Below are 55,257 nucleotides of genomic sequence, written 5' to 3'. Positions count from 1 at the left end.
AAAAAGGCGTGCGAGTCCTGTCGCTGACTGACCACGACACCCTCGAAGGCCTGGAAGAGGCGCGTAGTGCCGCCACGGCCCTGGGGATGCATCTGGTCAATGGCGTCGAATTGTCCTGCACCTGGGGCGGCGCGACCATTCATGTCCTGGGCTACGGTTTTGACGTCACGGCCCCGCCATTGGTGGCGGCCATTGCCAATTTGCACGATGGCCGCTGGCTGCGGTCCGAAGAAATAAGCCGCAAACTGGCGCTCAAGGGCATGCCCAACGCGCTGGAGGGCGCCCGAGCGATCCAGCAGGAGCTGGGCGACAGCGGCAACGCGCCGGCCCGTCCGCATTTTGCCGACTGGATGGTGCGTGAAGGGTTCGTCAAGGACCGCGCCGAAGCGTTCCGCAAATGGCTGGGCGCCGGCAAGCTGGGGGACGTCAAGTTGCACTGGCCGACTCTGGAGGACACGGTTGCCACGTTGCGTGCTTCCGGGGCCTGGGTCAGCCTGGCGCACCCCTGGCATTACGATTTTACCCGCAGCAAGCGTCGCAAGCTGATAGGCGACTATATTCAAGCGGGTGGCCACGCCATCGAAGTGGTCAATGGGCATCAACCCGCCGAACAGGTTGGCAGCCTGGCGATTCTTGCCCGTGAATTTGGTCTGCTGGTCAGTGCCGGCAGTGATTTCCATGGCCCAGGCGGCTGGTCGGAGATCGGCGAATATCGCCCGGTCCCGGAAGACTTGCCGCTCCTGTGGGGGCGATTCAAGCATGACCCCATTACCGCCACCGTCTGAACAGGTAGAGAACGTGAGTCAATTTTTCCAGATTCACCCGGAAAACCCGCAAGCGCGGCTGATCAAGCAGGCCGTGGAGATCATTCGAGGCGGCGGCGTGGTGATCTACCCCACGGATTCCTCCTACGCCATCGGTTGCCAGATCGGCGACAAGAACGCCGTGGAGCGCGTAAGACGCCTGCGCGAACTGGACAAGAATCACAACTTTGCGCTGATCTGCAGCGACCTGTCGCAATTGGGCCTGTTCGCCAAGGTCGATACCGGCACCTTCCGCCTGCTCAAGGCCCATACGCCGGGGCCGTACACCTTTATTCTGAATGCCACCCGCGAGGTGCCGCGCCTGTTGCTGCACCCGAAAAAGCGCACCATCGGCCTGCGGGTGCCGGAGCACCCCATTGCCCTGGCGCTGCTGGCCGAGCTGGGTGAGCCGCTGATGAGCGTGTCGTTGATCATGCCCGGCGACACTGAGCCGCTGGAAGATCCCTATGAAATGCGCCAACTCCTGGAAAAGCACGTAGACCTGATCATCGACGGCGGGTATGGCGGCAACAAGGCGTCCACCGTGATCAACCTGGCCGACGGCGAGCCGGAGGTGATCCGTGTGGGTTGTGGCGATCCGGCACCGTTCCTGGTCGAGGCCTGAATGTCGGCCGTGGAAACCGTCGACAGCCAGGCCGGCGCCCAGCAGGAGCTGCCATTTGCCATGGTCTACGGCCAGGCGGTCATGGAAATGCCCCTGGACCTGTATATCCCGCCGGATGCCCTGGAAGTGTTCCTTGAGGCCTTCGAGGGTCCGCTGGACTTGCTGCTGTACCTGATCCGCAAGCAGAACATCAATATCCTCGATATCCCTGTGGCGGAAATTACCCGCCAGTACATGGGCTATGTCGAGTTGATGCAATCGGTGCGCCTGGAGCTGGCCGCCGAGTACCTGGTGATGGCGGCGATGCTGGCGGAGATCAAGTCGCGCATGCTGCTGCCGCGTTCCGAGACAATCGAAGCCGAAGAGGACGACCCCCGCGCGGAGCTGATCCGCCGCCTGCAGGAATACGAGCGCTTCAAGGCTGCCGCCGAAGGCATTGATGGCTTGAGCCGCGTGGGCCGTGACGTGGTGGTGCCCAAGCTCGATGCCCCGGAAGCCCGGGCGCGCAAATTATTGCCGGATGTGAGCCTGGAAGAACTGTTGATGTCCATGGCCGAGGTGCTGCGCCGTGGCGATATGTTTGAAAGCCACCAGGTCAGCCGCGAAGCCTTGTCCACCCGCGAGCGTATGAGCGATGTGCTGGAGCGTCTCAAGGGCGGCGGCTTTGTGCCGTTTGTCGAGCTGTTTACCGCCGAAGAAGGGCGCCTGGGCGTGGTGGTGACCTTTATGGCGATCCTTGAGCTGGTCAAGGAATCCTTGGTCGAGCTGGTGCAGAATGAGCCTTTTGCGGCTATCCACGTGCGGGCGCGAGCCGAATAACGAGCTGAATTGATGAATCTGACTGAACCTCGCGAACTGGCACCGCTGTTGGAAGCCTTCCTCTTGGCCTCGGGCAAGCCGCAATCGCTGGAACGCCTGTTTGAACTGTTTGAAGAGGCCGAGCGCCCGGAACCGCCGGTGTTCAAGAAGGCCCTGGAAATCCTGCGCAAATCCTGTGACGGCCGCGCTTTTGAACTGCGCGAAGTGGCCTCGGGCTATCGTTTGCAGATCCGTGAGAAGTTTTCGCCGTGGGTGGGGCGCCTGTGGGAAGAGCGCCCGCAACGGTATTCCCGGGCGATGCTGGAAACCATGGCGCTGATTGCCTATCGCCAGCCCATCACCCGTGGCGAGATCGAAGACGTGCGCGGCGTGGCGGTCAACAGCCATATCGTCAAGACGCTGCTGGAGCGCGAGTGGATCCGTATCGTCGGCTACCGCGACGTACCCGGCAAACCTGCGATGTTCGCCACCACCAAGGTGTTTCTCGATCACTTCAACCTGAAGAACCTCGACGACCTGCCGCCTTTGGCCGAGCTGCGTGAGATCGAGGCCGAACCGGTGCTCGATTTCGACGATGCCCCGGTGCCGCCCGGCTTGCAGGAGCTGGCTGATGCCAGCGCCGAGCCGGAAGAGCCGAAGGACGAGACCAGTTTCCACACCTTGCTGCTGGAGCTGGACGATATGGAGCAGGGGATCAAGACCGACTTTGATGACTTGCTGCGTGATGGGGCGGGCGAAATGCCGGTGAACGTTGAAACGGCGCCTGCGGTCGAACCTGAGCCTGAGGAAGACATCCTGGGTGTGGCGGCCGCCCGCGAAAAACTGCTGGCCGCCGTCGCCGCCCTGGAACAGCCCGAGTTGAGCGAAGAAGAAGCCGAAGCCCGGGCACTGGCCGAAGCCATCGAAAACGAACGCCGCGAATTCGAAGACTGACCCAGAACCAAATGTGGGAGCGGGCTTGCTCGCGATTGCGGAGTGTCAGCCACTGGATATATGACTGATCTACCGCAATCGCGAGCAAGCCCGCTCCCACATTGGATCTTCTGCACCAGGGAGAATGTATATGAGCTCCACCAAAGACCCCTGCATCAGCCTCTGCAAGTTCAGCGACGATATCTGCGTCGGCTGCGGGCGCAGCAAGCGTGAGATCCGGGCCTGGAAGAAGCTCGACAAGGTCGACAAGCGCGCGGTGCTGGCCGAAGCCGAGCTGCGGCTGATCGCCCTGGGTGCCACCGGTCGGCGGAAAAGCAAATGAGCCGGCCCATATCGACTAGTCTCTGATGCGCAATGCGCGCCATGAGCGTATGATTTGCGACCCTTCGGCGATGCGTTCGCCCAAGACAACAGTTTCAATACCTTCAGGCCACGCCTGAATCGACACACCGGGAGGTGCTTAAGATGAAAGACCAAGACCAGAACGACAGCCAGGAAATCGGCCCAGCCGGCGAGAAACTGCAAAAAGTCCTCGCCCGTATCGGCGTCGGCTCGCGCCGCGACGTAGAAGCCTGGATCACCCAGAAGCGCATCAAGGTCAATGGCGTCGAAGCCACCCTGGGCCAGCGCGTCGACCTGCATGATGCGATCACCATTGATGGCAAGGTCATCAAGCGTGAAGAGGCCGCCGAATCGGTGCGCCGCGTGATCATGTACAACAAGCCCGACGGCGAGATTTGCACCCGTGACGACCCGGAAGGCCGTCCAACCGTGTTCGACAAGATGCCCAAGCCTAAAGAAGGCCGTTGGATCAACATCGGCCGCCTGGACATCAACACCACCGGCTTGCTGATGTTCACCACCGACGGTGAACTGGCCAACCGCCTGATGCACCCGTCCTACGAGATGGACCGTGAGTACGCGGTACGTGTACGGGGTGAAGTCGATGACGAGATGATCGAACGCCTCAAGGCTGGCGTGGTGCTGGAAGACGGCCCGGCCAAGTTCACCGACATCAAGCAGGCCCCCGGTGGCGAAGGTTTCAACCACTGGTACCACTGCGTGGTGATGGAAGGGCGTAACCGTGAAGTACGTCGCCTGTGGGAATCCCAGGGCCTGGTGGTCAGCCGCCTGAAGCGCGTGCGTTTCGGCCCGGTGTTCCTCAACTCGGACCTGCCGATGGGTCGCTGGCGCGAAATGAGCCAGTACGAAGTCGACATCCTCAGTGCTGAAGTGGGCCTGACCCCTGTGGCCATGCCGCAGATGAATGCCAAGAGCAAAGACAAGCTGGAGCGCATGCAGCGTAAATCGTCGCGCCCGGTGGCACGTACCGAACGCGTTGCGCGCACCTTGCGCCCGGCGCTGGATGCTCCGGCCACAGGCGGTCGTATTTCCCGTCAGCCGCAGATCGAGGGCGATCGTCGTCCATCGGCTCCGGCCCGTCAGGATGGCGAGCGTGCACCGCGTACCCCGCGGCCTGCCGGTCGTGGCGAAGCACCAACGGGCGGTCGCAGCAACCGTGGCGATACCGGCCGTGGTGCTCCGCAGACTGATCGCCCAGCCGAAGGTGCCAAGCGTCCAGCCAAGCCCGCGCCGAAAAAGCGCCCAGGGCTCAAACTGGTTGCGGACGAGCCGTCGGGCAAGCGCCGTGGCGCACCGGCAGGTTCCGGCCAGCGTCCGGGGTTTGGGCGTAAGAAGCCTTAAGAGCAGCAGCAAGCTTTAAGCTTCAAGCTGTAAGAAAAAGCGTCAACCTGCGGGTTGGCGTTTTTTTTGCACGCTGTGTGGCGAGCGGGCTTGCCCGCGTCGGGCTGCGCAGCAGCCCCACACTCTGCTGTCTCGGTCTGCCTGGTTGACTGGGTTGTTCTTTCAAGGGACTGCTGCGCAGTCCAACGCGGGCAAGCCCGCTCGCCACGGGGGAGTCGGTGGGGTGTCAGGAATGGCTTCCGCGATGTAACGATTATTTTACGACTGGGCCGAGCCTACGCAGCGCGTGCTCTTGATGAACTTTCTGTGTAAAGAAAATCTTCCATTTGACGAACAATCTCTCCCGCAACCCTCCCTAGCGGATCGAGCGGTGTACAATGCGCCGCGTTTTACTGTGACCCCCCCTTGCGTACCCACGCAAAAGGCCTTCAAGGCTAGCTGCCTTGTTAACTCCGCCCGGCCATAAGCCGGACGGGTTCGATTTCGTCACAGATAAAAACAAACAGGTGACGCATGACCGTTAGAAAGACGCTGGACTCCTGGTGTTTGCGCTGGGGTTTGATCGGCGCTGCTTGAGTCGGTTTCAAAGCAGCATCGTGTATTGAACATCATCAAACCTTGCGTGAGACCCTTTTCATGAGTGGACCCAACTCGCATTCAGGCGAACTGAAGCGCGGCCTGAAAAATCGTCATATTCAATTGATCGCCCTCGGTGGCGCGATCGGTACCGGCCTGTTCCTGGGCTCGGCGGGGGTGCTGAAGTCAGCCGGCCCGTCGATGATCCTCGGCTATGCCATCTGCGGTTTCATTGCCTTTATGATCATGCGCCAGTTGGGCGAAATGATCGTCGAAGAGCCAGTGGCCGGTTCCTTCAGCCATTTTGCCCACAAGTACTGGGGCGGTTTCGCAGGCTTCTTGTCGGGCTGGAACTGCTGGATCCTCTATATCCTGGTGGGTATGTCGGAGCTGACGGCGGTCGGCAAGTATGTGCATTACTGGTGGCCGGAGATTCCGACCTGGGTCTCGGCGGCGGCCTTTTTCGTGCTGATCAATGTGATCAACCTGGCCAACGTCAAAGTGTTTGGCGAAGCCGAGTTCTGGTTTGCGATTATCAAGGTGGTGGCGATTATCGGCATGATCGCCCTGGGCAGCTACCTGCTGGTCAGCGGCACCGGCGGGCCCCAGGCGTCGGTGACCAACCTGTGGGAACACGGCGGGTTCTTCCCCCATGGTGTCGGCGGCCTGGTGATGGCCATGGCAATCATCATGTTCTCCTTTGGCGGCCTGGAAATGCTCGGTTTTACCGCCGCTGAAGCGGACCAGCCACGCACCGTGATCCCCAAGGCGATCAATCAGGTGATCTACCGCATCCTGATTTTCTACATTGGCGCCCTGGTAGTGCTGCTGTCGCTGACGCCGTGGGACAGCCTGCTGGTGACCCTGAATGCTTCCGGCGATGCCTATAGCGGCAGCCCGTTCGTGCAGGTGTTCTCGATGCTGGGCAGCAACACCGCCGCGCATATCCTCAACTTCGTGGTGCTGACGGCGGCGCTGTCGGTGTACAACAGCGGCACCTACTGCAACAGCCGCATGCTGCTGGGCATGGCCGAGCAAGGCGACGCCCCGGCGGCGTTGGCGAAGATCGACAAGCGCGGTGTACCGGTGCGTTCGATCCTGGCCTCGGCGGCCGTCACCCTGGTGGCGGTGTTGATGAACTACTGGATCCCGCAGCATGCCCTGGAACTGCTGATGTCCCTGGTGGTGGCCACGTTGGTGATCAACTGGGCGATGATCAGCTTCTCGCACTTCAAGTTCCGCCAGCACATGAACCGCACCGGTCAGGTGCCACTGTTCAAGGCGCTGTGGTACCCCTATGGCAACTACGTGTGCCTGGCGTTTGTGGTGTTTATCCTGGGGGTCATGTTGTTGATTCCGGGGATTCAGGTCTCGGTGTATGCGATTCCTGTCTGGCTGGCCTTTATGTGGGTGTGCTATGTGCTCAAGAACAAGCGCAAGGCTCAGGCTGACGTGAGTGCTGTATCCTCGCTGAACCCCTAGCCCACCGCGTAGGGGCCGGCAACCCGGCCTCTACCCTCGCTCACGGACCCGCTTTCGATGTTGGTGATCTCCAGTAACGTGCACCTGCCCGATGCCGAAATCGAGTTGACGGCCATCCGCGCCCAGGGCGCTGGCGGGCAGAACGTCAACAAGGTCTCCAGCGCCGTGCATTTGCGCTTCGATATCGGCGCTTCGTCGCTGCCGCCGTTCTACAAGGAACGCTTGCTGGCACTGCGTGACAGTCGGATTACCAGCGACGGCGTATTGATCCTCAAGGCCCAGCAATACCGGACCCAGGAACAGAACCGCGCCGATGCCCTGGAGCGCCTGGTGGAGTTGATCCTCAGCGCGACCAAGGTCGAGAAAAAACGCCGCCCGACCAAGCCCACCCTGGGCTCGAAAAAGCGTCGCCTGGAATCCAAGACCAAGCGCGGCAGCATCAAGGCCGGGCGCGGCAAGGTGGATTTCTAGCCGGCGTTACGTTCGTCGCGGTATTTGGGGGCCTGGCGATACAGATATAGGCTCAGCAGCAGCCCGGCGAAGGCCGCCAGCGCGGCAAACAAAAAGATCGAGGCAAAGCCGAAACCCGCCGCAATCGCCCCGGCCAGCGGCCCGGTGATACCCAATGACAAGTCGATAAACAACGAATAGGCCCCCACCGCGGCGCCACGGCTGGAGGCGGGTACCAGGTTGACCGCTTCAACCCCCAGCGCCGGGAACACCAGGGAAAACCCGAAACCGCTCAAGGCCGCGCCCGCCAGGGCCAGCTCGGCGCTCGGGGCCAGCCACAACAGCAGCAGGCCGAGGGTTTCTACCGACAGGCAGGCAATCGCCACGCGAAACCCGCCGATCCGGTTGATCAGGTTGCCGAACAGCAACCGCGCCCCGATAAAGCTGGCGCCGAACAGGCTCAGGCACAGCACTGCGTTATCCCAGTTGCGGGTCGCGTAATACAGGGTGATAAACGTGGCGATGGTGCCAAAACCGATGGAACCCAGGGCCAGCCCGCAGCCGTGGGGCAGCACGCGGCCGAGCACATGCATAAAGGGCAGGCGCTCGCCGACCACAATGGGCGCCGCGACTTTCGGCCAGGCCAGCAACAGGCCCAGCACCGCCAGGGCAATAATGCTGGCACCCATGCTCCACAGCCCGAACCGACTGACCAGCAGCACCCCCAGCGGGGCGCCAATCGCCAGGGCGCCATAGCTGGCAATGCCGTTCCAGGAGATGACCTTGGCGGTATTCACCGCGCCGACCCGGCCGATGCCCCAGCCAATGGAGCCCGAACCCACCAGGCTTTCGGCACTGCCCAGCACCAGCCGGCCAATCAACAGGCTGGCCAGGCTCAGGGCCGGCAGGTGGGTCAGGGCGGCGGATGCCAGCATGAACACCCCGCTCAAGCCGCAACCGGCCAGGCCGTACATCACCGCGCGCTTGCTGCCGCGGTTGTCGATGATGCGCCCGGCGTAGGGCCGGCTCAGCAGGGTGGCCAGGTACTGCACGCTGATCACCAGGCCCGCGATCACGGCGCCAAAGCCCAGGTCGCTGTGGACATAGCCCGGCAATACGGCCAGGGGGATGCCGATATTCAGGTAGCCGATAAAGGTGAACAGCACGATGGAAACGACTTGCAGCGTGACCGCCATGGGGCGCTGGGTATCTGGCATGGGAAAGATCCACTGTCGCGGCAGGAAAAGATAGGTTGCTTATGATACCGGTGCTTTACGCTGCCAGAAAATCATTCACCACGGCAACTGTGGCAAAGGGGCTTACTGTAACCAGAGGGCTTGTGGTGGCTAGGGGGCTTGCTGTGGCGAGGGGGCTTGCCCCCGTTGGGTGGCGTAGCCGCCCCAAAACCAGCCACCTCGGTTTACCTGACAGGGGGGCTGCTGCGCAGCCCAACGGGGGCAAGCCCCCTCGCCACAGGATAAAAATCAGGGGGTTTCGGGGTCGAGCATGCGCGTGGTCACCAGCGCGGCCAGGGCGTTTTCCTGGGTGCCAAAGCGCTTGAGCAGCAGCGCCTGTTTTTCCGGGCTGAGGCGGCTCCAGACGTCGACCATTTGCAGGGCGGCGCCGAGTAACGCTTCATCGGGGGAATTGTGGGGGGTATCGGGCATGTGGCGTGTCTCTTGATTCAGGCGGTGTGGAAAGCGCGCAATGTCACGCTTTCCACACGGTCTGGGTGCTGCGGTCAGTCGTCGCTATCGCTGTCGACCGGTGTTGCCTGTGCCGGCGCTTGTTTGTCACTGCCGGCCTGTTGCGGGGTTGGCTGCTCAGTCTCGTGCAGGCTTGGGAAGGGGAGATTGGGAATTTCGTGCATCGTCGTCGCTCCTCGCAAGGTCTGTTGTGCAATTGCAGATGTGCCACGCTTTTCACAAAGCCTGGGCAGGATACAGCACTGCAAATGACAAAAAGACTTTTATCTCGCCAAATGCGCAAACCTTCATCTACCCGGCGCAAGTGACAAGAGGTCACAGGCTGGCCTGGCGTTCCATGGCGGCCTTGTAGAGCGAGTTTTTTGGCTGGGCAAAGACCCGCGCCAGCTTCGGTTCGAAAAAACTCAGGGGCAGGGTGGCATAGGCGGGGTCGAACGCCGCCGCGTCATACAGTGCGCAGAACTCGATGGTTTGCTCGTACTGCGGGTGTTCGCCAAATTGCTCGCGCAGGTGGCGATCCATGCCCAGATGATGAAAGAAATAGTAGCCCTGGAAAATCCCGTGCTTTTCCACCATCCACAGGTTCTGCGGGCTGACGAACGGCTTGAGGATGGCGGCGGCAATGTCCGGGTGATTGTAGGAGCCCAGGGTGTCGCCGATGTCATGGAGCAGCGCGCAGACCACATATTCTTCGTCGCGGCCATCGTGCCAGGCGCGGCTGGCGGTTTGCAGGGAATGGGTCAGGCGGTCCACCGGGAAACCGCCGAAGTCACCTTCCAGCAGGCGCAGGTGCGCGAGGATCCGTCCGGGCAGTTGGCGGGCGTAGGCACTGAAGTCGGCAGCGATGATTGCCCAGTCTTCCTGGGTGCCGTCCTGCATATGGGTAAAGCGGGCCTGTTGGCTCATCGACATGTCTCTTATTGTTTTGCGGGTTTAGAACGGTACCTTGCCCAGAATCATGTCGCGGTACATCACGAAATCGCCCAGCAGGCTGTAGAACGGATGCTGGAACGTGGCCGGGCGGTTCTTTTCAAAGAAGAAGTGGCCGATCCAGGCAAAGCTGTAGCCGGCCACCGGCAACACCCACAGCAGCCACCAGGCACCTTTGCCGACGGCGAAGGCGAGAATAAAAATCACCAGGCTGGTGCCGATAAAATGCAGGCGCCGGCAGGTGCTGTTGCCGTGTTCGCTCAGGTAATACGGATAGAACTCGGCGAAGCTATTGAATTGTCTGACATTTTCCACGTTGGCCGGCCCTCTGTTTGTTGTTGTGCCCGACGGATGTTCGGCGGGGAGCTTATTTGAGTCTAGAGTCATTACAGGCAAGGGCCAGTGACAATAGACGCCACTTTAGTATCCTTGGGTTCCGGGCTGCGGTTTCAGCCGTCCCTTCATAGAACGCGCGCAAGAAAACGCCATGAACGAACGAACCACTTCTGCAAGTTGGGCGATGGGGATAGTCAAGGCGCTGGAGCTCGATGGCCTGGATTGCCGTGCCCTGTTCCAACAGCTGGGCCTGGATTACCGCGCCCTGGATGACCCCGATGCGCGTTTCCCCCAGGACTCCATGACCCGGCTCTGGCAGCGCGCGGTTGAGCTGTCGGGCAATCCGGCCATTGGCTTGAATATGGGCAAGGTGGTGCGTCCGGCGTCCTTCCATGTGGCGGGTTATGCCTTGATGTCCAGCAGCACCCTGGCTGAAGGCTTTGCCCGGCTGGTGCGTTACCAGCGAATCATTGCCGAAAGTGCCGACCTGAGTTTCCGCCTGTTACCCGAAGGCTATGCGCTGATCCTTACGGTCCACGGCGACCATCTGCCACCCACCCGGCAAAGCGCCGAGGCTTCACTGGCCTGTGCCCTGGCGTTATGTGGCTGGTTGACCGGGCGCACGCTGCAGCCGCGCAAGGTGTTGGTGCAGGGTGATCAGCCAGTGGACCTGGAGCCTTACAAGCAGGCCTTTCATGCACCGCTGGTGTTCAACGCGCCGTATGACGCGCTGATCTTCGAGCGGGCGGACATGGAAGCGCCGTTGCCCACCGCCAATGAGGCTATGGCGCTGCTGCACGATCGATTTGCCGGGGAGTACCTGGCGCGGTTTTCCGAGAGCCGGGTGACCCACAAGGCTCGCCAGGTGCTGTGCCGGCTGTTGCCCCAGGGCGAGCCCAAGCGTGAGGTGGTGGCGCAGACGTTGCACTTGTCCCAGCGCACCTTGCAGCGGCGCTTGCAGGAGGAGGGCACCAGCTTCCAGGCTTTGCTCGACGACACCCGCCGCGAGCTGGCCGAGCAGTACCTGGCGCAGCCGAGCATGACCCTACTGGAAATCGCCTACCTGCTGGGGTTCGCCGACCCGAGTAACTTCTTCCGCGCGTTTCGCCGCTGGTTCGATGCCACGCCCGGCGAATACCGGGCGCGGCTGCAGGCTACGTCGGTGAGTGTCAGTGGCGCCAGAACGCCGGAATGCACAGCACCAACACCGTAATGATCTCCAGCCGGCCCAGCAGCATGCCCAGGGACAGGATCCACTTGGCGGCGTCCGGCAGGGTCGCGAAATTGCCAGCCGGGCCAATGGTTTCCCCCAGCCCCGGACCTACACCGGAGACGGTACTGGCGGCGCCGGTCAAGGCGGTCATCCAGTCCACGCCCAGCAGCGACAGGGCCAGGGCAATCATGCAGATGGTGATGGCGAAGAAGAACGAGAACGTCAGGATCGAGCGCACGATTTCTTCGTCGAGGCGATGGCCGTTGTATTTCTGCTTGATCACCGCCCTTGGGTGAATCAACTGGTTCAAGTTGGCCTTGAGCAGGATATAGGCGACCTGGAAGCGGAAGATCTTGATCCCGCCGGCGGTGGAGCCCGAGCAACCGCCGACAAAGCCCAGGTAGAAGAACAGCATCAGCGAGAAATTGCCCCACAGGCTGTAATCGCCCAGGGCAAAGCCGGTGGTGGTCACCACGGACGTGACGTTCAGCGCGACATGGCGCAGTGCATCCAGCCAGTGCAGGTTGGTGGTCCACCAGTACCAGGTGCCGAGCACCACCCAGGTCACCAGCAGCATCGCCAGCAAACCTTGTACTTGCTGGTCCTTGATCAGCGCCTTGCGGTTGCCACGCAATGTCGCGACATACAGGGCAAACGGCAGGCTGCCCATGATCATCACCACGATCGCCACCCAATGCACCGCCGGCTGTTTCCAGTGGGCCAGGGACTCATCGGAGGTGGAGAACCCACCGGTGGAAATGGCCGACATCGCGTGGTTGATCGCGTCGAACAGGCCCATGCCGGCCCACCAGAACCCGAGGCTGCCGAGGATGGTAATCCCCACATAGGCCGCCACAATCAGGCGCGCCACCATATGGGAGCGCGGCATGACCTTCTCGGAGCGGTCCGAGGATTCGGTCTGGAACAGGCGCATGCCCCCGATGCGCAGCAGCGGCAGGATCGCCACCGCCATGCCGATAAAACCGATGCCGCCGAGCCAGTGCAGCATCGAGCGCCACATCAGGATGCCCGGCGACATGGTGTCCAGGCCGCTGAGCACGGTGGCGCCGGTGGCGGTGATGCCGGACATGCTTTCAAAGAACGAGTCGGTATAGCTGATGTGTTGGGTCAGCAAAAACGGCAGCGCGGCAAAGATGCACACCACCACCCAACTGCTGACCGTCAGCAGGTACATGTCCCGGGGGCGCAGTTGCACCTGCTTCGGGCGCCCGGGAATCACCAGGGCCAGGCCGGCGATAAAAGTGATCATGCTGGCCCAGAGAAAGGACGGCAGGTCGCTGGTGCGCTCGAAAAATATCAGGGTGGCCATGGGCACGACCATGGCGACCGCGAGGGTAATCAGGAAGATGCCGATGATGAAACCAATGATCCGCAGGGTCGGCATTGCCATGAATAGCGCTCGGGTAACAGTCGGAGGCGCCATTCTACCTACGGTGCAGGGCTTGTAAACCGGGGGCTGCAAAGGGGGCGCGGATATGATGTAGGACTTGGCTTAATGGGGAGCTGGCTTGTGTGGGAGCTGGCTTGCCTGCGATGGCGGCGGTTCAGTCAAGCATTCGGGCCTGACCCACCGCCATCGCAGGCAAGCCAGCTCCTACAGGGGAGGTGGCGAGGGCAAACGATGAATACAAAAAAGGCGACCCGAAGGCCGCCTCATTCAAACCGCGTGGATCAGAACTCGTGATCAGCGGTATCCGGGTTCAGGTCACCGATGCCCAGCTTGCCAGCTGCTTGCTCGATGGAGCCGGTCTGCTTGACCAGGGCGGCGATGGCATCGCGCACGATTTGGTTGCCCGCCGTGTTGCCGGCCGCGATCAACTGGTCGTAGTGCTCACCCTTGTTGGCGTGGTCGACCATGACCTGGATCTTCGCTTCGGTAGCAGCCAGGTCAGCCTTGAGGGCTGCATCGGCGGCCGGGTCGATCTTGGCCACCAGGGACGACAGGCTGGCGCCGGTCAGCTTGGTGCCATCGGCGCGGGTGTACTCGCCCAGGTAGACGTTGCGGATGCCCTTGGCGTCGTAGAACTGCGAATTGTGGGTGTTGTCGCTGAAGCAGTCGTGCTCGTCTTCCGGCGAGTTGGCTTCCAGGGACACCTTCATGCGCTCGCCCGCCAGTTCACCCAGGGACAGGCTGCCCATGCCGAACAGCATCTTGCGCAGGCCGTCGGTCGCAGGTTCTGCTTCCAGGGTGGCGCGGTAGTTGTCTTCGACGTTGGGTTTCCAGTTGCCGACCATTTCTTCGAGGTCGCTGACCAGCAGTTGGGTCACGGCGCGCAGGTAAGTGCGGCGACGCTCGTTATGCCCACCGGTGGCGCCGTCGCCTTGCAGGTAGTCCGACGCTGGACGGTTGCCGGCGCCAGGGCCGGTGCCGTTCAGGTCTTGGCCCCACAGCAGGAATTCGATGGCGTGGTAGCCGGTGGCGACGTTGGCTTCGGAGCCGCCCAGCTCATTGAGGCTGGCGAGTTTTTCCGGGGTGATTTCCTTGACGTCGACCTTGTCTTCGCCGACCTGGATCTCGGTGTTGGCGATGATATTGGCCGTGGCGCCCGGGTTGCCGAGGGCGTGTTCGTAGGACTTGTCGACATAGTCGATCAGGCCTTCGTCCAGCGGCCAGGCGTTCACCTGACCTTCCCAATCGTCAATGATGGTGTTGCCGAAGCGGAACACTTCGCTCTGCAGGTACGGTACGCGCGCGGCGATCCAGGCGGTACGGGCGGCCTTCAGGGTCTCGTCGTTGGGGTTGGCGAGGAAGGTGTCGATCGCGGTCTGCAGGGTTTTTGCGGTGGACTCGGAGTCGCTGTACACCGCGAACACCAGGTCTGCGTAATGCGCGACGACTGCCTTGGCGGCCGCCTCGTCAACCTGGCCGGCGGTAGCGGCAGCCGCTGGAGCGGTAGTGCTGGCAGTTGGCGTCGGCGCCTGAGGCGCGGCAGCCTTGTCTTTGCCCTCGCCGCAGCCGGCGAGAGAAATGGCGATGGCCAGCAGACTGGCGGTGGCCAGGGGCATACGAATCATGGCGAACATCCTGCTTCGGTAGTGGATCGGGGCGCAGTGCAGCGCGCAAAACTGCAACATAATGCGAAAGATTTGCATTTTCTGTAAAGGGTTAACGCAGGAAAAGTTTCATAGTCAGGCGCCAGCCGCCCAAGGCCGTGCCTTGGGCGGCATTAAGGCTTTACAGGATGGCGGCGTTATTGCGCTCGGCTTGCTTGAGGTAGGCCGCCAGCTCACGGGCGGGCAGGGGTTTGCTGTAGTGATAGCCCTGACCTTCGTGGCAGCCTTCGCTGATGATGTAGGCTTCCTGCTCGGGTGTTTCCACACCTTCGGCGATGACCTGCATGCCCAGGCTTTTGCCCAGCTGGATGATCGCCCGCACGATGGTCGCATCGTCGTCGTCGTCCAGCAGGTCCTGGACAAAGCTCTTGTCGATCTTGATTTTGTCCAGAGGCAGGCTTTTCAGGTAACTCAGTGACGAGTAGCCGGTACCGAAATCGTCGATGGCAATCAGCGCGCCGGAGCGGCGCAGGCTCAGCAAGTGCTGGGCGGCGGTGCTGATGTCTTCCATCAGGCCGGTCTCGGTCACTTCCAGTTCCAGGCTGCGCGGCGGCAGGCGATAGATCTGCAGCAGGTTGTTGACCACCCGTGGCAGTTCGGCGTGGTGCAGTTGCACCGTGGACAGGTTGACCGCCATGCGCAGCTCGGTAAAGCCCTGGTCATGCCATTCGCGCAATTGCCGGCAGGCCTGGTCCAGCACCCACTCGCCAATGGGGATGATGGTGCCGTTCTGTTCCGCCAGCGGGATAAACAGGTCCGGTGGCACCAGGCCGTGTTCCGGGTGTTGCCAGCGAATCAGCGCCTCGACGCCGACCACGCGATGATCGGCATAGCTGATCTGCGGTTGGTACACCAGATGAAACTGGTTGCGGCCCAGGGCTTCGCGCAGGTCTTTCTCCAGTTCGCGGCGACGGCGTATCTCGCTGTCGACACTGGCGATATAGAACTGATAGCGATTGCGCGAGCGGCTCTTGGCCAGGGTCATGGTCTGCTCGGCCTTTTGCAGCAGTTTCTCGGTGCTGTCGCCGTCTTCGGGGAACAAGGTGATACCGATGGTGGCGCGCAGGCGGATCTGTTCGTGGTCGAGGGCGAACTCGGCTTCCAGGTCATCGAGGATGCTCTGTGCCAGCTCGGCGGCTTCGTAGGGTTGCTCGATATCGGCCTGGACCAGGGCGAACTGGTCGCCGCCCAGGCGCGCCAGGGCGCCGAGGCGCCCACTGTGGGCACGCAAGCGGTCGGCCAGGGCCAGCAGCAACTGGTCGCCGGCCTGGTAGGTGTACTGCTCGTTGACGCTCTTGAAGTCATCCAGCCCCACGCACAGCACCGCGACCCGGCGTTGCCGGCGCCCGGCGTCGACCAGGATCTTGTCCAGCTGTTCCTGCAGTTTCTGGCGGTTCGGCAGGCCGGTAAGAAAGTCGTACTGGGCCATGCGCAACAGGCTGTTTTCTGCTTCGTGGCGCAAATGGGTGTTGCGCTCGATAGACGCCAGCAACTGGTTGGCAGTGTTGATCCATAGCCCCAGTTCATTCTTTTCGTGGCCCTTGAGTTGCGGGATCTTGTGCTCGCTGGGGCGGTCGGGATTTATCGAACTCAGGTGGCTGATGATCCGCGACAGGGGCTTGGTCAGCAGCCAGTGATAGACCAGGTACAACACCAGGCCCATGGCCAGGGCGCGCAGCACCCCGGAGATAAAAATGATCCCCGAATTGACGATAAAGCCCCGGCCATAGGTGGCGGTGTCGAGGGTGATGCTCAGGTCGCCGTAATACTCGCTATAAGGCCCGCGCCCTACCAGCGGGGTGGTAAAGCTGCGTTCCCGGCCCAGAATCACGTCCGTCAGCCAGCGGCTGGGGGACTGCTGCAAGTCCCGGCTTTTTTCGGCGAGCATGGGTTCATTGGGATGGCCAATAGAGGCCATGCGCACCGCATCATCCTGAAACAGGCCTTCGATGACTTGCATACCCATCTCACGGTCCAGGCTGTAGACGGCCTGGGTCGAGGGGTCGCGAAACATGTCGAGGATGCGCTGGGCATCGCCTGCCACCGCCTGGCGCGTCTTGTAGGCATCAAAGACGATCTGCGCCACGCTTAGTGCCACGCCCACTATCAGTGCCGACAACAGCACCACCCGGAGCAACTTCACCGACAAGCTGTTTTTGAGTTCCAGCTTCAAAGGGTTATTCCTTGTTCCATGCGGGTAGCCTCAATATGCCATGAGTATTGGCAATCCCGTGGTGGCAGTCAAAGGAACATTGCGGTGCGTGGCGTCTGGACGCTAGCGGGGCAAGATCTGGAAGGCGATGGGCGGATCAAATCTTCCGCCCTTTTGCACGGCTGGCGGGCGTACAGGCGTAGGCTTTTCTGCCTGTCGCAAGAGCACGTCGATGGCCTCAAGGGTGCGGGTAGGTAATCTGCATATCGACTTTGGCGTGTACATCTTCGGCTATTTTGCCGGGTTCTTTCTCCTCGTCTTCACCTGACTTGCCCTTTATTGCATTCCCCAGCACTCCCGCCAAGGCACCCACAAGCTCTCCGATCCCTGGCATGGCGCCCTTGGCGAGTTCCATTATTCCAAGCATGGTTGATACTCCTAAAATAGATGAGGGAGTTATTTCTCTCACCGGCTCAGTGGTCAATTCCTGTCGGTGAGTTCCACGGGTGTTGGGGTGAGGTGGTTTCAATCTGGCACAAAAAAGCCCGGCAATTGCCGGGCTCTTTTTTACTGCAAGGGTTACTTACGCAGTGAAGGTTTTGCCTTCGAACTGCTCGGCAACGAACTTCCAGTTGACCAGGTTCCAGAACGCTTCCACATACTTTGGACGCACGTTACGGTAGTCGATGTAGTAGGCGTGTTCCCAGACGTCGCAGGTCAGCAGCGGGGTATCGCCGCTGGTCAGCGGGTTGCCGGCGCCGATGGTGCTGGCCAGGGCCAGGGAACCGTCAGCCTTTTTCACCAGCCAGCCCCAACCGGAACCGAAGGTGCCGACCGAAGTCTTGGTGAACTCTTCCTTGAACTTGTCGAACGAACCGAAAGCGGCGTTGATCGCCTCGGCCAGTGCGCCAGTCGGTTGGCCGCCGGCGTTTGGCGCCAGGCAGTTCCAGTAGAAAGTGTGGTTCCAGACCTGGGCGGCGTTGTTGAAGATGCCACCCGAAGAGGATTTGACGATCTCTTCCAGGGTCTTGCCTTCGAACTCGGTGCCAGGCACCAGGTTGTTCAGGTTCACGACATAGGTGTTGTGGTGCTTGTCGTGGTGATACTCCAGGGTTTCCTTGGAGATGTGCGGCTGCAGGGCATCGTGTGCGTAGGGCAGCGGCGGCAATTCGAAAGCCATGATAATTCTCCTAATCAGGTCAGTTGCGGTGAGCGCAAGGCCGATCACGGGCGGCCAAACAAGCGCCGGGGAGTTTGTACTCTTTGCGGCGCAGGGGCTGGATCATAGCACCGGGGGTGCGGCAAAACCACGCAACAACTGTGTGGGATAGAGGTTCCAGAGCGTTTTGGAATATTCCTCAGGTGCTGATCAATTGATAGGCCACGCTGAACATCATCACCGCCACCAAAAGGTCCAGCAGGCGCCAGGTCGCCGGGCGCGCGAGCCACGGGGCCAGCCACGCCGCGCCCAGGGCCAGGGCGGAAAACCAGAGGAACGACGCACTGGCGGCGCCTGCGACATAAGCGCCCGGCTCGGTTTGCTGGGCGCCCAGGGAACCGATCAGTAACACCGTGTCCAGGTACACATGAGGGTTGAGCAGGGTTACGGCCAGGGCGCTGAGCATCACCGCGCGCAATGAGCGCACCTTCTGGCTCTCGCCTTGCCCCAGGCTTTGCCGCGAACAGGCGCGGCGCAAGGCCAGGGCGCCATACCACAGCAGGAAAGCCGCGCCGCCCCAGCGGGCAATCGCCAGCAATAACGGGTTGTGCGCCAGCACCGTCGCGAGGCCAAACACCCCGGCGGCCACCAGCAGCGCATCACACACCACGCACAAGGCCGCCACTGGCAGGTGATGTTCGCGACGCAGGCTCTGCGCCAGCACAAACGCGTTTTGCGTACCGATAGCCATGATCAGCCCGAGGGCCACCAGCAAGCCGTTCACATAACTTTGCCACATAGGATTTACTTCGCGCCCGCTGCCAGTTGTTTCAATACATCCATTGCCCGCTCGGCATCGTTGCGGCCGACAAACAAATGGTCGTGGTAGTAGCCGGCGACCACGTTGCAACTGATCCCGGCACGTCCCAGGGCAGTGGCGAAGGCGGCGGTCAGGCCGACGGCCTCCAGGGCTGAATGCACGTTCAAGGTGATCCACGCCGCCACATACTCAAAGGCCAGGCCGGCCTGTTCGGCCTGTTGGCGCTCGACAATCACCGTCAAGCCTTCCTGTTCGCGAAAGCTGCCGATCACTTCGCAGGCGGGCAGGCGGTTGTCGGCCAGGGTGCAGAACACATAGTCGCCCGCGTTGAGCTGTGGGCTCATGCTGCGCAGTAGGGTTGCCAGGGCGGTTTCGCCAGCCATTGGAAGATCCTTGAAAGAAGATAAACACGGGATGCTGGTCATTCTCCGGTCTGGCGCTGTATAAGAAAAACCAATATTGCTCATCGCTCATTAGGAAAACTGATGTTCGACTACAAATTGCTCTCTGCCCTGGCGGCGGTGGTGGAACAGGCCGGCTTCGAACGTGGCGCCCAGGTGCTGGGCGTGTCGCAATCGGCCATTTCCCAGCGCATCAAATTGCTCGAAGCGCGTATCGGCCAGCCAGTACTGGTGCGCGCAACGCCGCCCACCCCCACGGAAATCGGCCGGCGCCTGCTCAACCATGTGCAGCAGGTGCGCCTGCTGGAGCGCGACCTGCAAAGCCAGGTGCCGGCGTTGGACGAGGAGGGCATGCCGGAGCGCCTACGGATTGCCATCAACGCCGACAGCCTGGCCACATGGTGGGGGCAGGCGGTGGGGGATTTTTGCGCCGAACAGCATGTGTTGCTGGAGTTGGTGGTGGAAGACCAGACCGTCGGCCTCAAGCGCATGCGCGCCGGCGAAGTGGCGGCCTGCGTCTGCGCCAGCGAGCGCCCGGTGGCCGGTGCCCGCAGCCTGCTGCTGGGGGCCATGCGCTATCGGGCCCTGGCCAGCCCGGCGTTTATCGCCCGGCACTTTCCCGGCGGGGTGCGCGCCGATCAGTTGGCCCGGACCCCGGCGCTGGTATTTGGCCCGGATGATTTCCTGCAGCATCGCTACCTCGCCTCGCTGGGCGTGGACGGCGGTTTCGAACACCATTTATGCCCGTCTTCCGAAGGGTTTATCCGCCTGGCCGAGGCCGGCCTGGGCTGGGGGCTGGTGCCGGAGTTACAGGTGCGTGAGCAACTGCAGCGTGGGGTGTTGGTGGAGTTATTGCCAGATAAACCCATTGATGTGCCGTTGTACTGGCATCATTGGCGCAGCGGTGGGCAATTGCTCGGCTTGTTGACCGAACATCTGGCGCGGGCGACCGGCCAGTTGTTGGTGCCGTTGGGGTGACTGCTGGCGTCAACGCAACTGCGATGAAAAATGTAAAGAACACGGAGTAATACATGAAAATTCTGGTCACCGGCGCAAGCGGCTTCATTGGCGGGCGCTTTGCGCGCTTCGCCCTGGAGCAGGGCCTGGACGTGCGGGTCAACGGGCGGCGGGCCGAGGGTGTCGAGCACCTGGTACGGCGCGGCGCCGAGTTTATCCAGGGTGATCTGAATGATCCGGATCTGGTGCGCAACCTGTGCCGCGACGTCGAAGCCGTCGTGCATTGTGCCGGTGCCGTAGGGTTGTGGGGGCGTTACCAGGACTTTTACCAGGGCAATGTGCAGGTGACCGAAAACGTGGTCGAAGCCTGCCTGAAACAGCGGGTCGGGCGCCTGGTGCACTTGTCGTCGCCGTCGATCTATTTCGATGGCCGCGATCACCTGGGGCTGACCGAAGAGCAAGTGCCCAAGCGTTTCAAGCATCCCTATGCGGCCACCAAGTACCTGGCCGAGCAAAAAGTCTTCGGTGCCCAGGAGTTCGGCCTAGAAGTGCTGGCCCTGCGCCCGCGCTTTGTCACCGGGGCCGGGGATATGAGCATCTTCCCGCGACTGTTGAAAATGCAGCGCAAAAACCGCCTGGCCATCGTCGGCGACGGCCTGAACAAGGTTGATTTCACCAGTGTGCACAACCTCAACGAGGCCCTGCTCAGCAGCCTGCTGGCCACTGGCTCGGCGTTGGGCAAGGCCTATAACATCAGCAATGGCACGCCGGTGCCGGTGTGGGACGTGATCAACTACGTGATGCGCCAGATGGAAATGCCCCAGGTCACGCGTTACCGTTCCTACGGCTTGTCCTACAGCGTCGCGGCGCTCAATGAAGCCTTCTGCGCGATGTGGCCGGGGCGTCCGGAGCCGTCACTGTCACGCCTGGGCATGCAGGTGATGAACAAGGATTTCACCCTGGACATCAGCCGCGCGCAGCACTACCTCGATTACCAACCCAGGGTCAGCCTGTGGACAGCGCTCGACGAATTTTGCCACTGGTGGAAAGTCCAGGAACCGGGCTCCCAGTAGCCTTCGCAACACCGGGAACCGATTTTTCGGTTGCCGCTCGACCAAGGCGACGGGCCAGGGGTTTATACTCCCGCCGCTTGGTTTTTTATGTGGCTATCTCAAGGTTGATTCATGCGTAACGATACTAAAGACGACTTCGACAATGTGCCGAGCCTGCGGGCCGACGTTGGCGATGACGATGATTTTGTGCCGACAGCTGCCACCTCCATCCGCTCGCGCCCGGCGCCGGTGGTCAAGGTCAAGAGTGCCAGTACCGGGCCGTTGTGGGCCCTGGTCGGCGCGCTGCTGTTCGCCTTCGTGGGCCTGGCCTGGTGGAGTTTCCAGCAGATCTCCCTGATGGGGCAGCAACTGGTGGCCACCCAGGAAAGCTTTGCGCGTATCAGCGAAGAAGCCGCCGGCCGCTTGCAGGACATTTCCGGCAAGGTGGTGGCCAGTGAGGCCATCGTCAATACCGGTAGCGAAGCGCTCAAGCTGCAGATCAAGCAGTTGGAAAGCCAATTGCTGGAGCAGGGCAAGCAGCAGTTGGGCGTGGCGGGCCAGGCCACCGACCTGGACAAGCGCCTGGCGCAGATGAGTGCCAGCACCACGGACCTGGCCACCGCCAATACCCAGTTGCAGGCCCAGGTGCTGAGCCTGGTCAATGAATTGACCGCCCTCAAGGCCGCACAGGCCGAAGCCGCCAAATTGAATGCCGACGTCAAGGAACTGGGCACGGAGGTGGCCGCCTTGAAGAAGCAGGGCAATCCGGCCACGGCCATTGCACGCCTGGAACAGGACCTGCTGGTGGTCAAGAGCGAACTGGACAACCGCGCCGCCACCGAAGGGCCGTCGAATAAAGAGTTCGACGTGTTCCGTATCCAGACCACCCGCAACATCACCACCTTGCAAACCCAGATGCAGAACCTGCAACGGGAAGTGAGTGCGCCGGCCAAGGTCACGCCCCTGGGCCAGTGACGCCATTGTTACTCTTGGGGCCGGCTTGCCGGCTCTTGCCAATGTCACCAATCGGTGACATTTCCTCGCTCTTTCGTTACATGCCCTCTCCCGACCCTTGTTTAGACTGCGGTCATCCCATAAAAACAAAAAGGGCCACCCATGATCATGCAACCACTGCCTGCCAGCAGTTGGCTGAACGCCCCTGCCCATCACGCCTGGCTCGCCGCCGAAGGCCAGCGCCTGCTGGGTTTTGCCAAGGCCTCGCGGCTGCCTGAAGGCTTCGGCAACCTCGATGTACAGGGCCGTCTGCCCGTCGATGCCCACGCCGAAACCATGAACACCGCCCGCATGACCCACAGCTTCGCCATGGCTCACGCCCAAGGGCTGCCGGGCTATGCCGAGCTGGTGGAGCACGGTGTGGCCAGCCTCACCGGCCCGTTGCGGGATGCCGAGCATGGCGGCTGGTTTGCCGTCGCCGGCGCGGGTGATGGCAATACGGGCAAGGCCGCCTACCTGCACGCCTTTGTCGCCCTGGCCGCCAGTTCCGCAGTGGTGGCGGGTGCCCCTGGGGCGCAAGCGTTGCTGGCGGATGCCATACAGATCATCGACCAGCATTTCTGGTGCGAGGAGGAGGGCGCAATGCTTGAATCCTTCGCCCGGGACTGGAGCGGTGAAGAAGCCTATCGCGGCGCCAACAGCAATATGCACGCCACCGAAGCCTTTCTGGCCCTGGCCGATGTCACCGGCGACACGCGCTGGCTGGGGCGGGCGCTGCGTATTGTCGAACGGGTGATCCATCGGCACGCCGCCGCCAATGAATTTATGGTGATCGAGCATTTCGACCGCTATTGGCAACCCCTGCACCGTTACAACGAAGAAAACCCGGCCGACGGCTTTCGCCCCTACGGCATCACTCCCGGGCACGGCTTTGAATGGGCGCGCCTGGTGTTGCACCTTGAAGCCGCACGCCAGCAGGCGGGGCTCGTCACGCCAGCGTGGTTGCTGGAGGATGCCAAGGCTTTGTTCGCCAGCGCCTGCGAGTATGGCTGGTCGGTGGACGGTGGCCCGGGCCTGGTCTACACCCTGGACTGGCACTACCGCCCGGTGGTGCGCGAGCGTCTGCATTGGACCCACGCCGAAGCCAGCGCGGCCGCCCAGGCCCTGCTCAAGCGCACCGGCGAGTGGCATTACGAGGTCTGGTACCGGCGCTTCTGGGAGTTCTGTGAAACCCACCTGATCGACCGGGTCCAGGGCAGTTGGCACCACGAACTCGATCCGCAAAACCTGCCCGCCAGCAAAATCTGGGGGGGCAAGCCGGACCTGTACCATGCCTGGCAGGCCGTATTGCTGCCGGGCCTGCCGTTATCCCCAAGCATGGCCAGTGCGCTGGGGGCCGGTTGCTATGTCACCAAGTGGTGACATTTGCCCGTCCCTTTGTTACGTGCCTGGCAAAAATCCCTGTTTAGAATCCTATGCAGCGCAAGCTCCAGACTTGCATGCATAACAACAAGAAAAAGGTACTCAGATGAACGCGATTAATCGCCTCGCCGTTGCTATTTCCATTGCCTCGTTGTTTCCCCTCAGTGCATTTGCCGCCGACTCCAAAGGGACGGTTGAAGTTGTGCATTGGTGGACCTCGGGCGGTGAGAAGGCGGCGGTGGATGTCCTGAAGGCCCAAGTTGAGAAAGACGGTTTTACCTGGAAAGACGGGGCCGTCGCAGGCGGCGGCGGTGCCACGGCCATGACCGTGCTGAAAAGCCGCGCGGTCGCCGGCAACCCGCCAGGCGTGGCCCAGATCAAAGGCCCCGACATCCAGGAATGGGCGTCCACCGGGCTGCTCGACACCGACGTCCTGAAGGACGTGGCCAAGGCCGAGAAGTGGGACGAACTGCTCGACAAGAAAGTCTCCGACACGGTGAAGTACGAAGGTGATTACGTGGCCGTGCCGGTGAATATCCACCGCGTCAACTGGCTGTGGATCAACCCTGAAGTCTTCAAGAAAGCCGGCATCAGCAAAAACCCTACGACCCTTGAAGAATTCTATGTCGCCGGTGACAAGCTCAAGGCTGCCGGCTTCATTGCGCTCGCCCACGGTGGCCAGCCTTGGCAGGACAGTACGGTGTTCGAAGCCGTGGTGCTCTCGGTCATGGGCGTGGACGGCTACAAGAAAGCCCTGGTCGACCTCGACAACGCGACCCTGACCGGCCCGGACATGGTCAAGGCGCTGACCGAGCTGAAAAAGGTCGCGACCTATATGGACGCCGACGGCAAGGGCCAGGACTGGAACCTGGAAGCCGCCAAAGTCATCAACGGCAAGGCCGGCATGCAGATCATGGGTGACTGGGCCAAGAGCGAGTGGACAGCCGCCAAGAAAATCGCCGGCAAGGACTACGAGTGCGTAGCCTTCCCGGGCACCGACAAGGCCTTCACCTACAACATCGACTCCCTGGCGGTGTTCAAGCAGAAAAATGCCGGTACCTCGGCCGGTCAGCAAGACATCGCCAAGGTCGTGCTGGGTGAGAACTTCCAGAAGGTCTTCAGCATCAACAAGGGCTCGATCCCGGTGCGCAACGACATGCTCGGCGACATGGCCAAATACGGCTTCGACAGCTGCGCCCAGACGGCGGCCAAGGACTTCCTGGTGGATGCCAAGTCCGGCGGCCTGCAACCGAGCATGGCGCACAACATGGCGACCACGCTGGCGGTACAGGGCGCGTTCTTTGATGTGGTGACCAACTTCATCAACGACCCGAAAGCCGACCCGGCCGACACCGCAAAGAAACTTGGTGCGGCGATCAAGTCTGCCAAGTAACCCCTAGGGGCAATCGGTTTCAGTGTGGGAGCGGGCTTGCCCGCGATGCAAGCGCCTCGGTGTAGCAGTGACACTCAGGTGATGCCATCGCAAGCAAACCAGCCCCCACCCAAAGCCGACTCCCACAAGGTTATCCATTAGTCCCTTATTCCCTGCCCTGGATTTCCCCATGAGTTCTGTTGCTGTGTTCAGCAAGGCCTCGCCGTTCGATGCATTGCAGCGCTGGCTCCCCAAACTGGTGCTGGCCCCGAGCATGTTCATCGTTCTGGTGGGCTTCTATGGCTACATCCTGTGGACGTTCGTGCTGTCGTTCACCAACTCCACCTTCCTGCCCACCTACAAATGGGTGGGCCTGGCGCAATACGCACGGTTGTTCGACAACGACCGCTGGTGGGTGGCGAGCAAAAACCTGGCGCTGTTCGGCGGCATGTTTATCGGCATCACCCTGGTGATCGGCGTGCTGCTGGCGGTCTTTCTCGACCAGCGCATCCGCCGCGAAGGCTTTATCCGCACCATCTACCTGTACCCGATGGCGCTCTCGATGATCGTCACCGGTACTGCCTGGAAATGGCTGCTCAACCCCGGCATGGGCCTGGACAAACTGCTGCGCGACTGGGGCTGGGAAGGCTTCCGGCTGGACTGGCTGATCGACCCGGACCGCGTGGTGTATTGCCTGGTGATTGCGGCGGTATGGCAAGCCTCGGGCTTTATCATGGCGATGTTCCTCGCCGGCCTGCGTGGGGTTGATCAGTCGATCATCCGTGCCGCACAGATCGACGGCGCGAGCCTGCCGCGTATCTACTGGAGCGTGGTGCTGCCCAGCCTGCGCCCGGTGTTCTTCAGCGCGGTGATGATCCTTGCGCACATCGCCATCAAGAGCTTTGACCTGGTGGCGGCAATGACGGCCGGTGGCCCTGGCTACTCGTCCGACCTGCCGGCGATGTTCATGTATTCCTTCACCTTCAGTCGCGGCCAGATGGGCATGGGCTCGGCCAGTGCGATCCTGATGCTCGGCGCGATCCTCGCGATCATCGTGCCTTACCTGTACTCCGAGCTGAGGACCAAGCGCCATGACTAGTCTCGCCAAACCTTCCATCAGCTTCAGCCGCCTGGCGATCCATGCGGTGCTGATCCTCGCCGTGGTGCTGTACCTGGTGCCGCTGGTGGTGATGCTGCTGACCAGCTTCAAGACCCCGGAAGACATCAGCACCGGCAACCTGCTGAGCTGGCCGACGGTGATTACCGGGATCGGCTGGGTCAAGGCCTGGGCCACGGTAAACGGGTACTTCTGGAACTCGTTCATGATCACCATCCCGGCGGTGCTGATCTCCACCACCATCGGTGCGTTGAACGGCTACGTGCTGTCGATGTGGCGTTTTCGCGGTTCGCAGTTGTTCTTCGGCCTGTTGTTGTTCGGCTGCTTCCTGCCGTTCCAGACCGTCTTGCTGCCGGCCTCGTTCACCCTCGGCAAAATGGGCCTGGCCAGCACCACCACCGGCCTGGTGTTCGTGCACGTGGTCTACGGCCTGGCATTCACCACGCTGTTCTTCCGCAACTACTACGTGAGCATTCCGGATGCGCTGGTCAAGGCTGCGCGCCTGGATGGCGCAGGATTCTTCACCATCTTCCGTCGGATCATTCTGCCGATGTCGACCCCGATCATCATGGTCTGCCTGATCTGGCAGTTCACCCAGATCTGGAACGACTTCCTGTTTGGTGTGGTGTTCTCCAGCGGTGATTCGCAGCCCATCACGGTGGCGCTGAACAACCTGGTCAACACCAGCACCGGGGCCAAGGAATATAACGTTGATATGGCGGCGGCGATGATCGCCGGGCTGCCGACCCTGCTGGTCTATGTGGTCGCAGGCAAGTATTTCGTGCGCGGCCTCACGGCTGGCGCGGTCAAGGGGTAATCATGGCTACGCTCGAACTTCGCAACGTAAACAAGACCTATGGTGCCGGCCTGCCGGACACCCTGAAGAACATCGAACTGTCGATCAAGGACGGTGAGTTCCTGATTCTTGTCGGGCCCTCGGGCTGCGGCAAGTCGACCTTGATGAACTGCATCGCCGGCCTGGAGAACATCAGCGGCGGCGCGATCATGATCGGTGACCAGGACGTCAGCGGCATGAGCCCCAAGGACCGGGATATCGCCATGGTGTTCCAGTCCTACGCCCTGTACCCAACCATGAGCGTGCGCGAGAACATCGAGTTCGGCCTGAAAATCCGCAAGATGAGCCAGGCCGACATCGACGAGGAAGTGGCGCGGGTGGCCAAGCTGCTGCAGATCGAGCACCTGCTCAATCGCAAGCCGGGCCAGCTCTCGGGCGGCCAGCAACAACGCGTGGCCATGGGCCGGGCGCTGGCGCGGCGGCCGAAGATCTACCTGTTCGACGAGCCACTGTCCAACCTCGACGCCAAGCTGCGGGTCGAGATGCGCACCGAAATGAAACTGATGCACCAGCGCCTGAAAACCACCACGGTCTACGTGACCCACGACCAGATCGAAGCGATGACCCTGGGCGACAAAGTGGCGGTGATGAAGGACGGGATCATCCAGCAGTTCGGCACGCCGAAAGACATCTACAACGATCCGGCCAACCTGTTTGTGGCGAGCTTTATCGGCTCGCCGCCGATGAACTTCATCCCCCTGCGCCTGCAACGCAAGGAGGGCCGCCTGCTGGCCCTGCTCGACAGCGGCCAGGCGCGTTGCGAATTGCCACTGGGCATGAACGATGCGGGTCTTGAAGACCGCGATGTGATCCTCGGCCTGCGCCCGGAGCAAATTGTCCTGGCCAGCAGCGAGGGCAATGGCCTGCCGAACATTCGTGCTGAAGTCCAGGTGACCGAGCCCACAGGCCCGGACACCCTGGTGTTCGTGCAGCTCAATGACACCAAGGTCTGCTGCCGCCTGGCGCCAGATGTGGCGCCGCAAGTGGGCGAGAGCCTGACCTTGCAGTTCGATCCGGCCAAGGTGCTGCTGTTCGACGCCAAGACCGGAGAACGCCTGGGCACCGCCGCGTCAGTGCCAGTGCCACACGCCGACAACGTCACCCAATTTAAAGGCCGCTGAAAATCAAAATGTGGGAGCGGGCTTGCCCGCGATACAGGCCGCTCGGTCTACCAGGCACACCGCAGTGATGCCATCGCGAGCAAGCCCGCTCCCACACATTCGATGTGGATGTTTCGGAAATAGCTGTAAACCGCGTTAGATAAAAACAGTTAATAACAATAAAGACGAGGATGTAGGGATGAAAAAGCAACACAACAACACTCGCTTGATCTGCCAGCTGTCAGCAGCGGCAGCGCTGGTTTTGTCCGCCAATGCGATGGCAGACGAGGCCTTCAGTGCCGATTCCAAATGGATGACCGGCGATTGGGGCGGCGAGCGGACCAAGCTGATCGAGCGGGGTATCGACATCAAGGCCGACTACGTTGGGGAAGCGGGCTACAACGCCCACGGCGGCTACAACGATGACAAGACCGGTCGTTATGCTGACCAGTTCGGCCTCGGCGTAGCGCTGGACCTGCAAAAACTCTGGGGCTGGGACAACACCCAGGCCAAGATCCAGATGACCAGCCGTAATGGCCGCAACATCTCCAATGACCGCATTGGCGACCCGCGTGCCGGCACCTTGAGTTCGTCTCAAGAAGTGTACGGCCGTGGCCATATGGTGCGCCTGACCCAGTTCTGGATTCAGCACCAGATGTTCGACAACAAGCTGGATGTGAAACTCGGTTACTTCGGTGAAGGCGAAGACTTCAACACCTTCCCGTGCGACTTCCAGAACCTCTCGTTCTGCGGCTCCCAAGTGGGTAACTACGTCAACACCTGGTACAACTGGCCGGTCAGCCAGGCCGCGATCCGCGTGAAGTACCACATCACGCCTGAGCTGTATGCGCAGATCGGCGCGTACAACCAGAACCCCTCGCAGCTGGAGCACGGCAACGGCTTCAAGCTCAGCGGCAGTGGCACCAAGGGCACCGTGATTCCGGTGGAGCTGGTCTGGTCGCCGAAGGTCAATAACCTGCCGGGCGAATACCGTGTGGGTTACTACAAGAGCGCCGCCGATGCTCCCGACGTACGTGAAGACGTCAACGGCGACAATGCGGCCACCACTGGCGCAGACTACCGTACCCGCAGCAGCAAAAAAGGCTATTGGTTCGTTGCCCAGCAGCAGCTCACCACCCATAACGGCGACGCTTCCCGTGGCCTGAACATCGCGGCCAACGCCACCTTCCACGACAAGGAAACCAACACGGTCGACAACTATCAGTCGATCATGCTGGTGTACAAAGGCCCATTCGATGCGCGTCCAAAAGATGACGTCGGCATTGGTGCTGCTCGCCTGCATGTCAACGATGACGTGCGCAAGAACGCCGAGTTGTTGAACGAAGCGGGCGGTTTCACCGATTACAGCCAGGCAGGTTATGCGCCACTGCGCGGCACCGAGTACAACTACGAAATCAACTACGGCTTCCACGTCACCAACTGGTTGACCGTGCGTCCCAACCTGCAATACGTCACCCACCCAGGTGGCGTGGATAAAGTCGACAACGCCCTGGTCGCCGGTCTGAAAATTCAGTCGGTGTTCTAACGCGGTTGCGATAAGCTCCTTCTCTCTGTGCGCATTTTGCGGGTAGCCATGGCTATCCGCTTTTTTTTGAGCGGGTGCGCATAACGCGTGTGGGAGCTGGCAAGCCAGCTTCCACAGGTTCACCAAAGAGGTGAGCGATAGTGATCTACAGGACCGTGGCACATGCATGAGCATCCGCTGCAACGCTTTTTCAAATCCCTGCGCGAGCAACCGGTATTCGCCTGGGAGCGCTTCCAGATGCGCGACGTATTGGTGATTGACCACCCCCTGTGCCAGGCGGTATTCAGCCGCCAGGGCGCGCAGTTGCTGCATTTCCAACCCACGGGCCAGAAGCCATGGCTGTGGTGCGCGGCCAAGTGGCCGCAGGTCGGGGCGATCCGTGGCGGCGTGCCAGTGTGCTGGCCGTGGTATGGCCGCCATCCCAGCGAAAACGCCTGGCCCTCCCATGGTTGGGCACGCTTGATTGACTGGAAGCTATTGGACAGCAGCACCGATGACGACGGTGTGCGCCTGCATTGGCAATTGCAGCTGTGCGATTGGCAGGTGGACCTGCATGCGCACCTGGGCGAAACCCTCGAACTGCGCCTGAGCACCGAGCATCAGGATGAGCTGCCGTGCCAGTTGAGCCACGCTTTGCACGCCTATTGGCGGATTGGCAACGTGGGCGAGATAGCGCTGTCTGGGCTCGACGGGGCGCAGGGTTACGACCAGTTGAGTCGTCAGGTTTGCCAGCAGCAAGGTGAGTTGCGCGTCGATGGCGGCTGCCAGCGCGTGTTCCAGCATGAGGGGGAGTTGCAGCTCAAAGACCACGCCTGGCAGCGCGAACTGTGCATCGACACTGGCGACAGTGCCGACACGGTGGTCTGGCATCCGGGCAGCCGGCCATTGCTGGGGGTGAGCTTTAACGAGGCGTCGGGCTTTGTGTGCGTGGAGTCGGCCATGGCTGGGGCCAGCCTGGCGCCGGGGGAGAGGGCGCATTTGAGTTTGCAGGCCCGGGCGGGGGGTTAGTGGTGTTGCCCTGGGCCTCATCGCGGGCAAGCCCGCTCCCACAAGGTAGCGGGCTGGGCTGGCCCTGCTGGAGGCGATTCCAGCTTTAGTTGAACTCATCCCCCACCGGATACCGGCTGTCATTCAAGCTCTCTTTGATCTTGCGCAGATGGGGCTGGAAATCCACACCACGGCGCAAGGTCATGCCGGTCGCCAGCACATCCAGCACTGTCAACTGAATGATCCGCGAGGTCATTGGCATATAGATGTCGGTGTCTTCCGGCAGCGGTATGTTCAAGCTCACCGTACTGACCTTGGCCAATGGCGAGTTCTCGGCCGTCACGCCCAGCACCGAGGCGCCGTTCTCCCGGGCAATGCGCGCTACTTCCACCAGCTCGCGGGTGCGGCCGGTGTAGGAAATGATCACGAACAGCTCGCCGGTATGCGCTACCGAGGCAATCATGCGTTGCATCAATACGTCGGCGTGGGCCGTCACCGACAGGTTGAAACGGAAGAACTTGTGCAGGGCATCCATGGCCACTGGCGCCGAAGCACCGAGGCCGAAGAAGTGGATCTGCCGTGCCTGGATCAGCAAGTCCACGGCCTTGCTGATAAGCGCGGGGTCCAGGGCCTGGCAGGCGCTGTCCAATGAAGCGATGGCGCTGCCAAAAATCTTCTGCGTGTAGGCCTCGGGGTTATCATCGGCCTCCACGGCGCGGCTGACATAGGCCGCGCCACTGGCCAGGCTTTGCGCCAGTTGCAATTTCAGTTCAGGGTAACCGCTGACGCCGAACGAGCGGCAGAAACGGTTGACCGTCGGTTCACTGACCGAGGCGGCTTGGGCGAGGGCGGCGATCGAGAAGCGGGTCGCCTGCTGTGGGTTGAGCAGGATGACCTCGGCGACTTTTTTCTCGGCCTTGTTCAATTCTTCGAGGCGGTTCCGGATCTGTTCCAGAAGATTGCGCACGCGGTCCATTCAGTCTTTCCTTCGGGCGACGATGCAAGTAAGGGCCAGTAACAGGTCGACGAGCGGCCCTTGGCGGTGGCCTATCCTACTGAGGGTAGTTGAACACCACCACTCGCAATGCGTATTTTGGGAAAATGTTGTGGTTATTACTACATTTTTCCTTGAGTGATGCCTTGAAAAAAGGTATTTGTAGCTTAACTTGATAAAAGAACAAACATCATGCCTTCGATAACCGTGGAACCCTGCACCTTTGCCCTGTTTGGCGCCTTGGGTGATCTGGCGCTGCGCAAGTTATTTCCTGCCCTTTATCAACTCGATGGCGCCGGGCTCTTGCACGCCGACACCCGCATCCTGGCCCTGGCCCGTGAAGCTGGCTCCGAGCAGCAGCACCTGGACCACATCGAGCACGAACTGCGCAAATACGTCGGTCAGGAACTGGATGAAGCGGTAGCTGCGCGCTTCCTCGCGCGCCTGGCCTATGTGCATGTCGATTTCATGAATGCCGATGACTACGTGGCCCTGGCCGCCAAGGCCGGCACCGAACAACGCCTGATCGCCTACTTCGCCACCCCGGCGGCGGTGTATGGCGCGATCTGCGAGAACCTGTCCAAGGTCGGCCTGGCGGAAAATACCCGGGTGGTCCTGGAGAAACCCATCGGTTCGGACCTGGAGTCCTCGCGCAAGGTCAACGACGCCGTGGCGCAGTTTTTCCCGGAAAACCGCACTTACCGCATCGACCACTACCTGGGCAAAGAGACGGTGCAGAACCTGATCGCCCTGCGTTTTGCCAACAGCCTGTTTGAAACCCAGTGGAACCAGCATTACATCTCCCACGTGGAAATCACCGTGGCCGAGCAGGTGGGTATCGAAGGTCGCTGGGGTTACTTCGACAAGGCCGGGCAACTGCGGGACATGATCCAGAATCACCTGCTGCAATTGCTCTGCCTGATCGCCATGGACCCGCCGGCCGACTTGTCCGCCGACAGCATCCGCGACGAGAAGGTCAAGGTGCTCAAGGCCCTCGCGCCGATCAGCCCGGAAGGCCTGACCACCCAGGTCGTGCGCGGCCAGTACATTGCTGGCTACAGCGCCGGCAAGCCGGTGCCGGGTTACCTGGAAGAAGATAACTCCAACACCCAGAGCGATACCGAAACCTTCGTCGCCCTGCGGGCCGATATCCGCAACTGGCGTTGGGCCGGGGTGCCGTTTTACCTGCGCACCGGCAAGCGCATGCCGCAAAAGTTGTCGCAGATCGTTATCCACTTCAAGGAACCGTCCCACTATATCTTTGCCCCCGAACAGCGCCTGCAGATCAGCAACAAGCTAATCATCCGCCTGCAACCGGACGAAGGTATTTCCTTGCGCGTGATGACCAAGGAGCAGGGCCTGGACAAGGGCATGCAACTGCGCAGCGGGCCACTGCAACTGAATTTTTCCGACACCTACCGCAGCGCACGGATTCCCGATGCCTACGAGCGGTTGTTGCTGGAAGTGATGCGCGGCAATCAGAACCTGTTTGTCCGTAAAGATGAAATCGAAGCCGCGTGGAAGTGGTGTGACCAGTTGATCGCCGGGTGGAAAAAATCCGGTGATGCACCCAAGCCGTACGCGGCGGGTTCCTGGGGGCCGATGAGCTCCATTGCACTGATCACGCGGGACGGGAGGTCGTGGTATGGCGATATCTGATTTGAAACTGCCCCAGGGCGTAACACCCCATGAGTACCGCACGCCGGTACTGCTGGCCGAAGGCTTGGCCAACGACGTGGCCGAACAACTGCGCGCGGCCATCAGTGCCCGTGGCGAGGCGACCCTGGTGGTGTCCGGTGGCCGCAGCCCGGTGGCGTTTTTCCAGAACCTGGCCAGCCAGGGGCTGGACTGGTCCAAGGTCACCATTACCCTGGCCGATGAGCGCTGGGTGCCGGTGGAACATGCCGACAGCAACGCCGGCCTGTTGAAGAAATATCTGCTGCAAGGCCCGGCGGCCAAGGCCAAGTTCTTGAGCCTTTACAGCGCCGCCGCGAACCTGGACGGCGCTGCCGAGCAGGCGGATCGCCTGCTGGCCGAACTGCCGGCGATTGATGTGCTGGTGCTGGGCATGGGCGATGACGGGCATACCGCGTCGCTGTTCCCCAACAGCCCGAACCTGGCCGAAGCGCTGCAGCCCGATGGCTCCCGCAGGTGCTGGCCGATGCTGGCGCCGAGCGTGCCCCATCAGCGCCTGACCATGAGTCGTGCATTGCTGGCCAGCGCCCGTTACACCGTGTTGTCGATTGCCGGCGATTCGAAACTCCATACCCTGAGCGAAGCGCTGGCCAGCGACGATGTTGCCGGCATGCCGATTCGCGCGTTTTTGCAACCCACTCTAGAGATTTACTGGTGCCCATGAGCCAAGGATCAGCCGCTATGAAAAGCCCTCACCCGACCGTGTCCATGGCGGATAAAGTTGCCCTGATCGACAGCCTCTGCGCCAAGGCGCGGATCCTGCCAGTGATCACCATTGCCCGCGAACAGGACATTCTGCCCCTGGCCGATGCCCTGGCGGCGGGTGGCTTGACCGCGCTGGAAGTGACCCTGCGTTCGCAGTTCGGCCTCAAGGCCATCCAGGTCCTGCGTGAGCAGCGTCCGGAGTTGGTGACGGGCGCGGGCACGGTGCTCGATCGCACCATGCTGGCGGCTGCCGAGGCGGCGGGTTCGCAGTTTATCGTCACCCCCGGTATTACCCGTGACCTGCTTGAAGCCAGTGTCGACAGCCCGATCCCGCTGCTGCCCGGCATCAGCAATGCCTCCGGCATCATGGAAGGCTATGGCCTGGGCTATCGTCGTTTCAAACTGTTCCCGGCGGAAGTCAGCGGCGGTGTGGCGGCAATCAAGGCCCTGGGCGGACCGTTTGGCGAAGTGAAATTCTGCCCCACTGGCGGCGTTGGCCCGGCCAACATCAAACACTACATGGCGTTGAAAAACGTGATGTGCGTGGGCGGTAGCTGGATGCTTGATCCGGAGTGGATCAAGAACGGCGACTGGGCGCGCATCCAGGAAGTCACCGCCGAGGCGTTGGCACTGCTGGACTGATTGGCTTTACCGAATCGTTGTTGCTGTGCTTCACGGCATGTTTGCGGTGCACTTGGTCGGTGCGCCGCTTTTTTTTGCCTATAGAAAAGCGAAATATCACCGTAATTCAAATGGGGGGGGGCTTGTGTGGGAACTGGCTTGCCTGCGATAGCCGTAGGTATCTACACAACTCTCTTCTTGGTCTGTGTACATATCCGTTGCTGCGGTCACGGCCACTTAGGGTTCCGCCCTTACGGCGGCTCACTTTGGAGGAGCGCCAAAGTAAGCAAAGCGCTCTTGCCCCACCACTCGGTGCCTCGCCTAGGCTCGGCATGCCCGCAGTCAGGCATTGCTCCGTGGGCCCGCCGCGATCGGCCATCCCTGGCCGTGTCGCGGCTACCCCGGCATCCATGCCGGGGTGCCCACTGCGCAATGCCTGCCTGCGGCCATCGTGGTTTAACGGGGCGCCTCAGATCAAGATCAAAAGCAGAGCAACAGCAAAGCAAGAGCGCGAAGCTGCATTCCCCTGTGGGAGCTGGCTTGCCTGCGATGACGGTGTCTCAGCCAATACATTTATCGACTGATACACCGCCATCGCAGGCAAGCCAGCTCCCACAGGTATATGCGTACGCCTTGACGATCAGGTCGGCTCTAAGGCCGCCTCGCTTTGCTTTGATTTTGATCTTAGGCGCCCCGTTAAACCACGCTGGCCGTCATCCGATATTGATTTGGGGGGTAACCCGGCAGGACGCCGGGTTAGCCGCGCTGGGCCATGGATGGCCCATCGCGGCGGCCCCCCAAATCAATGTCGGATGACGGGCACACCGAGCCTAGGCGAGGTGCCGAGTGGTGGGGCAGGAGCCCTTTTGGTTACTTTTGGCTGGGCCGGCACTCCGGGCTCTTTTCCAAAAGTGACCCGCCGTTGAACTGCCCCCCGAATGTTGGACAGGGACGCTATTGATTCAGCGTCTGGATACGAAATTGTACCGGACTCAAGCCATTCAGTCTGAGGCTTATGCGGTCTTGGTTGTAGTAGGCAATGTAATCCTCTATGCCTGATGCCAGCTGCTCCACACTCTCAAATGATTCCAGATAGAAAAACTCGCTCTTGAGTGTGCCGAAAAAGCTTTCCATGGCGGCATTGTCCAAGCAATTACCCTTGCGCGACATGCTCTGCTCGATGCTCTTTTCGGCCAGCATATGTCGGTAGGTAGGCTGCCTGTACTGGGCGGATTCAACCGGTCGTCGCAACACCTTAATCGAGGTGTTTATGGGACGACCCGCAGGATGGATGCAAAAATTGACGGGCCGGGGAGCTATGCGTTCTCCAGGTGCACCCTCACTTCGTAATGAGATCGAGCGGCTATTTTGGGTGCAGATAGCAACAGGCATCACAAGCGAAAAGGCAGCACATGCCGTTGGCGTATCAACAGCGGTAGGTACACGCTGGTTCCGTCATCGAGGCGGGATGCCATTATTCATGTCGAATCACATATCAGGACGATACTTATCGTTTGCAGAGCGAGAAGAGATTGGGCTGCTTCGAGCGCAAAGTGTTGGCGCTCGTGAGATTGCCCGTCGCCTTGGACGAAGCCCATCGACAATTTCACGGGAGCTGACACGAAATGCTGCTACCCGTTGCGGTCGGCTTGAATATCGAGCGTCAGTAGCGCAATGGAAGGCAGAACTGGTGGCCAAGAGGCCGAAACCAGCGAAACTGGTCACTAACCCGCGACTGCACCAGTACGTGCGCGACCGCCTTGAGGGCAAGGTTCAAGACGCCGATGGTCGTGAGATTTCTGGGCCTCGGCAAGCGCCCTTCAAAGGTCGAAATAAACCGCATCGCAGTGACCGTAAATGGGTCAATGGCTGGTCGCCTGAACAGATTGCCAACCGGCTCCAGATCGATTTTCCGGATGATGAGTCCATGCGTATCTCTCATGAAGCCATATATCAGGCGCTCTACATTCAGGGTCGAGGAGCTCTCAAGCGCGAACTGGTGAGCTGCCTGCGCTCAGGACGAGCATTGCGCGTGCCGAGAGCCAGAGCGCAGGCCAAAGTGTGGGCACACGTCAGCGAGGACGTCATGATCTCCAGTCGCCCTGCTGAGGTAGAAGATCGGGCTGTACCCGGGCATTGGGAGGGCGACCTGATCATCGGTCTGAACCGCTCTGCGATTGGAACTCTGGTCGAGCGCTCAACTCGATTTACCATGCTCGTCCACCTGCCTCGCGAGAAAGGTTATGGGCTAATTCCCCGCACGAAGAACGGCCCGGCGCTGGCTGGCTATGGGGCTGTTAGTATGGCCAATGCATTGAAGAAGACGGTGACTGATCTTCCCATCGAGCTGTGGCGATCTTTGACCTGGGATCGTGGAAAGGAGCTGTCGGATCACGCTCGATTTACCATCGAATCCGGAGTAAAGGTTTTCTTTGCTGACCCACATAGTCCATGGCAGCGCGGCACAAACGAAAATACGAACGGCCTTCTACGGCAATACTTCCCGAAAGGCACTGACCTCTCTCGTTGGAGTGCCCAAGAAATACAGGCGGTAGCTCACGTACTTAACACTAGACCTCGAAAAACACTCGGATGGAAAACACCTGCCGAAGCACTGAATGAGTATCTAAAGTCTGTACAACAATCCAGTGTTGCGACGACCGGTTGAATCCGCCCAGCCAACCCTGGTCAGAGTGCAGTATTGGTTTTTCATCTCGACTCAGTCGCCCGAAGGCTTTTTCCAGCATCATCGAGACCATCCTGAATTCGGGACGTCGGTTGATCTGGTAGGCCAGGATCTCGCCGTTGTACAAATCCATGAGAGGCGAGAGAAACAGCTTTTGCCCCTTCACCTTGAACTCCGTCACGTCGGTTACCCATTTCTGGTTAGGGGCTTCTGCCTTAAATTCGCGCTTTAGTAGATCAGGCGCAACAAGCCCTTCAGCACCTCGGTAAGAGCGATATTTCTTCACTTTGACCAGCGACTTGAGGCCCATTATCTGCATCAGCCGATGCACCTTTTTGTGATTGATCAACTCACCACTGTTTCCAAGGGTCGCAGTGATACGGCGGTAGCCGTAACGCCCCTTATTCCCGTGAAAGACGCTGCGGATGCGATCTTTAAGGTCGGCATGCTTGTCGGTTAGCAGTGTTTTGCTTTGGTAATAGAAGGTGCTGCGTGCAAGTCCCGCTGCACGTAGCAACAGAGCAAGTGGATGCTCATGCCTCAATCCTTGGACGGCCTGCGTTTTTTTGGCTGCGCAGTACGGGGATCCGCTTGGATTAAGGCATCGAGCTTTTTTAAATAGGCATTCTCCGCGCGCAGATAGGCCAGTTCTGCGAGCATTTGTTCAGGGGTCAGCTCTGCGTCCGCAGGAAGAGCAGGACTTGCTTTGGGTTGTCTGGAAGGTTTGCGGGGCATGCTGGACTCTTGAAGACGATGCGGTTGTAGCGCTTCTACGCCGCCCTCATCGTACAGCTTTTGCCACTGCCTGATACTGCTTGGGCCACGGATATCAAACTGTATACAGGCCTGTTGGGCCGACAGTCCGTCTTGTTCGATGCACTGCAAAACCTTCAATTTAAACTGGGCATCGTAATGGCTGTACTTAGCAATCAAGCCAGAGGAACCGTGCTTTTCAAAACCCTTGATCCAGCGCCGCAGTAGCGATGGACTCAAGCCATGCCTGAGGGCCACCTCATGAACGCTACTGGCAGACAGACACTCTTCAATCAGTGATTGCTTGAGCGCTAGGTTGTATTTCGTCATGGAACACCCTCCCGAGGGGTCAGGTGTCCAACATTCGGGGGGCAGTTCACGTAAGGGCGGAACCAATAGCCGCCATAACCGTAACAACAGATATGTACACAACCCCAGAAAAGAGTTGTGTAGATACCTATGCTGCGATAGCGCTGGTTCAGTTAACCGATATTTGACTGACCCACCGCTATCGCAGGCAAGCCAGCTCCCACATTTTAATCAGTGTTCAGCTTGGTAATGGCATTGACCAGCACGTCGATGTCCGCCGCCGACGTCACCACCCCCGGCGTCACCCGTATGCAGGTACCAAACGCTGCCCCACTGCGCAGGGTGGTAAACAGGTTGTATTCATCAAGCAGTCGATCCGCCATCACCTGTTGATCACGCCCGTTGAACTTGAACGCCGTAATCGCGCAATACAACCGTGGATCATCCGAGGTCAGCACCTCGATCCCCGGCAATGGCCGTACCTGGCTCACCCACAGGTCACGCAGGTATTTCACCCGCGCCCCCTTGGCCTGCGCGCCGCCCAGGGCCCGATGCTCTTCGAGCACCAGCGGCAAGGTCATCAGCGCTGGAAAGTTAGGCGTGCTGTAGGACGTACGGGCGCGCACGTCGCTGGCTGGGTAATGGAACTCGCCCATGTCCGGGTCAATGTCCGCCAGCCGCTGCGGGGCGATATAGAGAAAGCCCAGGGTCAGCGGTGCACCGATCCACTTGTGCAGGTTGAAGCCGGCGAACGAGATGCCCAACTGGGCCAGGTCGAAGTCGATCTGGCCAAGGGCATGGGCGCCATCGAGGATGATTTCGACGCCATATTCCCGCGCAACCTGGGCGATGGCCTCCACCGGCATGACCAGGCCGGTGCGGTGGGTGACATAGGTCAGCGCCATCAGCCTCAGGCGTGGGTAGCGGCTGAAGGTGTCGCGATAAGTCTGCAGCAGGCTGTCGAAGCTGGCCGGATGGGCGTGGGACACTTCGATCACCTCTACCCCCCGGTAGCCGGCGAGCCAGCGCATGGCGCCTTTGACCGTGTCGTATTCCAGATCGCTGATCAGCACCTGGTCGCCCGGCTGCAGGCGGTTGTAGTTGCGGATCAGCGACTGCAGGGCTTCGGTGGCATTGCGGGTGAAAGCAATCGCTTCTGGGTCGACGTTGACCAACTCGGCCAGTTGCCGGCGAATCTCGACGTGTTGCCCTTGCTCGAAGCGCTGGCGCACATGCACCGAGTTGCTGCGATTGATGAAGGCCACGTGCTCCTGATACTGGGCCAACACGGCCCGGCTCATGCGGCCAAAGTAGCCGTTTTCCAGGTTGATGGGGCCGGGCTCCAGGTCATAGCGCTGGGCAATGGCCTGCCAATAGGCTTCGTCGCGGGTGTGGGGCATGGGCGGGCTCGGTTAGTGGCGCGGGGCGGGTTTACCGTGTTTGGCGCGCAGCGGTTCCAGCAGTTCGGACAGGCCGTTGTGGTCGATTTCCTGCATCAAGGCCAGCAAACCGCCCAGCTCGCCGTGGGGAAAACCTTCGCGGGCAAACCAGTTCAGGTACGGACCGGGCAGGTCGGCAATGATCCGGCCCTTGTACTTGCCGAACGGCATTTGGCGGGTGATCAGCAGTTCGAGTTTTTCGGGGTTCATACGGGCTTCAGGCAATCAGGAGGATGCCTTGGAAAATACAGGCATTCTGCATGAAGGCCAAATGACAGATCATGCAAATAAAGCGGATACAGATTTGGGGGATATTTATAACTTATTGAAAAATAAAGAATAAATACTGATTCGAGACCTGGCACGGGCGCTGCAACTACCCCAATACCTTTCTAAACCCGCGAAGGAATTGAAAAATGACTGATATCAACAAAGAGTCGATCTCCGTACTCAATGACCTGATCGAAACCAGCAAAGACGGCCAGGAAGGCTTCAAGACCTGCGCAGAAGACATCAAGCACCCTGAGCTCAAGGCGCTGTTCATCAAGCGTTCCGCAGACTGCGCGTCGGCGGCTGCCGAACTGCAAACGGCCGTGCGGGCCCTGGGTGGCGATCCGGAAGATTCCGGCAGCGTGGCCGGCGCACTGCACCGTGGCTGGGTCGACGTGAAGTCGATGGTCACCGGCAAGGACGAAGAAGCGGTACTCAACGAAGCCGAGCGCGGTGAAGACCACGCACTGAAGGCTTACAAAGAGGCCATCGAGAAAATCAACAAGCACAACCTGGTCGGTATTCGTGACTTGGTTGAGCGCCAGTATCATGGTGCGCAACGCAATCACGATCAGGTGAAAGCCCTGCGTAACCAGGCTCGCGCCCAGTCCTGAGCTGCGCCGAGGTAACAAATGTGGGAGCAGGCAAACCTGCTCCCACTGGTAATTGGCCGTACCCCGATACAAATGTGGGAGCTGGCTTGCCTGCGATAGCGGTTGATCAGTCGATGTATGTATCGACTGAAATGACGCCATCGCGGGCAAGCCCGCTCCCACATTTTTTTTTCACATGCCTGATCAGCCGATGCTGATCGCCGGCAACTCAGTCAAGGTCACAACCTGCTGTTTGCGTGGCGCGAGGATCTCGGCTTCGCCATCCACCACCAACTCATCACGCTGGTTGAACACCTGGGTGGCAATCCGCACGCGGAACTTGGGCAGCTTCTCGAGGATTTCCAGACGTACGGTCAAGGTGTCGCCGATTTTCACCGGCTTCTGGAAGCTCATCTGCTGACCGATATAGATGGTGCCCGGCCCAGGCAGCTCACAAGCGACTGCCGCGCTGATCAAGGCGCCGCTGAACATGCCGTGGGCGATCCGCTCCTTGAACATCGTCGCCTTGGCGAATTCGGCATCCAGGTGCACCGGGTTATGGTCGCCGGACATTGCCGCGAACAGCTGGATATCGCGCTCTTCCACGGTTTTGCTGTAGGTGGCTTTCTGGCCAACTTCGAGGGCTTCGTACGGAGTGTTGGTAACCTGGGTCATCTGATCCTGCATCCTGTGGCTAATCGGTAATCTTAATTCGTTGATTTTAAACGAAAATATTTATGCGTTCACTCGCAGCGCGCCGGCCGGCGATGGTTCACGGCCTGGGCCATCCAGGCCAGCACATCAGCGGTGACCGCATCGCGGTTGGTTTCATTGAAGAGTTCGTGGCGCGCCTGCGGGTAGATGTTCACGTGCAGGTTCTGGCAGCCGGCATCGCGCAATGCATTGGCCAGGCTGGTGAGACGCTTGCCTTCACTGACCGGATCACATTCGCCGCCCATCACCAAAATCGGCAGGCCCGGATCAATCTGTTTGAGATTGGACGCTTTGCTGATTTGCTGCAAGCCACCCAGCAGGTCGATCCATAGCTGGTTGGTGCAACGAAAGCCGCACAGGGGGTCGTTGATGTACTTGTCCACTTCGTCCGGGTCGCGGCTCAGCCAGTCAAACGCCGTGCGGTTGGGCTTGAAGGCCTTGTTGAACGAGCCAAACGACAGAAACTCGATCAGTGCGCTGCGGCCCCTGAGGCCCTGGCGCAGGCGTTCGGCCCGGGCGATCAGGCGGGCGGCGCGGTACAGGGCCACCGGCTGGAAGTTCGACCCACTGAGAATCGCCCCGTGCAGGCTGGCACTGTGATGCAACAGATAGGCCTGGGCGATATAGCTGCCCATGCTATGGCCCAGCAGGAGGATCGGCACACCGGGGGCTTGCTGGCCGATGTGCTGGTTGAGCGCGGCCAGGTCACCTACCACTTTGTTCCAGCCATCGCGCTCGGCAAACAGGCCCAGGGTGCCTTCATCGGCGGTACGGCCATGGCCGCGCAGGTCCGGGGCGTACACGCCGTAGCCGGCATCACACAGGGCCTGGGCCAGGCGCGCATAGCGGCCGCTGTGCTCGGCCATGCCATGGGCCAGCATCACCAGCGCCGTGGGCGTGCTGTCCGGTAGCCACTGGTTGACGTACAGGCGGCTGCGGTCGTTCGCGGTCAGCCAGAAAGTGGTGTGGTTCATGGCGCTTCCTTTGCTCAGGGTCGTTGCAGTGTATAGCTCATCCGAGGGCCGGCGTCTGATCACCCGCGGCCTCAGGGGCAAGATTCATACAATCAATGACACGTTTTAGTGTATTTGCCTGTTTGGCCATAGCTGCTAACGTCCCCGAAGCTCCGCTTCCCTTAAACAGCCGGAAGCGGTCGGGCACACTCGGGTAAGAGGACAAGAATAATGCAACCTGATTTCTGGAATGACAAACGCGCAACAGGCGTTCCCAACGAGCTTGACCTGTCGGCGTACAAGTCAGTAATCGAAGTCTTCGAGCGTTCCTGCAAAGCCTTTGCCGACCGTCCGGCATTCAGCAACATGGGGATCACCCTGACCTACGCCGACCTGGAGCGCCAGAGTGCGGCGTTCGCCGGCTACCTGCAACACCACACCGATCTCAAGCCGGGCGACCGTATTGCGGTGCAGATGCCCAACGTCCTGCATTACCCGATTGCCGTGTTCGGCGCCTTGCGCGCCGGGCTGGTGGTGGTCAACACCAACCCGTTGTACACCCCGCGGGAGATGCGCCATCAGTTCAAGGATGCGGGCATTCGTGCGCTGGTCTACCTCAACCTGTTTGGTTCCCGGGTCCAGGAAGTGGCGGCCGACACCGAGATCGAGTACCTGATCGAAGCGAAGATGGGCGACTTCATGCCCGCCGCCAAGGGCTGGTTGATCAACACCGTGGTCGACAAAGTGAAGAAGATGGTCCCGGCCTACAGCCTGCCCCGGGCGGTGTCGTTCAAGCGCGCGTTGCGCATGGGCGCGGGCCTGGCCGTGACCCGCCACCCGATGACCCTCGATGACATCGCCGTGCTGCAATACACCGGCGGCACCACCGGCCTGGCCAAGGGCGCGATGCTCACCCACGGCAACCTGGTGGCGAACATGCAGCAGGTGCGGGCGTGCATGTCCCAGCTGCGTGAAGACGGGCATCCGCTGGTCAAGGAAGGGCAGGAGGTGATGATCGCGCCGCTGCCGCTGTATCACATCTATGCCTTTACGGCGAACTGCATGTGCATGATGGTCACCGGCAACCACAACGTGCTGATCACCAATCCACGGGACATCGGCGGCTTTATCAAGGAATTGAAGAAGTGGCGGTTTACCGGGTTGCTGGGGCTCAACACACTGTTTGTCGCCTTGATGGAGCACCCGGACTTCAAGACCCTGGACTTCTCCCACCTGAAGATCACCAACTCCGGCGGTACCGCCCTGGTCAAGGCCACTGCCGAGCGCTGGAAGCAGATCACCGGCTGTTCCATCGGCGAAGGCTACGGCCTGACTGAGACGTCGCCAGTGGCCAGCACCAACCCCTACGGTGATCAATCGCGCCTGGGCACCGTGGGTATTCCAGTGCCGGGCACGGCGATGAAGGTTATTGATGACGCCGGCGTCGAGTTGCCGATGGGCGAGCGGGGCGAGTTGTGCATCAAGGGCCCGCAGGTCATGAAGGGCTACTGGCAGCAACCGGCGGCCACTGCCGAGACCCTGGACGCCGAGGGCTGGCTCAAGACTGGCGATATTGCGGTGATCGACCCCGACGGGTTTGTACGCATTGTCGACCGCAAGAAAGACCTGATCATCGTCTCGGGCTTCAATGTGTACCCCAACGAGATCGAAGACGTGGTGATGGCCCACCCGAACGTCGCCAACTGCGCGGTGATCGGCGTGCCTGACGAGCGTACCGGCGAGGCGGTGAAACTGTTCGTGGTGGCGCGGGCCCAGGGTGTCAGCCTTGAGGAGCTGAAGACTTACTGCAAGGCCAACTTCACCGGCTACAAAGTGCCCAAGCACATTGTGTTGCGCGACTCGCTGCCGATGACGCCGGTAGGCAAGATCCTGCGCAGAGAGCTTCGCGATATCGCCTGACCTGAATTGAAATGCGATTCAAATGTGGGAGCTGGCAAGCCAGCTCCCACATTTACGGTGTACACCCTTAAAGTAGAGCGGTTTCGCAGGTTATAGAATCTTTGCTCTAAAAATGACTACTGCATATTCTTGAGTCATGTTTATGACTGTAGGGGCCTCTTTTGGCTCTAGGCGGCCCTTGGCAAAGCTGCTACTCTCGGCGCGCTTTGTGACCTCTCGGCCTGCTTGAAACAGCCGGAATCACCTAAAAACACACAAATAATAATCGCATCAAATGCGGTGAATGAATTCGCGTCGCTGAGGAGTGGGCTTCCATGATCGAAGACTTTTGGAAGGATAAGTACCCCGCCGGGATTGCTGCAGACATCAATCCAGACGAGTATCAAAATATTCAGGCGGTACTGAAACAGTCCTGCCAACGCTTCGCCGACAAACCGGCTTTCAGCAACCTGGGCAAGACAATCACCTACGGTGAGTTGTACGAATTGTCCGGTGCCTTTGCCGCGTACCTGCAACAGCATACCGACTTGCAGCCCGGTGATCGAATCGCCGTGCAATTGCCCAACCTCCTGCAATACCCGGTCGCCGTGTTTGGCGCTATCCGCGCCGGCCTGATCGTGGTCAACACCAACCCGCTGTACACCGCGCGGGAGATGGAACACCAGTTCAACGACTCCGGGGCCAAAGCCCTGATCTGCCTGGCCAACATGGCGCACCTGGCAGAAAAAGTCGTGCCCAAGACTGGCGTCAAGCACGTGATCGTCACCGAAGTGGCTGACCTGTTGCCGCCGCTCAAGCGGTTGCTGATCAACAGCGTCATCAAGTACGTGAAGAAGATGGTCCCGGCCTATCACTTGCCCCAGGCGATCAAGTTCAACGACGTCCTGGCCAAGGGGCATGGCCAGCCGGTCACCGACGCCAGCCCGGCCAGCGAAGACGTCGCCGTACTGCAATACACCGGCGGCACCACCGGCGTGGCCAAGGGCGCAATGCTGACCCATCGCAACCTGGTCGCCAACATGCTGCAGTGCAAGGCGCTGATGGGCTCCAACCTCAACGAAGGCTGCGAGATCCTGATCACGCCGCTGCCGCTTTACCACATCTATGCCTTCACCTTTCATTGCATGGCGATGATGCTGATCGGCAACCACAACATCCTGATCAGCAACCCGCGCGACCTGCCGGCGATGGTCAAGGAGTTGTCGAAGTGGAAGTTCAGCGGCTTTGTCGGCCTGAACACCCTGTTCGTGGCCCTGTGCAACAACGAAGGCTTCCGCAAGCTGGACTTCTCGGGGCTCAAGGTCACGCTGTCGGGTGGCATGGCATTGCAACTGGCGGCGGCCGAGCGTTGGAAGGCCGTGACCGGCTGCAATATCTGTGAAGGTTACGGCATGACCGAAACCAGCCCGGTGGCCACGGTCAACCCGATCCAGAATATCCAGATCGGCACCATCGGCATCCCGGTGCCCTCGACCCTGTGCAAAGTCATCTCGGATGAGGGCGTCGAGTTGCCCCTGGGCGAAATCGGCGAGCTGTGCGTCAAGGGCCCGCAAGTGATGAAGGGCTACTGGCAGCGTGAAGACGCCACCGCCGAAGTGCTCGACAGCCAAGGCTGGCTGAAGACCGGCGATATCGCGATCATCCAGCCAGACGGCTACATGCGCATCGTTGATCGCAAGAAGGACATGATTCTGGTCTCCGGTTTCAACGTCTACCCCAACGAGCTGGAAGACGTGCTGGCAAGCCTGCCGGGCGTGCTGCAATGCGCGGCCATTGGTGTACCGGACGAGAAATCGGGCGAGCACATCAAGCTGTTCATCGTGGTCAAGCCAGGCGCGACACTGACCAAGGAGCAGGTGATGGAGCATATGCGCGCCAACGTCACCGGCTACAAAGTGCCGAAGGCTGTCGAGTTCCGCGAAGCACTGCCGACCACCAACGTGGGCAAGATCCTGCGTCGTGAGTTGCGCGATGAAGAGATGAAGAAACTGGGCCTGAAGAAGTAAACAAAAAGCCCCGCGAATGCGGGGCTTTTTATTGGGCGCTGAGTGTCGACTGACCCACCGCTATCGCCGCGATGCGGCGACCCGACAAGCCATTTGTCCTGGGCCGCACTCAAAACTCCTGTACCACACAACCCCTGTGGGAGCGGGCTTGCCCGCGATGGCGTCCTGTCAGCCCCCACATTTCCGATCGGGTGTTTACAGGGCGAACTGCGCGAAGCTCACGCCAGCGCCTGCCGGGCGTACATCCTTCAGGAACGAGTCCTTGTCCGCGCTCAGCTCCAGGGTAATCTCCGGCTTGCGCTTGCCTGCATTGCGTACCACCAACCCTTCAAGCTTCTCACGCAGGTACACGGTCGGTACTTTCAGGTGCAGCAGTTGATCGGTTTCGGCGTTGTGCATCAACAAATGAATCCACTCGTACTGGCCAATGGCGATGCGCGCCACCGGCAGGTCGAACCACCAGATGTTGCGCTTGCGGTCCAGGTCGGTGAAGTGGCAGTTGTTGACACCGAGCACGGCACCGCCCAGTTCCAGGTTTCTGCGGGCGATGGCCTGTGATTTATTGAGTTTCATAACCTTCCTACGGGATCTGTTATTCAGCGGTTGAGCCTGAATCTGCCGGGCATTCTCGTGGGTTGGCCGCAAAACATAAAGCCAAACCTGTACGGGGTGATGAAATGCCTGACGCAAATAATTGAAACTCTACGCAAACGCCCAGGGTCAATCCTTAGGTAATGACCAAAACCCTTGATTGTTCTTACGGAGAAATACCATGGGCAGCACAGCGGATAAGGCAAAAGGTTTAGCGAACGAAGCCATTGGCAATATCAAACAAGGTGTCGGCAAAGCCACTGACAACACCCAGCTTGAGGCCGAAGGCAAGATCCAAGAGAAGAAGGGCGAAGCCCAGCAAGCGATCGGCAAGGTCAAGGACGCGGTAAAGAATACGGTCGACAAAGCCTGATTCACCCGCCTGCCAACACGCAGCATAACGGTCATCCACGGATGGCCGTTTTTATGTCAAGCCGGCGGATTAAAGTTTCGAAATTGTTTCAAGGTCGCCAAATAGGCTACCTTGATGTAGAAAACGGCCCCTGAGTCGCCCACGAACTCAACCTTTTTGCGGCGAAAGGAGACGCTATGATTTTTCCGGTATTAAAAGATCTGCCGCTGCACCGCGTATTGATGCGCACCGTCACAGAGTTCATCGACGACGAGATGCCCACCTACGCCTCGGCACTGGCCTACCAGATGCTGTTTTCATTGTTTCCCTTCCTGCTGTTCCTGATTGCCCTGATTGGTTTCCTGCACCTGCCGGACTTCTTCAGTTGGTTGCGCCTGCAATCGGAGCTGGTGTTGCCGCCCCAGGCCCTGGAGCAGGTCAACCCGGTGATTGACCAATTGCAGCAATCCAAGGGTGGGCTGTTGTCGGTGGGTATCGTCATCGCGCTGTGGACCGCCTCGGCGGGCGTGCGCCTGATGATGAGTGCGATGAACGCTGCCTACGACGTGGTGGAAGGCCGGCCGATCTGGAAACGCTTCCCGCTGTCGATTCTCTACACCGTGGGTATCGCCGGCATGTTGCTGGCCGCTGCCGCGTTGATGGTCCTGGGGCCGCAAGTGATGGAGTGGCTGGCCGGGCAGATTGGCATGCAGGAATTCGTCGTTACCCTGTGGACCATCCTGCGCTGGCCGTTGATTGTGATCCTGCTGATGTTCGCCGTGGCCTTGATGTACTACGTGATGCCGGACGTGAAGCAGAAATTTCGCTTTATCACGCCAGGCTCGGTGCTGGCGGTGGTGGTCTGGATCATCGCTTCCCTGGGCTTTGGCTATTACGTGAAAACCTTCGCCGACTACAACGCCATGTACGGCAGCATCGGCGCGATCATTGTCCTGCTGTTGTACTTCTATATTTCCGCCGCCGTATTACTGCTGGGCGCGGAGATGAACGCGGTGATCGAGCACATGTCTGTCGAAGGCAAAGACCCGGGCGAAAAGGACTTTGGCGAACACCACCCTGATCAAAAACAGCATGTCTCGGGCCTCGGCCGGGACCATTCGCAGCCCAAACCCACCTCTGATGAAAGTTGATCGATGATTCGTGAAATCCTGAAAATGGGCGATGAACGCCTGCTGCGTATCGCGCCCCCGGTGCCCCCGGAAATGTTCGACAGCCCCGAGCTGTGGCAACTGATCGACGACATGTTCCAGACCATGGAACACGTGGGTGGCGTTGGCCTGGCCGCGCCGCAGATTGGTGTCGACCTGCAACTGGTGATCTTCGGCTTCGAGAGCAGCGAGCGCTACCCGGATGCCCCGGCGGTGCCCCAGACCATCCTGATCAACCCGTTGATTACCCCGCTGAGCCCGGTGTTGGAGGAGGGTTACGAAGGCTGCCTGTCGGTGCCAGGCCTGCGCGGTGCGGTGGATCGCTACCAGCAGATTCGCTACGAGGGTTTTGACCCCAAGGGCGAGCCGATTGTGCGGATTGCCGATGGCTTCCATGCGCGGGTGGTGCAGCATGAATGCGACCACCTGATCGGTCGCCTGTACCCGTCGCGGATCACAGACTTCAGCAAATTCGGGTTTATCGAGGTGATGTTTCCGGAGCTGGATCCCGCCGCCGACGCTTAACCCTGGCGGCACAGGCCCATGGCAATCATCGGCTTGTTGCGTTTATAGCGCACCAGGCGCTCTGCCAGCGACTGCGGCAACACGGTCTGCTGGCTGAAGCCCTGGGCTGTATAAAACCCTTCCAGGTCGGGGTGGCACAGTAGCCACACCGTGCCTTCGACAGGCGCAATCGCTTCAGCGATCAGCCGCGCCGCCAGCCCTTGTCCGCGTAATGCCGGATCGACAAACAGCCCGGTCAGCCACTGACCGCCGACCACGGGGCTCAGGCACAGGCCTGCGACGATCTCGCTGTTGCGCGCGACCCACAACTGGCCGCCCTTGAGGGCTTTCATCGGCGAGTTATGGCGGCGGTAGAACTTGTTCAGCAACGGCCACAGGGGCTCTGCCAGTAGATCAATGTGCAACTCGGGCATGGTATTTGGACAAGCGTGATCAAGGGCTGGGGATTATAAGTCGGGCAAAGCGCCTTCTGTTGGGCAATAGGTGTTATACCCATGCTTACTTCCTCTGTTAGTGGAGCATGCATCATGGCCAAAGGTATGGATTCAAAGAAAGCCGCGAAGAAAAAACCGGCAAAGACCGCCGATGAAAAACGCGCGGACAAAAAAGCCAAGAAAACTGAGACAGGCCTGTTCGGTCACTAAGCCCTTCACTGTGGGAGCGAGCAAGCTCGCTTCTACACGGCAAGATACATCCTGATATCCCCCTCGCACGCCCCTCCAACATCTTTTTATCAATGATGGCTGATTAATGGCCTTGCAGAGTGCCAAGCCCTGTCTATGCTCATCCAGAACCACTTATGTCGCTTGCCATATGAAGCGTCTTGGGTGGTTTTTGGCATAGCGAGCGCGTACCTCAAAGCGCCGGGAAAAAGGAGCCTCAAGTTAAATGGATTTGCGTGTGTCGGTTGAAGCAGGCCCCAGAGAGGGTCATCAAGAAAAGGATGCCTTGAAGCGAGTGTTGCCACATGGACTCTCCGATTAGCCATCATTTATCTATCGCCTGACACTTGTCCTGTCTCTGGACGATTGCGTTTGCCTGTTTTGTGGAAAGTTGTGCTGGGTCAAATCCAAGAACTAACCGTCATTCAAAGACAGCGCTGAAGGTGATCCGACCATGTTTAACCTGCACCACAAATCCGACCTGTTGCAAATCGAACGTTTTTCCTGCGCGTTGACCCAGGCCCAGGCCAAGCTGGCGGCGATCAGCCGCTCCATGGCGATGATCGAGTTTGATCGCGACGGCATAGTCCTGGATGCCAACGAAAACTTCTGTAAGACAATGGGTTACAGCGCCGAGGAAGTACGTGGCAAACACCACCGAATCTTCTGTGAAGAGTCCTACTACCGCAGCGACGTCTACGCCAAGCTATGGCGCGACCTGGCCCAGGGCGAGCCCCTCAGCGGCACGTTCATGCGCTTGACCAAGAGCGGCGAGGAAGTGTGGCTGGAGGCCAGCTACATGCCGGTGTTCGGCCCGGATGAACAGGTGCAGAGCGTGATCAAGGTGGCGTCGGACATTTCCGAACGGATCCACCGCGAACATGAAAACCAGAGCCTGATTGATGCCATCGGCCGCTCCATGGCGGTCATCGAGTTCACGCCCCAGGGGCAGATCCTCAATGCCAACCAGAACTTCCTGAAGACGGTGCAGTATTCCCTCGGTGAAATCGTTGGCCAGCACCACAGCATGTTCTGTGACCGCGCTGAGGTGGACTCACCGAGTTACAAGGCGTTCTGGGCGTCGCTCAACCGGGGTGAGTTTCACTCCCATCGTTTCGAACGGCGCAACAAGCATGGCCAGACGCTGTTTCTGGAAGCCTCCTACAACCCGATCTTCGATGCCAATGGTCGCCTGTACAAGGTGGTGAAGTTCGCCAGTGATATCACCCACCAGGTCACCACGTTGCGGACCGCTGCCGATTCGGCCCACGCCACCTCGGTGCAGAACGACGCCTGCGCCCGTAAGGGGTCGGAAGTGGTGCAGCAGACGGTGCAGATCATCGAAGAAATTTCCCGCGACCTGAATCAGGCGGCGCTGAGTATCGACGCGGTAAGCAAGCAGTCGGACATTATCGGCACCATCGTGCAGACCATTCGCGGTATTGCCGATCAAACCAACCTGTTGGCGCTTAACGCGGCCATTGAAGCTGCACGCGCGGGTGAGCACGGGCGTGGGTTTGCGGTGGTGGCGGACGAGGTGCGCAGCCTGGCGGCGCGTACCAGCCAGGCGACGATCGAGATTGTCGACGTGGTGCGCAAAAACCACGACTTGTCCCTGAGCGCGGTATCGAGCATGCAGTCGAGCCTGAGCCGTACCGGCGTGGGGGTGGAGTTGGCCAATGAAGCGGGGCAGGTGATCCTGGAGATCCAGGAGGGCTCACGGCATGTGGTGGATGCTATCGGCCAGTTCAACTCCACCCTGCAATTGCAGTAGCGGGACCGTGCCCACCCTGTGGTGAGGGAGCAAGCTCCCTCGCCACAGGTCAACGGGAGAGTGGGTTGCCAGGCTCAACCCGCGCAGAGCGGCAGTGGCGGGCCATATCAGATGGCAGCCAGGGCATCTTTCACGGCCTTGATCTGCGGGTCAGCGGTCTTCTCGGCGAACTGCTGCGCCGCCTGCATCTTCAGGCGCTCAGTCACTTCCAGGGCAATGGCATTCTGCTGTTCGATAGGCATCGCTTTCACATCTTCTTCGGTCAGGCCCTTTTCCTTGAGGATCTGATCGCGAATGCGCTCGGCCGGCGTCTTGGCCATGTAGTCGGTGAACTCTGTCCGGGCCTGGGTGCTGGTCGCGGTGGTTGGCGTGGCGCTGGTCGGCGGTGTTGCCTGCAACTGCAGGCGGGTCTTGGCAAACGCCGCATCCACGTTGCTGGCCGTGGTGTCGGTGGCCTTTTGCGTGGCCTGCACCTGGGTCGCGGCGGCAGCGTTCTGCACGTTTTGCATCACGCCGCTGTACAGCGCGCTGGCGGCGGCGTTGGCCGGGTCCAGGTCGGGGCGTTTGGACTGTTGGATCACGGACGAGACTTGGGTATTGACCAACATGATCGGGCACCTGTGGTTTTGAACGGTCCATAGGGTTTAGCAATTAGCGTGCCGGGAACTAAAACCCCGTATTCATTGGCTGTGAGGGCAATACCGAGGCAAGAGGCGGGTTGCCGACGGCCAATGTTTGCCGTCGGCGGCCATTGCCTTCAGTAGGTAATGGGAATCTCGAAGACCTGGAAAGCATCGTCCTGCGGCTGATACCCCAGAACCCGTGTGGTCTCGCTCAAGTCCAGGCGCTTGAAGCGGTTATTGGAAATGCCATGGGCGATCAGGTGCTTGACCCCCTCGGCCTCCACCGAGCGCTGCAACAACTGCACGGCATCCCGAGGGCTGAGCCAGGCGCTGAGGTCGCGGGCGTTGTTCAGGTCGTGGGTTTCGGTAAATTCAAACGCGCCAATGCGTAATGCGATGGTGGAGAGTGGGGTTTTGGCTGCGTAATACCCGCACAGCGCTTCGCCGTAGCATTTGCTCACGCCATACAGGTTGGCCGGCAGCACCGGCATGCCCGGGGTGATTTGCCGATCCACCGGGTAGCCTTCGATGGTCTGGGCGCTGCTGGCGAAGACCAGGCGCTTGACGTTGGCGGCCACGGCGGCCTCGAACAGATAGGTGGTGGCGAGGATATTGTTGGGGAGCAGTTCGTCGAAGGTGGCGCTGGGGTGGGGAATGCCCGACAGGTGCACAACCACGTCGATGCCGTCGAGCAGTGCGGTGAGGGCCGTTCTGTCACTCAAGTCGGCCTGCACGAAGCGATGGCCGTCGAGGGCGAAGCCCGGTGCGACGCGGTCGGTGAGGGTAAAGCAGTAGCGATCTTTCGACGCTTCGAAAAATGTCTTGCCGATCCTGCCGCAGGCGCCGGTGAGCAGTACGTTGAGTCCTTTCATCGTGTAATCCTTAGTTGTGACCGTCGAGGGCAAAGGCCTGGAAACCTGGGCGCTGGCTGAGCAGGGCGTAGTACGCATCGACAGCCGGGTAGCGAGGGCGCTCCATGGGCGTCATCCGCCAGCGGTGCACCGACAGGCCGACCAGGATATCGGCGAGGCTGAAGCTGTCACCGGCCACATAGGCGCCGGTCTTGATCAACTGCTGCTCCAGCAATCCCATCTTGTCGTTCCAACCGCGCACGCCGGCTGCAATGCGCTGCGGGTCCTGGAAGTCCGGGTTCTGGCGCACCAGGGCGTGGAAGGCATAGCCCCAGGAGGGATTGAGTTCGGTGGCTTGCCAGTCCATCCATTGCTCGACCTTGGCGCGAGGCGCGGGGGCGGCGGGCAGCAAGTCATGGCGCTGGTGCAGGCCCACCAGGTAGCGGCAGATGGTGTTGGATTCCCAGAGCACGCCGTTGTCGTCAATGATCACCGGCACCTGGGCATTGGGGTTCAGGGCGAGGAAGGCGGGTGATTGGGTGGGGGTGAAGCCGATGCCCAAGTCTTCGCGCTCGTAGGGGATGTTCAGTTCCTGGCAGGTCCACAGGACTTTTCGTACGTTGATGGACGAAGTGCGACCCAAGATTTTCAGCGCGTGTCCCATGGTGCTTCCCTGGCAGGTGTGAGTTGGGCAATTTAGCAGGGGCCAAGTGGGCGCGGTAAAAAATGTGGGAGCTGGCTTGCCTGCGATGGCGGTGTGCCAGTCATTATCTTGGGTGGCTGACACACCGCCATCGCAGGCAAGCCAGCTCCCACCTTTCTGATCGCGTCTGGGCTTTAGTTGTGCAGTGTTTGCTGGTCCATCAACGTGCCCATCAGCAACACGCCCAACTCGCTCAACTGGTGAATCGCCAATGCCCTGTCGCGGTCTTTGCCGGTCAGGTCTTCGGACAGGTCCAGCAGTAATGTGGTGACGGAGGATAGGGTTTCATAGCTGTTGGCAATCAGGCTTTCGCTGCTGGCGCCGGAAGTGACGGTGAACAGAGTGGAAGGTTCGGGCGCGGGGGCGGTTGGGGGGTTGAGGTAGTGATCAATGGCGCGGTGGGCGGCCAGGTTGAGTTTTGCGTCGTGAAGCGGGGGGTTGGGCGTTATTTTGAACATAGGGGTGTTCCTGATTCGGGCCGCCACCTCATCGCTACTAAACGAATTAGGGTGGCGGCTGCACGCAGGTTAGTAGACCGGTGAACACCCAAAGCCGGCGCGCCCGAAGGCGCCCTGCGCACAGCCACCATCAAGCACAGACGAGAACGTCTGACAGGGGAGGCTCATGCACTTAGGTTGTTCAAGCTCAGGCTACTAAACCCGATCACCGAGACATTCAGCGACCGAGCCACCTTAGAGAGCCCCACCCAGGCGCACAAGCCGGCGGATTCTGACGCAACCGTAGGTAACGGAGCAAGGCGCGGCCGCACAGTCAGCTCATTCCTACAGCCAATGCCTAACTGCTCTCGCGTACCTTCAACTCAAACCCCATATCCACCACCGGCCGGGCGATTTTGTTGCCGGCCATCACCGTCAGCAAATGCTCTGCCGCGCGTCGGCCAATGGCTTCGCGTGGGGTGCTGATGCTGCTCAGGCGCGGCACCATGAAGCTGGAGGCGGGCAGGTCGTTGAAGCCCAGTACCGCCACTTGCTGCGGCACCTTGATCCCGTGGCGCAGGGCTTCGAGCAGCGCACCCTGGGCCAGGTCGTCGTTGCCGAAGAAGATCGCGTCCACATCCGGATGGCTGGCCAGCAGTTGCAGGAACAACTCGCCACCCAGGCCCACCGACGAGGGGCGCGGGGTCAGCAGTTCGAGGGTCGGGTCATACAAACCGGCCTGTTGCAGGCCACGGCGGAAGCCTTCACCGCGCAGCAGCGTGCGCTGGTCCAGTTGTGCGCCGACGTAGGCCAGGCGTTTGCGGCCCCGGGAGATCAGGTGCGCTGCTGCGGTTTCGCCGGCACTGATCTGCGAGAAACCGACGCAGTTGACCCCGGCCGTCGGGTCCAGGTCCATCATGTACACGCAGGGCACATTGCTCGACTCCACCATGCGCCGGGCGCTTTCGGTGCGGTCAAAGCCGGTCAGCAGCAGGCCGCGTGGCTGGTAGGCCATGTAGTTGCGCAACAGGTTTTCTTCTTCGTCCCGGGAATAGTGGGTGTTGCCGATCAGCACTTCGAAGCCCTTGGGCCGTAGCACCTGATGAATGGCTTCGAGGGTTTCGATAAACAGCAGGTTGGACAGCGAGGGCACCAGCACCACCACCGACTGGCTGCGGGCGGAGGCCAGGGCGCGGGCGGCCGGGTTGACCACGTAGTTCAGCTCGGCAGCGGCCTTCTGCACTTTTTCCACCAGTTCGGTGGCCACGGTGCTGATCCCGCGCAGGGCCCGGGAGGCGGTAATCGGGCTGACGCCGGCCAGGCGCGCGACTTCGTTAAGAGTAGGGCGACCCGTGGTGCGGGTAT

Annotated in this window: 56 protein-coding genes and 3 pseudogenes (2 of these 59 only partly in view); 31 read left to right on the top strand and 28 right to left on the bottom strand. The window is 60.5% G+C overall.

Annotated elements, in window-relative coordinates; genetic code table 11:
* The 8 genes from PSH73_RS19720 to arfB all read left to right on the top strand — a co-directional run.
* Positions 1-785, top strand: partial view of a PHP domain-containing protein gene (locus tag PSH73_RS19720; protein ID WP_057960503.1) — the 3' portion only. The gene continues 79 nt to the left of window position 1, outside the view; 785 of the gene's 864 nt are visible here — the last part of the coding sequence; the start codon falls outside the window, past its left edge; the stop codon is at positions 783-785.
* A gap of 13 nt (positions 786-798) precedes the next feature.
* On the top strand, positions 799-1,428 hold the full coding sequence (locus PSH73_RS19715; RefSeq protein WP_057439989.1) for an L-threonylcarbamoyladenylate synthase: 630 nt from the start codon (positions 799-801) through the stop codon (positions 1,426-1,428).
* A 120-nt stretch (positions 1,429-1,548) separates the two neighbouring features.
* Entirely contained in the window at positions 1,549-2,247 is a 699-nt protein-coding gene (locus PSH73_RS19710) for a ScpA family protein (RefSeq protein WP_169851199.1), read from the top strand.
* A 12-nt stretch (positions 2,248-2,259) separates the two neighbouring features.
* Positions 2,260-3,180 carry an SMC-Scp complex subunit ScpB gene (gene scpB / locus PSH73_RS19705; RefSeq protein WP_057960501.1) on the top strand — a complete coding sequence of 307 codons (921 nt, stop codon included), beginning with the start codon at positions 2,260-2,262 and terminating at the stop codon, positions 3,178-3,180.
* A 130-nt stretch (positions 3,181-3,310) separates the two neighbouring features.
* Positions 3,311-3,502: a DUF1289 domain-containing protein gene (locus PSH73_RS19700; protein WP_057439987.1), complete on the top strand. Its 192-nt coding sequence runs from the start codon at positions 3,311-3,313 to the stop codon at positions 3,500-3,502.
* A 143-nt stretch (positions 3,503-3,645) separates the two neighbouring features.
* Entirely contained in the window at positions 3,646-4,884 is a 1,239-nt protein-coding gene (gene rluB, locus PSH73_RS19695) for a 23S rRNA pseudouridine(2605) synthase RluB (protein ID WP_057960500.1), read from the top strand.
* A 636-nt stretch (positions 4,885-5,520) separates the two neighbouring features.
* Complete coding sequence (locus PSH73_RS19690; RefSeq protein WP_057439985.1) at positions 5,521-6,942, top strand: amino acid permease; 1,422 nt, start codon at positions 5,521-5,523, stop codon at positions 6,940-6,942.
* Between the two features lie 57 nt (positions 6,943-6,999).
* On the top strand, positions 7,000-7,413 hold the full coding sequence (arfB, locus tag PSH73_RS19685; protein ID WP_057439984.1) for an alternative ribosome rescue aminoacyl-tRNA hydrolase ArfB: 414 nt from the start codon (positions 7,000-7,002) through the stop codon (positions 7,411-7,413).
* Here arfB and PSH73_RS19680 read toward each other — a convergent pair.
* The 5 genes from PSH73_RS19680 to PSH73_RS19660 form a co-directional block, all read right to left on the bottom strand.
* Positions 7,410-8,609 carry an MFS transporter gene (locus tag PSH73_RS19680; protein WP_057960499.1) on the bottom strand — a complete coding sequence of 400 codons (1,200 nt, stop codon included), beginning with the start codon at positions 8,607-8,609 and terminating at the stop codon, positions 7,410-7,412. The genes arfB and PSH73_RS19680 overlap by 4 nt on opposite strands.
* Before the next feature lie 267 nt (positions 8,610-8,876).
* The gene (locus PSH73_RS19675) at positions 8,877-9,059 is read right to left on the bottom strand and encodes a hypothetical protein (protein ID WP_115128812.1); all 183 of its coding nucleotides are present in this window, start codon (positions 9,057-9,059) and stop codon (positions 8,877-8,879) included.
* Positions 9,060-9,133: 74 nt separating this feature from the next.
* Entirely contained in the window at positions 9,134-9,262 is a 129-nt protein-coding gene (locus PSH73_RS19670; RefSeq protein ID WP_258558642.1) for a hypothetical protein, read from the bottom strand.
* A 151-nt stretch (positions 9,263-9,413) separates the two neighbouring features.
* Entirely contained in the window at positions 9,414-10,004 is a 591-nt protein-coding gene (locus tag PSH73_RS19665) for an HD domain-containing protein (protein ID WP_186625462.1), read from the bottom strand.
* A 27-nt stretch (positions 10,005-10,031) separates the two neighbouring features.
* Positions 10,032-10,343 carry a DUF962 domain-containing protein gene (locus PSH73_RS19660; RefSeq protein ID WP_057439981.1) on the bottom strand — a complete coding sequence of 104 codons (312 nt, stop codon included), beginning with the start codon at positions 10,341-10,343 and terminating at the stop codon, positions 10,032-10,034.
* 172 nt (positions 10,344-10,515) lie between these two features.
* Here PSH73_RS19660 and PSH73_RS19655 point away from each other — a divergent pair, with 172 nt between their 5' ends.
* Entirely contained in the window at positions 10,516-11,577 is a 1,062-nt protein-coding gene (locus PSH73_RS19655) for an AraC family transcriptional regulator (protein ID WP_057960496.1), read from the top strand.
* Here PSH73_RS19655 and PSH73_RS19650 read toward each other — a convergent pair.
* The 7 genes from PSH73_RS19650 to PSH73_RS19620 all read right to left on the bottom strand — a co-directional run bounded on the left by PSH73_RS19650 (position 11,534) and on the right by PSH73_RS19620 (position 19,166).
* Positions 11,534-12,988, bottom strand: a complete 1,455-nt coding sequence (locus PSH73_RS19650; protein ID WP_057960495.1) for a TrkH family potassium uptake protein — start codon at positions 12,986-12,988, stop codon at positions 11,534-11,536. The two genes, PSH73_RS19655 and PSH73_RS19650, sit on opposite strands and share 44 nt — an antisense overlap.
* 281 nt (positions 12,989-13,269) lie before the next feature.
* Entirely contained in the window at positions 13,270-14,613 is a 1,344-nt protein-coding gene (locus tag PSH73_RS19645) for an imelysin family protein (protein ID WP_120734466.1), read from the bottom strand.
* Between the two features lie 160 nt (positions 14,614-14,773).
* Entirely contained in the window at positions 14,774-16,825 is a 2,052-nt protein-coding gene (locus PSH73_RS19640; RefSeq protein ID WP_057960494.1) for a bifunctional diguanylate cyclase/phosphodiesterase, read from the bottom strand.
* A gap of 217 nt (positions 16,826-17,042) precedes the next feature.
* Complete coding sequence (locus PSH73_RS19635) at positions 17,043-17,231, bottom strand: hypothetical protein (RefSeq protein ID WP_057439976.1); 189 nt, start codon at positions 17,229-17,231, stop codon at positions 17,043-17,045.
* Positions 17,232-17,387: 156 nt separating this feature from the next.
* Positions 17,388-17,984 (bottom strand): superoxide dismutase, encoded by a 597-nt coding sequence (locus PSH73_RS19630; RefSeq protein ID WP_003212997.1) that lies wholly within the window; start codon positions 17,982-17,984, stop codon positions 17,388-17,390.
* A 178-nt stretch (positions 17,985-18,162) separates the two neighbouring features.
* Positions 18,163-18,762: a LysE/ArgO family amino acid transporter gene (locus tag PSH73_RS19625; protein WP_170060095.1), complete on the bottom strand. Its 600-nt coding sequence runs from the start codon at positions 18,760-18,762 to the stop codon at positions 18,163-18,165.
* Positions 18,763-18,767: 5 nt separating this feature from the next.
* The gene (locus PSH73_RS19620; RefSeq protein ID WP_305461227.1) at positions 18,768-19,166 is read right to left on the bottom strand and encodes an ACT domain-containing protein; all 399 of its coding nucleotides are present in this window, start codon (positions 19,164-19,166) and stop codon (positions 18,768-18,770) included.
* 102 nt (positions 19,167-19,268) lie between these two features.
* Between PSH73_RS19620 and PSH73_RS19615 the strand changes: the two genes are divergently transcribed.
* The 10 genes from PSH73_RS19615 to PSH73_RS19570 all read left to right on the top strand — a co-directional run bounded on the left by PSH73_RS19615 (position 19,269) and on the right by PSH73_RS19570 (position 30,568).
* Positions 19,269-20,162 carry a LysR family transcriptional regulator ArgP gene (locus tag PSH73_RS19615; protein WP_057439973.1) on the top strand — a complete coding sequence of 298 codons (894 nt, stop codon included), beginning with the start codon at positions 19,269-19,271 and terminating at the stop codon, positions 20,160-20,162.
* Between the two features lie 53 nt (positions 20,163-20,215).
* Positions 20,216-21,214 carry an NAD(P)-dependent oxidoreductase gene (locus PSH73_RS19610; protein WP_057439972.1) on the top strand — a complete coding sequence of 333 codons (999 nt, stop codon included), beginning with the start codon at positions 20,216-20,218 and terminating at the stop codon, positions 21,212-21,214.
* Between the two features lie 111 nt (positions 21,215-21,325).
* A complete protein-coding gene (locus PSH73_RS19605; protein WP_057439969.1) occupies positions 21,326-22,168 on the top strand; it encodes a hypothetical protein in 843 nt (280 codons plus the stop codon).
* Positions 22,169-22,309: 141 nt separating this feature from the next.
* A complete protein-coding gene (locus PSH73_RS19600; RefSeq protein ID WP_305461225.1) occupies positions 22,310-23,569 on the top strand; it encodes an AGE family epimerase/isomerase in 1,260 nt (419 codons plus the stop codon).
* Positions 23,570-23,675: 106 nt separating this feature from the next.
* Positions 23,676-24,962 (top strand): ABC transporter substrate-binding protein, encoded by a 1,287-nt coding sequence (locus tag PSH73_RS19595; RefSeq protein ID WP_305461222.1) that lies wholly within the window; start codon positions 23,676-23,678, stop codon positions 24,960-24,962.
* 169 nt (positions 24,963-25,131) lie between these two features.
* The gene (locus PSH73_RS19590; RefSeq protein WP_029296391.1) at positions 25,132-26,040 is read left to right on the top strand and encodes a carbohydrate ABC transporter permease; all 909 of its coding nucleotides are present in this window, start codon (positions 25,132-25,134) and stop codon (positions 26,038-26,040) included.
* Positions 26,033-26,875 (top strand): carbohydrate ABC transporter permease, encoded by an 843-nt coding sequence (locus PSH73_RS19585; RefSeq protein ID WP_057439965.1) that lies wholly within the window; start codon positions 26,033-26,035, stop codon positions 26,873-26,875. Before PSH73_RS19590 ends, PSH73_RS19585 begins: the two co-directional genes overlap by 8 nt.
* 2 nt (positions 26,876-26,877) lie before the next feature.
* A complete protein-coding gene (locus PSH73_RS19580; RefSeq protein ID WP_305461220.1) occupies positions 26,878-28,035 on the top strand; it encodes an ABC transporter ATP-binding protein in 1,158 nt (385 codons plus the stop codon).
* Positions 28,036-28,213: 178 nt separating this feature from the next.
* Positions 28,214-29,560: a carbohydrate porin gene (locus tag PSH73_RS19575; RefSeq protein ID WP_057439963.1), complete on the top strand. Its 1,347-nt coding sequence runs from the start codon at positions 28,214-28,216 to the stop codon at positions 29,558-29,560.
* Positions 29,561-29,722: 162 nt separating this feature from the next.
* Positions 29,723-30,568 (top strand): D-hexose-6-phosphate mutarotase, encoded by an 846-nt coding sequence (locus tag PSH73_RS19570; RefSeq protein ID WP_170060091.1) that lies wholly within the window; start codon positions 29,723-29,725, stop codon positions 30,566-30,568.
* Positions 30,569-30,653: 85 nt separating this feature from the next.
* On the opposite strand, the gene PSH73_RS19565 is transcribed toward PSH73_RS19570, so the two are convergent.
* Positions 30,654-31,514, bottom strand: a complete 861-nt coding sequence (locus PSH73_RS19565; protein ID WP_169866643.1) for a MurR/RpiR family transcriptional regulator — start codon at positions 31,512-31,514, stop codon at positions 30,654-30,656.
* A 219-nt stretch (positions 31,515-31,733) separates the two neighbouring features.
* On the opposite strand from PSH73_RS19565, the gene zwf reads away from it, so the two are divergent.
* From zwf to PSH73_RS19550, 3 genes are read left to right on the top strand one after another with little or no spacing between them, the layout of a single operon-like run.
* Positions 31,734-33,200, top strand: a complete 1,467-nt coding sequence (zwf, locus tag PSH73_RS19560; protein ID WP_057960487.1) for a glucose-6-phosphate dehydrogenase — start codon at positions 31,734-31,736, stop codon at positions 33,198-33,200.
* Positions 33,187-33,900, top strand: coding sequence for a 6-phosphogluconolactonase (gene pgl / locus PSH73_RS19555; RefSeq protein WP_057960486.1), 714 nt, complete (start codon positions 33,187-33,189; stop codon positions 33,898-33,900). Before zwf ends, pgl begins: the two co-directional genes overlap by 14 nt.
* A 17-nt stretch (positions 33,901-33,917) precedes the next feature.
* The gene (locus tag PSH73_RS19550) at positions 33,918-34,583 is read left to right on the top strand and encodes a bifunctional 4-hydroxy-2-oxoglutarate aldolase/2-dehydro-3-deoxy-phosphogluconate aldolase (protein WP_057439953.1); all 666 of its coding nucleotides are present in this window, start codon (positions 33,918-33,920) and stop codon (positions 34,581-34,583) included.
* Positions 34,584-35,516: 933 nt separating this feature from the next.
* On the opposite strand, the pseudogene PSH73_RS19545 reads toward PSH73_RS19550, so the two are convergent.
* Positions 35,517-35,789, bottom strand: a pseudogene (locus tag PSH73_RS19545) (transposase); the annotation flags it as partial.
* A gap of 64 nt (positions 35,790-35,853) precedes the next feature.
* On the opposite strand from PSH73_RS19545, the gene PSH73_RS19540 reads away from it, so the two are divergent.
* Entirely contained in the window at positions 35,854-37,230 is a 1,377-nt protein-coding gene (locus tag PSH73_RS19540; protein ID WP_170044298.1) for an IS30 family transposase, read from the top strand.
* On the opposite strand, the pseudogene PSH73_RS19535 reads toward PSH73_RS19540, so the two are convergent.
* The 4 genes and pseudogenes from PSH73_RS19535 to PSH73_RS19520 form a co-directional block, all read right to left on the bottom strand.
* A pseudogene (locus PSH73_RS19535) lies at positions 37,133-37,807 on the bottom strand (IS3 family transposase); the annotation flags it as partial. The gene PSH73_RS19540 and the pseudogene PSH73_RS19535 sit on opposite strands and share 98 nt — an antisense overlap.
* Positions 37,789-38,331 (bottom strand): helix-turn-helix domain-containing protein, encoded by a 543-nt coding sequence (locus PSH73_RS27095; protein ID WP_057961165.1) that lies wholly within the window; start codon positions 38,329-38,331, stop codon positions 37,789-37,791. The gene PSH73_RS27095 and the pseudogene PSH73_RS19535, both read right to left, overlap by 19 nt.
* Positions 38,332-38,537: 206 nt before the next feature.
* On the bottom strand, positions 38,538-39,710 hold the full coding sequence (locus PSH73_RS19525; protein ID WP_198830614.1) for an aminotransferase class V-fold PLP-dependent enzyme: 1,173 nt from the start codon (positions 39,708-39,710) through the stop codon (positions 38,538-38,540).
* Positions 39,711-39,722: 12 nt separating this feature from the next.
* A complete protein-coding gene (locus PSH73_RS19520; protein ID WP_008056784.1) occupies positions 39,723-39,959 on the bottom strand; it encodes a DUF3820 family protein in 237 nt (78 codons plus the stop codon).
* A gap of 206 nt (positions 39,960-40,165) precedes the next feature.
* Between PSH73_RS19520 and PSH73_RS19515 the strand changes: the two genes are divergently transcribed.
* Positions 40,166-40,633 (top strand): PA2169 family four-helix-bundle protein, encoded by a 468-nt coding sequence (locus PSH73_RS19515; RefSeq protein ID WP_057439949.1) that lies wholly within the window; start codon positions 40,166-40,168, stop codon positions 40,631-40,633.
* Here the strand turns inward: PSH73_RS19515 and PSH73_RS27090 are convergent.
* The 3 genes from PSH73_RS27090 to PSH73_RS19505 form a co-directional block, all read right to left on the bottom strand.
* Positions 40,591-40,797: a 4Fe-4S binding protein gene (locus tag PSH73_RS27090; RefSeq protein ID WP_370694590.1), complete on the bottom strand. Its 207-nt coding sequence runs from the start codon at positions 40,795-40,797 to the stop codon at positions 40,591-40,593. The two genes, PSH73_RS19515 and PSH73_RS27090, sit on opposite strands and share 43 nt — an antisense overlap.
* 19 nt (positions 40,798-40,816) lie before the next feature.
* Positions 40,817-41,287, bottom strand: a complete 471-nt coding sequence (locus PSH73_RS19510; protein ID WP_032862565.1) for a MaoC family dehydratase — start codon at positions 41,285-41,287, stop codon at positions 40,817-40,819.
* A 68-nt stretch (positions 41,288-41,355) separates the two neighbouring features.
* The gene (locus tag PSH73_RS19505; protein ID WP_216311853.1) at positions 41,356-42,300 is read right to left on the bottom strand and encodes an alpha/beta hydrolase; all 945 of its coding nucleotides are present in this window, start codon (positions 42,298-42,300) and stop codon (positions 41,356-41,358) included.
* Between the two features lie 210 nt (positions 42,301-42,510).
* Here PSH73_RS19505 and fadD2 point away from each other — a divergent pair, with 210 nt between their 5' ends.
* Complete coding sequence (gene fadD2, locus PSH73_RS19500) at positions 42,511-44,199, top strand: long-chain-fatty-acid--CoA ligase FadD2 (RefSeq protein WP_115128801.1); 1,689 nt, start codon at positions 42,511-42,513, stop codon at positions 44,197-44,199.
* 314 nt (positions 44,200-44,513) lie between these two features.
* A complete protein-coding gene (gene fadD1, locus PSH73_RS19495; protein ID WP_057439947.1) occupies positions 44,514-46,205 on the top strand; it encodes a long-chain-fatty-acid--CoA ligase FadD1 in 1,692 nt (563 codons plus the stop codon).
* Positions 46,206-46,400: 195 nt separating this feature from the next.
* Here the strand turns inward: fadD1 and PSH73_RS19490 are convergent, their stop codons facing one another.
* Complete coding sequence (locus PSH73_RS19490) at positions 46,401-46,778, bottom strand: hypothetical protein (protein ID WP_057439943.1); 378 nt, start codon at positions 46,776-46,778, stop codon at positions 46,401-46,403.
* A 199-nt stretch (positions 46,779-46,977) separates the two neighbouring features.
* On the opposite strand from PSH73_RS19490, the gene PSH73_RS19485 reads away from it, so the two are divergent.
* The 3 genes from PSH73_RS19485 (at position 46,978) to def (ending at position 48,842) form a co-directional block, all read left to right on the top strand.
* Positions 46,978-47,169 carry a CsbD family protein gene (locus tag PSH73_RS19485; RefSeq protein ID WP_057439941.1) on the top strand — a complete coding sequence of 64 codons (192 nt, stop codon included), beginning with the start codon at positions 46,978-46,980 and terminating at the stop codon, positions 47,167-47,169.
* 176 nt (positions 47,170-47,345) lie between these two features.
* A complete protein-coding gene (locus PSH73_RS19480) occupies positions 47,346-48,299 on the top strand; it encodes a YihY/virulence factor BrkB family protein (RefSeq protein ID WP_057960482.1) in 954 nt (317 codons plus the stop codon).
* Between the two features lie 3 nt (positions 48,300-48,302).
* Positions 48,303-48,842: a peptide deformylase gene (gene def / locus PSH73_RS19475; RefSeq protein WP_029296447.1), complete on the top strand. Its 540-nt coding sequence runs from the start codon at positions 48,303-48,305 to the stop codon at positions 48,840-48,842.
* On the opposite strand, the gene PSH73_RS19470 is transcribed toward def, so the two are convergent.
* On the bottom strand, positions 48,839-49,255 hold the full coding sequence (locus PSH73_RS19470) for a GNAT family N-acetyltransferase (RefSeq protein ID WP_057444176.1): 417 nt from the start codon (positions 49,253-49,255) through the stop codon (positions 48,839-48,841). The genes def and PSH73_RS19470 overlap by 4 nt on opposite strands.
* A 703-nt stretch (positions 49,256-49,958) precedes the next feature.
* Here PSH73_RS19470 and PSH73_RS27085 point away from each other — a divergent pair.
* Together PSH73_RS27085 and PSH73_RS27080 are read left to right on the top strand one after the other, a co-directional pair.
* Positions 49,959-50,684 (top strand): annotated as a pseudogene (locus PSH73_RS27085) (PAS domain-containing protein); the annotation flags it as partial.
* Positions 50,685-50,705: 21 nt separating this feature from the next.
* Positions 50,706-51,278: a methyl-accepting chemotaxis protein gene (locus PSH73_RS27080; protein ID WP_370693748.1), complete on the top strand. Its 573-nt coding sequence runs from the start codon at positions 50,706-50,708 to the stop codon at positions 51,276-51,278.
* A gap of 107 nt (positions 51,279-51,385) precedes the next feature.
* On the opposite strand, the gene PSH73_RS19460 is transcribed toward PSH73_RS27080, so the two are convergent.
* The 5 genes from PSH73_RS19460 to PSH73_RS19440 form a co-directional block, all read right to left on the bottom strand.
* Positions 51,386-51,886, bottom strand: coding sequence for a hypothetical protein (locus tag PSH73_RS19460; protein WP_057960479.1), 501 nt, complete (start codon positions 51,884-51,886; stop codon positions 51,386-51,388).
* A gap of 149 nt (positions 51,887-52,035) precedes the next feature.
* Positions 52,036-52,773, bottom strand: a complete 738-nt coding sequence (locus PSH73_RS19455) for an NAD(P)-dependent oxidoreductase (protein WP_305461215.1) — start codon at positions 52,771-52,773, stop codon at positions 52,036-52,038.
* Positions 52,774-52,783: 10 nt separating this feature from the next.
* Positions 52,784-53,416, bottom strand: coding sequence for a glutathione S-transferase family protein (locus PSH73_RS19450; RefSeq protein ID WP_305461213.1), 633 nt, complete (start codon positions 53,414-53,416; stop codon positions 52,784-52,786).
* Between the two features lie 173 nt (positions 53,417-53,589).
* The gene (locus PSH73_RS19445; protein WP_057960477.1) at positions 53,590-53,913 is read right to left on the bottom strand and encodes a DUF6124 family protein; all 324 of its coding nucleotides are present in this window, start codon (positions 53,911-53,913) and stop codon (positions 53,590-53,592) included.
* 337 nt (positions 53,914-54,250) lie between these two features.
* Positions 54,251-55,257: the 3' portion of a LacI family DNA-binding transcriptional regulator gene (locus tag PSH73_RS19440; protein WP_162947806.1), read on the bottom strand. 25 nt of this gene lie beyond the right edge of the window; 1,007 of the gene's 1,032 nt are visible here — the last part of the coding sequence; the start codon falls outside the window, past its right edge — the gene reads right to left on this strand; the stop codon is at positions 54,251-54,253.

Source organism: Pseudomonas sp. FP2294 (assembly GCF_030687625.1).
Classification (GTDB): Bacteria; Pseudomonadota; Gammaproteobacteria; order Pseudomonadales; family Pseudomonadaceae; genus Aquipseudomonas; species Aquipseudomonas shahriarae.
This window is presented reverse-complemented; position numbering and strand designations above follow the sequence as displayed.

Excerpts from the sequence above, each read along its gene's own strand:
- PSH73_RS19620 (WP_305461227.1), bottom strand. The coding sequence starts at position 19,166 with ATGGCTGGCGAAACCGCCCTGGCAACCCTACTGCGCAGCATGAGCCCA.
- PSH73_RS19480 (WP_057960482.1), top strand. The coding sequence starts at position 47,346 with ATGATTTTTCCGGTATTAAAAGATCTGCCGCTGCACCGCGTATTGATG.
- PSH73_RS19520 (WP_008056784.1), bottom strand. The coding sequence starts at position 39,959 with ATGAACCCCGAAAAACTCGAACTGCTGATCACCCGCCAAATGCCGTTC.
- PSH73_RS19615 (WP_057439973.1), top strand. The coding sequence starts at position 19,269 with ATGTTCGACTACAAATTGCTCTCTGCCCTGGCGGCGGTGGTGGAACAG.
- PSH73_RS19580 (WP_305461220.1), top strand. The coding sequence starts at position 26,878 with ATGGCTACGCTCGAACTTCGCAACGTAAACAAGACCTATGGTGCCGGC.
- PSH73_RS19630 (WP_003212997.1), bottom strand. The coding sequence starts at position 17,984 with ATGGCTTTCGAATTGCCGCCGCTGCCCTACGCACACGATGCCCTGCAG.
- PSH73_RS19460 (WP_057960479.1), bottom strand. The coding sequence starts at position 51,886 with ATGTTGGTCAATACCCAAGTCTCGTCCGTGATCCAACAGTCCAAACGC.
- pgl (WP_057960486.1), top strand. The coding sequence starts at position 33,187 with ATGGCGATATCTGATTTGAAACTGCCCCAGGGCGTAACACCCCATGAG.
- PSH73_RS19450 (WP_305461213.1), bottom strand. The coding sequence starts at position 53,416 with ATGGGACACGCGCTGAAAATCTTGGGTCGCACTTCGTCCATCAACGTA.
- PSH73_RS19680 (WP_057960499.1), bottom strand. The coding sequence starts at position 8,609 with ATGCCAGATACCCAGCGCCCCATGGCGGTCACGCTGCAAGTCGTTTCC.
- PSH73_RS19585 (WP_057439965.1), top strand. The coding sequence starts at position 26,033 with ATGACTAGTCTCGCCAAACCTTCCATCAGCTTCAGCCGCCTGGCGATC.
- PSH73_RS19610 (WP_057439972.1), top strand. The coding sequence starts at position 20,216 with ATGAAAATTCTGGTCACCGGCGCAAGCGGCTTCATTGGCGGGCGCTTT.
- PSH73_RS19575 (WP_057439963.1), top strand. The coding sequence starts at position 28,214 with ATGAAAAAGCAACACAACAACACTCGCTTGATCTGCCAGCTGTCAGCA.
- PSH73_RS19510 (WP_032862565.1), bottom strand. The coding sequence starts at position 41,287 with ATGACCCAGGTTACCAACACTCCGTACGAAGCCCTCGAAGTTGGCCAG.
- PSH73_RS27095 (WP_057961165.1), bottom strand. The coding sequence starts at position 38,331 with ATGACGAAATACAACCTAGCGCTCAAGCAATCACTGATTGAAGAGTGT.
- fadD2 (WP_115128801.1), top strand. The coding sequence starts at position 42,511 with ATGCAACCTGATTTCTGGAATGACAAACGCGCAACAGGCGTTCCCAAC.
- PSH73_RS19570 (WP_170060091.1), top strand. The coding sequence starts at position 29,723 with ATGCATGAGCATCCGCTGCAACGCTTTTTCAAATCCCTGCGCGAGCAA.
- PSH73_RS19675 (WP_115128812.1), bottom strand. The coding sequence starts at position 9,059 with ATGCCCGATACCCCCCACAATTCCCCCGATGAAGCGTTACTCGGCGCC.
- PSH73_RS19650 (WP_057960495.1), bottom strand. The coding sequence starts at position 12,988 with ATGGCAATGCCGACCCTGCGGATCATTGGTTTCATCATCGGCATCTTC.
- PSH73_RS19525 (WP_198830614.1), bottom strand. The coding sequence starts at position 39,710 with ATGCCCCACACCCGCGACGAAGCCTATTGGCAGGCCATTGCCCAGCGC.
- zwf (WP_057960487.1), top strand. The coding sequence starts at position 31,734 with ATGCCTTCGATAACCGTGGAACCCTGCACCTTTGCCCTGTTTGGCGCC.
- PSH73_RS19605 (WP_057439969.1), top strand. The coding sequence starts at position 21,326 with ATGCGTAACGATACTAAAGACGACTTCGACAATGTGCCGAGCCTGCGG.
- PSH73_RS19665 (WP_186625462.1), bottom strand. The coding sequence starts at position 10,004 with ATGAGCCAACAGGCCCGCTTTACCCATATGCAGGACGGCACCCAGGAA.
- PSH73_RS19635 (WP_057439976.1), bottom strand. The coding sequence starts at position 17,231 with ATGCTTGGAATAATGGAACTCGCCAAGGGCGCCATGCCAGGGATCGGA.
- PSH73_RS19700 (WP_057439987.1), top strand. The coding sequence starts at position 3,311 with ATGAGCTCCACCAAAGACCCCTGCATCAGCCTCTGCAAGTTCAGCGAC.
- rluB (WP_057960500.1), top strand. The coding sequence starts at position 3,646 with ATGAAAGACCAAGACCAGAACGACAGCCAGGAAATCGGCCCAGCCGGC.
- PSH73_RS27090 (WP_370694590.1), bottom strand. The coding sequence starts at position 40,797 with ATGTGGGAGCGGGCTTGCCCGCGATGGCGTCATTTCAGTCGATACATA.
- PSH73_RS19540 (WP_170044298.1), top strand. The coding sequence starts at position 35,854 with ATGCAAAAATTGACGGGCCGGGGAGCTATGCGTTCTCCAGGTGCACCC.
- fadD1 (WP_057439947.1), top strand. The coding sequence starts at position 44,514 with ATGATCGAAGACTTTTGGAAGGATAAGTACCCCGCCGGGATTGCTGCA.
- PSH73_RS19655 (WP_057960496.1), top strand. The coding sequence starts at position 10,516 with ATGAACGAACGAACCACTTCTGCAAGTTGGGCGATGGGGATAGTCAAG.
- PSH73_RS19550 (WP_057439953.1), top strand. The coding sequence starts at position 33,918 with ATGAAAAGCCCTCACCCGACCGTGTCCATGGCGGATAAAGTTGCCCTG.
- PSH73_RS19485 (WP_057439941.1), top strand. The coding sequence starts at position 46,978 with ATGGGCAGCACAGCGGATAAGGCAAAAGGTTTAGCGAACGAAGCCATT.
- PSH73_RS19490 (WP_057439943.1), bottom strand. The coding sequence starts at position 46,778 with ATGAAACTCAATAAATCACAGGCCATCGCCCGCAGAAACCTGGAACTG.
- def (WP_029296447.1), top strand. The coding sequence starts at position 48,303 with ATGATTCGTGAAATCCTGAAAATGGGCGATGAACGCCTGCTGCGTATC.
- PSH73_RS19595 (WP_305461222.1), top strand. The coding sequence starts at position 23,676 with ATGAACGCGATTAATCGCCTCGCCGTTGCTATTTCCATTGCCTCGTTG.
- arfB (WP_057439984.1), top strand. The coding sequence starts at position 7,000 with ATGTTGGTGATCTCCAGTAACGTGCACCTGCCCGATGCCGAAATCGAG.
- PSH73_RS19505 (WP_216311853.1), bottom strand. The coding sequence starts at position 42,300 with ATGAACCACACCACTTTCTGGCTGACCGCGAACGACCGCAGCCGCCTG.
- PSH73_RS19645 (WP_120734466.1), bottom strand. The coding sequence starts at position 14,613 with ATGATTCGTATGCCCCTGGCCACCGCCAGTCTGCTGGCCATCGCCATT.
- PSH73_RS19515 (WP_057439949.1), top strand. The coding sequence starts at position 40,166 with ATGACTGATATCAACAAAGAGTCGATCTCCGTACTCAATGACCTGATC.
- PSH73_RS19625 (WP_170060095.1), bottom strand. The coding sequence starts at position 18,762 with ATGTGGCAAAGTTATGTGAACGGCTTGCTGGTGGCCCTCGGGCTGATC.
- PSH73_RS19670 (WP_258558642.1), bottom strand. The coding sequence starts at position 9,262 with ATGCACGAAATTCCCAATCTCCCCTTCCCAAGCCTGCACGAGACTGAG.
- PSH73_RS19445 (WP_057960477.1), bottom strand. The coding sequence starts at position 53,913 with ATGTTCAAAATAACGCCCAACCCCCCGCTTCACGACGCAAAACTCAAC.
- PSH73_RS19470 (WP_057444176.1), bottom strand. The coding sequence starts at position 49,255 with ATGCCCGAGTTGCACATTGATCTACTGGCAGAGCCCCTGTGGCCGTTG.
- scpB (WP_057960501.1), top strand. The coding sequence starts at position 2,260 with ATGAATCTGACTGAACCTCGCGAACTGGCACCGCTGTTGGAAGCCTTC.
- PSH73_RS19590 (WP_029296391.1), top strand. The coding sequence starts at position 25,132 with ATGAGTTCTGTTGCTGTGTTCAGCAAGGCCTCGCCGTTCGATGCATTG.
- PSH73_RS19600 (WP_305461225.1), top strand. The coding sequence starts at position 22,310 with ATGATCATGCAACCACTGCCTGCCAGCAGTTGGCTGAACGCCCCTGCC.
- PSH73_RS19690 (WP_057439985.1), top strand. The coding sequence starts at position 5,521 with ATGAGTGGACCCAACTCGCATTCAGGCGAACTGAAGCGCGGCCTGAAA.
- PSH73_RS19455 (WP_305461215.1), bottom strand. The coding sequence starts at position 52,773 with ATGAAAGGACTCAACGTACTGCTCACCGGCGCCTGCGGCAGGATCGGC.